A 53,965-nucleotide genomic window follows, 5' to 3' on the forward strand; every position below is an offset into this window, starting at 1 on the left:
GCCGGCCCAATGCCGCGCGGATCGACGCGGTGATGCGCAGAAGCTCGGCCTCGTCGAGTTTCTCGATGGTCTCGGCCAGAAGATTGGCAAGTTCGGTGGCGGCGGGGGACAGGCCTGACGTATCGAGTTTCACCCGCGGATGCGAGGTTTCGGCCAGCCGCGCCAGCTCCTCGGCATCGTCCCAGATGATGTTGAAATAACCGATGATCTTCTGGATCAGCGTCCAGGTCGGCGCGCCGCGCCGGCCATGCTCGAGCGCCGAGAGATAGGCGGCGCTGACGCCGATCGCCGCCGCCATGTCCTTCTGGCTGACGCCGCGCTCGGCCCGCAGCGCCCGCAGCCGCTCGCCGAACGGCGTCACGAGCGCGCCCGCCGCAGCCTGATATAAAGCGCTCCCGAGCCGCCATGGTTGCGGGCGGCATGGTCGTGGCTGGAGACCAGCGGCCGGAACGCCGGTGTCGACAGCCAGGCCGGCACGGCGCGACGCAAGATGCCATCGCCGCCCGAGGAAGACCCCTTGCCGGTGATGACCAGCACATAGCGGACGCCGCCGGCATGCGCCCGGTGCAGGAACGAGAACAGCAGCGAATAGGCCTCGTCCTGCGTCATGCCGTGCAAGTCGACGCGGCCCTCGATCGGCAGCCGGCCCTTTTGCAGCTTGTCCAGCGTCGGCTCGTCGAGCCGGTGCGTGACATGCTGGACCTTCGGTTTTGCCGCGCCCGGCGCATTGGCGGCGGGCTGGACCGGCTGCGCCGGTGTCGGCCTGGCATCGACGGCCATGTCCGGAATGTCGACGGCGGCGCGGCCCTTGAGCGGCTTGGCGGTGCGCGCCACCAGGTTCCACAGCACCCGGTCGTCGTCGCTGAGTTTATCCCCGCGCTTGCTCATCTCGCGCCCCGGGCCAGCGCGCGCGGCACCAGCGCATAGAAATCGGCGGCGTCGCGCACCACGCCGGCGATCTCGCCGGCGGCATCGCCCGAGCCGGCGAACAGGTCGCCACGCGCCGCCCCTGTTATGGCCGAGCCGGTGTCCTGCGCGATCATCAGCCGCCGAAACGGGTTTTTGTCGAAGGCGGTGAGCGTCGGCGCGTCGATGTAAAAAGGCGTGCCGAATGTGTGCAGCAGCCGGTCGACGGCCATCGAGCGGCCCGGCGTCAGCGGCACCTTGGCGGCCGCGATCGGACCGAGCGCGGCATCATCCACTGCAGCCTCGCGGAAGAAGATGTAGGAGCGGTTTTGCCACAGGATTTCGTCGACCCGCCCAGGATGCGCCTTGAACCAGGCGCGGATCGACTGCATGGTCACGTCGGCCAGCGGGATTTCGCCGAGCCCGCTCAGGATTTTGCCGGGACCCGTAAAGCGCTGGCCTGACTTGGCGGCGTAGGTGACGCGGCAAAGCCGCCCGTCGGTCATGACAAGCCGGGCCGCGCCTTGGACATGGATGAAGAAGGCATCGACCTTGTCTGCCAGCCAGGCGATCTCCAGCCCCTGGCCCGCGAGCGCGCCGCGCTCGATCGCGCCACGGTCGGGATATTCGGCCAGCCCATCGACGGTCCGGCGCGCGAAGGCGAGGTAAGGATCCATCCCGGCGGGCCGGTTGGTGTCGTCGACATCGACGAGATCGGCCGGCCGCGACAAGAGCGGCACGCGGAAACGCTCCGTCCGTACTGGCGATGCCTCGACTTGCGGTTCGTAGAAACCGGTGACGAGGCCGGCGCCAGTTTCGGGCCGCACCAGCATGGGGACAAAATGGCGCTCGAAGAAGGCGCGCGCTTCGGACGAACTGGCGGCGGGGGCTTTACGTGCTTGCGCATAGGCCTCGGCGAAGCCGCTGAAATCGACGCCCAGCGCGCCGCTGCGATAGGGTTTTACCGGCACATGGAAGGCGGACCGGGCAAAGGCGGCGAAAGCCGGCAGATGGTCGTCGTCGCCCCAGCCGGGCAGGTCGCCGAAGGACCTTTCAACAAGGAGAGGCGACAGCGACACCGGAGCCTGCCTTTGCTGGACTCAGTCTTCTTCTTCGGTGGCGACGAGCTTCCAGTTCGGATCGCGCGAGCGTGTGTCGCGGGCGAAGGTCCAGACATCCTTGACCTCGGCCACCGTCTCGGGGTCGCCGTCGATCACCGTGCCGGCCTGGTCGCGCGTCGCCGAGATCAGCTCGCTGATGATGCGCAGCGTCACATGCGCCTCGCCGCCCTTCATCTCGGCCGAGACGATGTCGGCCTTGTCGATGCCGACGAAGGAGGACTGGATCTTTTCCGACTTGGCCTCGCGCTCGCCGATCGCGGCGACGAAGCCGTCATAGACCTCGCGCGACAGAAGGTTCTTCAGCGTTTTGCGGTCGCCGTCGGCATAGGCCATGACGATCATTTCGTAAGCCATCTTGGCGCCGTCGACGAACCCCTTGGGATCGAAGGAGGGGTCGTTGTCCTTGATCGCGCGCAGGCCCTTGTTGAGATCGGTGTCGGGCTTGGCGAAGGCGTCGATGGCCGTATAGGCGTCGGCCGGCGCCGGCTCGCCGGGCGCCCGCTTGCGCGGCAGCGAAACGACGTTCTCGGGCTTCTGCGTGGCGTCCTTGTCGGTGCGCGCCGCCGTGTAGGGGTCAAAGGGCGGCCGCTCGCTACCGGTCCGGCGGCCCAGCACGTTGCGCAGCTGGAAGAAGATCACCACCGCCGCGATCAGGAAGAAAATCGTGCCGAAGTCGAAGAAGCCCATATTTTCCGCCAATCAATCCCTGCCTCTAGGCCGGACCGTCCAGCCCAGCAGGCCGCGGTCGCATAGCGTTCACCATTCAAAGCATATAGAACGCAAGGCGCAATCATTCAAATCAAAGGCAGGCATACCTATCTAACAGCCTCCGTGCCAGCGGCGATTGGCCGCCAGCGGGACAAAACAATTGAATGATCGGTAAAGACTTGCGCATTTCGCTGCTTCCCCTCTTTCTCCTCGCGCTTCCGCTGCTGGAAATCGCCGGTTTCGTCGTCGTCGGCCGTGAGGTCGGCGCGCTGGCGACGGTCGGCCTGGTGCTGGCCTCGAGCTTCGCCGGCGTGCTCTTGCTGCGTCAACAGGGTTTCGGCGTCATGACCCGCATCCGCGCCGAGATGGCCGCCGGCCGCGACCCCAGCGGCCAGCTCGCCCATGGCGCCATGATCGTGGTCGCGGCGGTGCTGCTGATCATTCCCGGTTTCATCACGGACATTGTCGGCCTGCTCCTGTTCCTGCCGCCGGTGCGCGACCTTGCCTGGAGCAGGCTGAAGGGCCGCATCGTCGTGGCCAGCAATTTCTCCACCGGCGGCTTCCGCCGTCAGCGCGACAAGGTCATCGACCTCGGCGACGGCGACTATTCGCGCGAGGACGACCTCAAGCGCGGCCCGGACCACAATTCGCCGTGGCGGCGGCTGAAGGACGATTGAGACTGCATCGATATTCAGGTGATGCCGGTCTGCAAAGGGCGGCTTCCTGCGCTTCCGGTGCTCACGTACTTCAAGTACGCTCCGCTCCGGTTCTCGGAAACCACCCTTTTCGCCTCGGCCTGACCTGAATCTCGATGCAGTCTGGGTCCGCTCCGGTCACACGGCGGCAAACCTTGTCTTGTCATGCCGGCCATGGTAGCGAACGCCCGATTTCAATTCGGTCAGCCCCGATTCAATTCGGTGAGCGAGACTGCCCAGGGGAAAAGGATAGTGGCTCATGGCCAGCAATGATGACGCGCCGGTCGGCGCCAATGGCAACGGCAACGCGGCACAGCCGTCGCTCAACGTGCTGGCCCAGTATGTGAAGGACCTGTCCTTCGAAAGCCCCGGCGCGCCGAACTCGTTGCGCGGCCGCGACAAGGCGCCCGGCATCGCCATCAACGTCAACGTCAACGCCAACCCGCTCTCCGACAAGCAGTTCGACGTCAATCTGACGCTGAACGCCAAGGCCTCCTTCGACCAGGAAGTGCTGTTCAACGTCGAGCTGGTCTATGGCGGCGTCTTCGCCATTTCGGGCTTCCCGCAGGAGCACATGCTGCCGATCCTGTTCATCGAATGTCCGCGCCTGCTGTTCCCCTTCGCCCGCCAGATCATCGCCGAGGCGACGCGCAATGGCGGCTTCCCGCCGTTGATGCTGGACCCGATCGACTTCGCGCAGATGTTCCAGCAGAAGCTGGCCGAAGACCAGGCCGCGTCCTCCAAGACCCAGGTGAGCTGATCCTCGGCTGACAGGGATCGCTTGAAAAACCCGGCCTCGCGCCGGGTTTTTTGTTCTGGTGGATTGACCGATCGCGCCATGGGTCGACCCCCACTCCGTCGAGCTTCGCTCGACACCTCTCCCCCGATCGACGGGGTAGAGGAAAGGCGCGACCTCGCCAAGCGCGTTCCTTCCTCTCCCTCCGGAGGGGGGAGAGGTGGCTCGGCGAAGCCGAGACGGAGTGGGGGAAGCCCCTGGTGAAACGCGAAGCCGCAGGCAAACGCATCGCTCTTGCTCGCAATCCGACCGATCCCCTGCGGGGGAGATGGCTAGCAGACAAGAGGTGGTGCGACCAGGTCCGTCCACCCCCTGCGGAGCATCGCACAAGTCCTGCGGATTCCAGAACATTCCGCCACGTCACCCAGCCCTATCATTCCCTCTCAGGCAATGGCGCCCCGGCGGTCGCAGCCGCGCCGCGTCGGCTTGTCCGCCGGGGCGAGCCTGTTTCCGTGCATGCCGTCGTCCCAAAACCGCTGGGCAATTTTGGGCATGCACCAACAAAAGAGGGAACGACGATGAAATTCATGCTGACCGACCGCAAACTTCACCCGCGCGCCAAACCTGTCGCCGACGATTTCAGGACGGGCGGCATCAGCCGCCGCGAATATCTGGCGCTGATGGCCGGCCTCGGCGTCAGCGCCGCCGGCGCTTTTGCGCTGGGCGGCATCGCCCCGACGCCCGCCCGCGCCGCCGAGCCGAAGAAGGGCGGCGTGCTGCGCGTCGCCATGAACGTCAAGGGCTTCAAGGATCCGCGCACCTTCGACGGTGTCGAAATGTCCAATGTCGCGCGTCACTGCAACGAATATCTGGTGCGCTGGAACACCGACTTCACCTTCGAGCCCTGGCTGCTCGAAAAATGGGAGATGAGCGACGACGCCAAGACGCTGACGCTGCATGTGCGCAAGGGCATCACCTGGTCGAACGGCGACGCCTTCAACGCCGACGACGTCGTCCACAACCTCACCCGCTGGTGCGAGGCCGGCGTTGCCGGCAATTCGGTCGCCGCGCGCATGGGCGCGCTGGTCAATGCCGACACCAAGAAGGTGGTCGATGGCGGCATCGAGAAGGTCGACGACTACACCATCAAGCTCAACCTGCCGAAGCCGGACATTTCGCTGATCGCCGGCATGGCCGACTATCCCGCGTTGATCATGCACCGCTCCTATGAGGGCGACGGCGACCCGATGAAGGCGCTCGCCATCACCACCGGCCCGTGCGAGCTGGTGAAATGGGACGCCGAGACGGCCGCGGAGGTCAAGCGCCGGGACAAGCCCTGGTGGAAGGGCGAGTTCTACCTCGATGGCATCCAGTGGATCGACTACGGCTCCGACCCCAACGCCATGCTGTCGGCCTTCGAATCCGGCGAGATCGACACCGATCACGAGACCGCTTCCGACGCCGTCTCGCAGACCGACAAGATGGGGCTGAAGAACTCCGAGATCGCCACCGGCTCGACCATCGTCGCCCGCTTCAACGTCGCCAACGCGCCCTATGACGACGTCAAGGTACGCCGCGCCGCCCAGCTTGCCGTCGACAATTCGGCCGTGCTGAAGCTCGGCCTCGATGGCCGCGGCAAACCCGCCGACAACCACCATGTCGGCCCGATGCACCCCGAATATGCCGATATCGGTCCGGCCAAGCGCGATGTCGAGGCGGCGAAGACGCTGCTCGCCGAGTCCGGCAAATCAGACCACGAATACGACCTGATCTCGGTCGACATCGAATGGCAGAAGAGCACCGGCGACGCCATCGCCGCGCAGATGCGCGAGGCGGGCCTCAAGATCAAGCGCACCGTGCTGCCGGCCGCCACCTTCTGGAACGACTGGAGCAAGTTCCCCTATTCCTGCACCGAATGGCTCGGCCGTCCGCTCGGCGTCCAGGTGCTGGCGCTGGCGTATAAATCGGGCGCCGCCTGGAACGAGAGCGCCTACGCCTCGAAGGAGTTCGACGAACTGCTCGACAAGGCGCTCGCCATGCCCGACCCCAAGGCCCGCAAGGAGATCATGGCCAAGATCGAGCAGAATTTGCGCGATTCAGGCATCATCATCCAGCCCTACTGGCGTTCGGTCTACCGGACCTACCGCAAAGGCATCGAAGGCTGCGAACAGCACCAGGCGCTGGAGCAGCATTTCGAGAAGGTCTGGATTGAGGGGTGAGGCTGGCGTAGAGCCAGCGGAATCCTACTGAGCGGCGTTGAGGGCCTTACCGGAGAGGTTAGCGCCGCCCCTCATTGCCCTGCCGGGCATTTCTCCCCGTATAGTGACGGGGAGAAAGACGCAGGCCGCAACGCCGGTGCCTTTTCTGCAAACGTCAGCGATTGGCGAAGCCGCCGATCACAGCGCCCCTCTCCCCGTCCCTATACGGGGAGAGGATGCCGGCAGGCAGGTGAGGGGCGGCGCCGACGTCCGACTTACTCTCTCGTGGCGCTGCTGTGCCGATTTGGGGTGGCACAGCCATCCGCCCCTCACCGTCCCGGCTTCAGCAGCATCCAGATCCAGCCCACAAACGTCAGCACCAGGGATAGCCAGCCGCCGGCAGCGGCGCCGAGTTCGGCAGCAAGGGCGCGCCCCACAGCACCATGCCCCACCGACACCAGGAACAGCACGGCGGCAAGGAGCCCGGTCACCCGTATCCACAGCGCGAAAGTGTCCGGCGCGCTGACCATGATCAGTGCTGCCGCCCAAAGCGAGATGCCGCCGACATAGAGGGCACGCTGGCCTGCAGCCGCGCCGCATTGCCTGATAAAAGCAGGCTCTCGCCGGCAAGAAAGGTCAGGAACCCGGCCGCGACGCAGTCGTTGCCGAGGCGCGCTAGTATTTCATGGTGAGCAACGCCGTCGCCACCACCAGCGACACGCCGTCGATCGCCCAGAGGGATTCGCGGAGCGGAGCGCTGGCGACAAAGGTGCCGGCGAGGCCGAAGATGCCGCCGATGACGAGGCCGAGGGCGGCTGTGGTGTCTAGAGTAGTGCGCATGCGGTGTTCTCCCCGTGCATTGAACCTAAAGGCTGAATCGCCTATGCTAGAGGTCTCCTGCGGCCTGAATCCCCTGCCAAACGTAGGGAACCCGTCCAAGACGGATGCGAAAGCTAGGGCTGCGGGACGCCTCTCATTTTTCGATGCCAGATCGTGAATTTGCCCCGCATCGCGGTATCTCGCGTAACGTCCACAATGCGCGCTTGATCTAGTATGTAGTCGGACAAAAAGCACTTTGCGGGAGACGCGTCAGCGGCCCTCCTATGTCCGTCCAGATGGAACGCTACACCACCTATCAGGGGTTCTGGCTGCTTTCGTCCACATAAATGTTTCTAATGGGATCGTTCTCGTCTAATGGTTGCATATGAGGCCGCGATTACTACTGAGCCGTAGGATAACAGTACCAGAGGTTTCGCAAGGCCGCTGGTGCACTAGTGGACGTGCCGAAGTGAACTTCGCGCGTTTTGAAGAAGGCTTGGAAGCTACGCGTCATCGGCTAACTTGATGATAAAACCTACGATATCTGCGATTCTCTTCGTGGTATATGCTGATCGGCCTGATCGCTAGCGCTAATTTGGGAGAAGTGGGGAATGATATCTGGTTATGAACGAAAGATGGAAAGATACATATCCATCGCGATCGGGCTAACTATAATAACCCTTGCCCTTGCCTTTCTTACTTTCATTGCAGTTATTGTCGCGTATGATACTTTTTACCAAGACTATTACTTATCTCCATCCCACACCCTTTCTGCGCAATCGGGAGCAACCGGTTTCTGGGTGTTCACATCGACCGTTTGGGCTGTCGCTGGGCAATTGGTCGTAAAAACACCCACGTTCTTTTCTAGCTTGATTACATGGCCAATAGTAACGCTAATTTCTGTTGTCGCTTTACTGTCTGAAAGGGGGCGCGCGTTCATTTCGCAATTCGCAAATAGGGCGAAGAGGATAAAGCTTTCTCAGTTAGAGATCGAGCTATCCGAGGAGGGCGCACGCAAACTAAGTACCTCTGCCAAGATGGCATTTCTTGAATTTCGATCGCAAGCTGATGCGGAGTTTGGGCGGCAGGTTAGAATCAAGCGCATAAGACACGCATTAGAGAGCACCTTAGCTGAGACTACCATCCCGACCAGTGACGGGCCAAAGCCCGTCCTAGAGGCAACTAACGCGCGTTGTACGATTCACGTCCCTGATATACTTTTTTCCGACAACCTTCTGCAGCTTATCGACTATTATCCAGATGGCGGCGGAGCGATGCGCCGGTTCTCAATTCGTTATGGAGCATTGGGGCGAGCGTGGCGTCTCGAAGAGGATTTTGAAAAGGGACTCGCTACGGAAATTTCACAATACGAGCTAATCGAAGTTTGGGGAATGACGAAGGAAGAGAGCCAAAAGATATCCCGGCATCGCCCCTCCTATGTATGTGTGGTCATGCGCGGCGAAAGCCGTCAACCTATAGGCATCCTGTATCTTGATTCCCGGGACAAGCAGGCGTTTGGTAGCGACGCGGAAGCGAGAGCCCTTTGTGGAAGATTGCACGAGAGCGCTAAGCGAAACGGTCTATCGAAGGCGTTGGAAGAAATAACAAATGAACTCAACAGGTATGCCACAAATATCGATATCCAGATACAACAATAATTCCGAAAGCTACCGACAAGTCGCTGCGGAGTACTACGACGCTCGTAGACATCCTACTTGCGCAAATTTCCGATCAGCGTCTCTACTTACTTTAACCAATTACTCGAATCTTGCTATAGATGGAGCAGTTATTTGTGAAGTAGGTGCAGGTAAATCTCTTTATACCGAATGCGTGCCTGATTGGCGAAGGCGAGGTCAAACCTTAATACTGAACGATAGCGTTTCTGAAATGCTATTATATTCACAAAGCGCGCTAGAGGAGGGCGCCGAAGCCATTGTGGCAGACGCAGAAACGCTTGCATTGCCGCAGAAGGCCGATTTCATCCTATGTAGCTTGGGTGATCCGTACAATAAGCCTTCGTTTTGGAAAAACTGTACCAAGATTCTAAAAAGAGGCGGCTTTCTCTTGTTTACGACGCCATCCTTTGAGTGGGCGTCGCTTTTCAGGCCGCCAGATAAGGTGTCACAAACGCAGGCAGAATTCCGACTTTGTGATGGAAGAGTCGTTGTAATGCCGTCACATATCGTCCCCGTTGCAACGCAAATCAACTTAGTCACGAATACAGGTCTGTCAGTACAAGAATTCGGTAGCGTTCGACTAAACGAATTGCCTGATGTAAATATATCTAGCAAACTCTCATTCGGATCGACTCTGGCAGTCGTTGATTGGTTTCTTGTTAAAAACAACCTAGGTGCTAACCTTAGCTGAATAACCCTCAATCCCCCATCTTCAGCGCCTGGATAAACGCCTCCTGCGGGATATCCACCTTGCCGAACTGCCTCATCCGCTTCTTGCCCTCTTTCTGCTTGTCCAAGAGCTTGCGTTTGCGGGAGACGTCGCCGCCGTAGCACTTGGCGGTCACGTCCTTGCGGAGCGCCGAGATGGTTTCGCGGGCGATGACCTTGCCGCCGATGGCGGCCTGGATCGGGATCTTGAACAGGTGGTGCGGGATCAGCTCCTTGAGCTTCTCGACCATCTGGCGGCCGCGCTTTTCGGCCGCCGTGCGGTGCACCAGCATCGACAGCGCGTCGACCGGCTCCTCGTTGACCAGAATCGACATCTTCACCAGGTCGCCCTCGCGGTAGTCGGTCAGGTGATAGTCGAACGAGGCGTAGCCTTTCGAGATCGACTTCAGCCGGTCGTAGAAGTCGAAGACGACTTCGTTGAGCGGCAGGTCGTAGGTCAGCATGGCGCGTTTGCCGACATAGGAGAGGTCGGCCTGGATGCCGCGCCGGTCCTGGCAGAGCTTTAGAATTCCGCCGAGATAGTCGTCGGGCGTCAATATGGTGGCGCGGATCCACGGCTCCTCGATGGCAGAGATCTTCACGACGTCGGGCATGTCGGCCGGGTTGTGCAGTTCCTTCATCGAGCCGTCATTGAGGAGCAGCCGGTAGACGACGCTGGGCGCGGTGGCGATCAGGTCGAGGTTGAACTCGCGCTCCAGCCGCTCCTGGATGATTTCCAGATGCAGCAGGCCCAGGAAGCCGCAGCGGTAGCCGAAGCCGAGCGCTGCACTGGTTTCCATTTCATAGGAGAAGGAGGCGTCGTTGAGGCGCAGTTTGCCGACGGCGGCGCGCAAATCCTCGAAATCGGCGGCGTCGACCGGGAACAGGCCGCAGAACACCACCGGCTGCGCCGGCTTGAAGCCGGGCAGCGCATGCGCGGTCTGGCGCTTGTCCTCGGTGATGGTGTCGCCGACGCGCGTGTCGGCCACTTCCTTGATCGAGCCGGTGAAGAAACCGAACTCGCCGGGGCCGAGCTCGTCGACATTGATGCGGGCGGGCGTGAACACACCGGTGCGCTCGACCAGGTACTTGGCGCCGGTGCCCATCATGCGGATGGTCTGGCCCTTCTTCAGCACGCCGTCGATGACGCGCACCAGCACGATGACGCCGAGATAGGCGTCGTACCAGCTGTCGACCAGCATGGCTTTGAGCGGCGCCGTGGCATCGCCCTCGCGCGGCGGCGGCAATTGGTGGACGATGGCTTCCAGCACGTCGGGAATGCCAAGCCCCGTCTTGGCCGAGATCAGCACGGCGTTGGAGGCGTCGATGCCGATCACCTCCTCGACCTGCTCGCGGATGCGCTCGGGCTCGGCGGCCGGCAGGTCGACCTTGTTCAGCACCACGACGATCTCGTGGTTGTTGTCGATGGCCTGGTAGACATTGGCCAGCGTCTGCGCCTCGACGCCTTGCGAAGCGTCGACCACCAGCAGCGAACCCTCGCAGGCGGCGAGCGAGCGCGACACTTCATAGGCGAAGTCGACATGGCCGGGCGTGTCGATGAGGTTGAGGATATAGTCCTCGCCATTGTTGGCGCGGTATTTCAGCCGCACCGTCTGCGCCTTGATGGTGATGCCGCGCTCGCGCTCGATGTCCATCGAGTCCAGCACCTGCTCCTTCATGTCGCGCAGCTCCAGCCCGCCGGTGGACTGGATCAGGCGGTCGGCAAGCGTGGATTTGCCATGGTCGATGTGGGCGACGATGGAAAAATTCCGGATGTGGTCGAGGGGCGTGCTCATGCCGCGCGCTTTAGCAGGGGCGGCAAGCGGCGGCAAGGCTTGGCGCCCAAGGGCTGCCTTGCCGCTCACAAAGCGGTGAGATCAGCGAAAAAATCGAAAAAACCGGCCTACGGGCAAAGAATGCATAAACTTTGATGGGTCACATTAGAGCTTGGTTCGCCGGCTCGTGGTAATTGCACGCTCGCTAATGTCTGTCGGGGGTTTGAAATGTTCAGGATTTTGCGCGGCTTTGCCCGCTCCCGCAGCGGGTCGATGATGCCGCTCTTCCTGATGAGCCTGATGCCCCTGATCGCGGTCATCGGCTTCTCGGTCGACTATACAAGCGCGGTCCAGACCAAATCCAACCAGCAGCAGGCGCTGGATGCCGCGATCCTGACGATCACGACCATGGACATCACGTCGACGCTGGCGCAGCGCCAGACGCTGCTGCAGGATTCCTTCGCCGCAAACGGTGGACAAGGCACCGCGACGCTGACCAACTTCGTGGCCGGCAACACCACCACCGCCACCACGGCGCAGGCCACGGCGAGTTTCGCCATGCCGACCGTTTTCATGAGCATCGCCAGGATCAACACCGTACCGATCGCCGTCGCCTCTGCGGTCAGCAAGCCGCCCGCGCTGGTTGCGGCTACCTTCAAGGTCTCCGGGGTTTCGGGTTACTGGAACAAGACAATGACGCTTTACGGCACGCAATTCGGTGCGACAGTGGCCAAGCCGCTGATGACGATCGACTATACCTATGGGAACACCAAGGATCCCAAGGGCTACGGCACGACCAATGTCAACGTCCTCACCACCGATTCAGCCGGCAAGACCGTCACCACGCTGGTCCAGAAGCAGGTCTGCACCGTCGGCAACAATCCGCCAAGCGGCGTGACCCTCAAGACCGATGCGAGCGGCACGAAATACTACTGCGTCGATACGATGTATCCGGCCAACAGCGCCGGCGCGGCGATCGACGTCAGCGCGATGGGCGGCCTCTATTTGCAGATGGACGTACCGTCGGGCAACCCGAAAAAGCTGATCTCAAACGATCCAACGACGTCCAACCGGCTCTATAGCGGTTTGAGCGCGACCACCCTGACCGAGACGGCCACCGGTCAGCCTGTCGACATCTTCAGCGTCGTGCCTTGCGGCGCGACAGCCTACCAGGCTTGGGAAGATGGCGGCAACTCGGTCCCGGCGCCAGTCAGCAACGCCGACTTCTTCTACAACGTGACCGGCAAATGCGACTACAACAAGCGGCCCTCGGAGACGGCGCTGACACAGTGACGCTGCCGATCTCCCCTCGTGGGTGAGATTGGATGCGGCGACCGTGTTCGCCAATCTCTGGGGCCCGCAGGGAAGAGGCGCTCTTCAATCACAAACCGGTGAGCGTTGTAACGAAGCCGTCCGTGGCGGCGAAGTGGGGATATGAGCGGCGCATCGTGGCGTCGTCCCCACGGAGCAAGCCGATGTCGCCAGTCCTACCAAGCAGGTTTTTCGTACTGTCCGGCCTCGCCGCGCTGGCGCTCGCCGGATCGCTTGCCGGCGCCGTCGCCCAGCCGCTCACCGTGGTCGAGCTGTTCACCAGCCAGGGCTGCTCGTCCTGCCCGCCGGCCAACGCCAACCTCATCAAGGTCAAGGACCGGCCCGGCGTGCTGGCGCTGTCGTTCAACGTCACCTACTGGGATTACCTCGGCTGGAAGGACACGTTCGGCAAGCAGGAATTCACGCAGCGCCAGGTGTCCTATGAGCCGCCGCTCGGCCATGACGGGCCATTCACGCCGCAAGTGGTGGTCAACGGCCATGCCGACGTCGTCGGCGCCGCACCCGGCGAGATCGAACATCTGATCGCGGCCACGGCCAAGACCGGCGGCCCGTCGCTGTCGCTCGAGGGCGGCAAGGTCGCGATCGGCGCCGGCGCCGCTCCGGGCGGCCATGCCGATGTCTGGCTGGTGCGCTACACCAAGGGTGTCGTCGAGGTGCCCGTGGCGCGCGGCGAGAACACCGGCCGCACCTTGCCGCATGCCAATGTCGTGCATGCGCTGACAAAACTCGGCAGCTGGAGCGGCGACGCCAAGACGCTCGATCTGCCGGCGGCCTCGGGCGGCCTCAGCACCGCCGTGCTGGTGCAGTCGCCCGGCGGCGGACCGATCCTGGCCGCCGCCGCCAACTAGATCGCGTTCGAGCAGAGATTTGCCAAACAGAGATTTGCACCGCCGCATGAGCAGCGGTGCAAGAGCCCGGCCGCCCAAAGGGCGTGCCATCAACCCGTAAACCCAAGGAACCGACCATGACCACTTTCTCCCGCCTGACGCTGCCGGCGCTCGCCCTCGCTTTGTGCTCCACGGCGCTGTTTGCCGGCGGCATCGCCCGCGCCGACGATGCCACCAATGCGATGAAGCCCGCCGCCAACGCCATGAAGCCGGCCGCGGACGCCATGAAGCCGGCAACCGATGCGATGAAGCCCGCCGACCCGATGGCCACCAACGCCATGAAGCCCGCTACGGACGCCATGAAGCCTGCCACGGATGCGATGAAACCGGCGACCGACGCGATGAAGCCGGCAACGGATGCCACCGCCAATTGAGATTGGTGCGTGGCCTTCTGTCCCTGGCGGGCTCCCTGTCCAGCCGGGGACAGTTGCTGAAGCCCCCGGGAAAGGCTTGAAGCGGTTTTGCTTCGGCAACGAGGTCGAAACAGAAAGTCCGCAGGCGCACGCGAATGTGAGCCTCCGCCGCAACTCACGCATCGCGCCACCGTAGCTGATCCAATAGACTGATCCCAATGGAAGCCATGAGGAGTGCAACCATGACCACTATCAACAAACGTTCGACAGGCTTTGTCCGGGGCGCGCTCGCCGCCCTCGCCCTTGCCGTCGCGGGCGCCGCCTTCTGGCTGACGCCGGCCATCTCCGCCGAGGATGCCGTGAAGATCCCGCCGCCGGCAATCGACGAAAAAGCGGCCACCGGCACAGAGAAGGCGATCTTCGCCGGCGGCTGCTTCTGGGGCGTGCAGGGCGTGTTCCAGCACGTCAAGGGCGTCAGCAAGGCGGTCTCGGGCTATACCGGCGGCGCCAAGGACGACGCCGTCTACGAGACGGTCGGCACCGGCCGCACCGGCCACGCAGAGTCCGTCGAGATCACCTATGATCCGTCCAAGGTCACCTACGGCCAGCTGCTGCAGGTCTATTTCTCGGTCGCCCACAACCCGACCCAGCTCAACTACCAGGGTCCGGACTCGGGCACCCAGTACCGCTCGACGATCTTCGCCGAAAACGACGCCCAGAAGAAAATCGCGCAGAGCTACATCGCGCAGCTCGACAAGGCCAAAGTGTTCGGCGAGCCGATCGTCACCACGCTGGAGACCGGCAAGACCTTCTATCCGGCCGAGACCTACCACCAGGACTTTTTGACGCTGAACCCGACCTATCCCTACATCGTCTACAACGACCTGCCCAAGGTGGCGAATTTGAAGACGCTGTTCCCGGCGCTTTACAGCGAAAAGCCGGTGCTGGTGCTGTCGGCGAGCAACTGAGATTGCGAGGCGCGCCATTCTGGCCTTTCTCCCCGTCATTATACGGGGAGAAAGGCGCTGTCATCGCGCCTCAATCATACGTCAGATCCGTCGCCTTGCCGCCGAACACGCGGTAGGCATAGAACGAATAGAAGATGATGACCGGCAGCACCACCACGGTGCCGGCCAGGATGATCGCCAGGCTTTCGGGCGCCGACGCCGCCTGCCAGATGGTCAGGCGATCGGGCACCACATAGGGATAGAACGACCAGGCCAGGCCGGCAAAGCCGAGCGCGAAGATGGTGGCCAGCGTCAGGAACGGTGTCAGCGAATGGCGATCGTCAGGCCTCGGCAGATGGAAGGTCTGCCGCCACAGCCAGGCAAACAGCAGCGCCGACAGGATCGGCAGCGGCGACAGATAGAGCATCTCGGGCCAGACGAACCATTTGGCGAAGATGCGCGGGCTGGCGAACGGCGTCGCCAGCGACACGGCGGCCATGCCGAGCGCGGTCAGCACCAGCGCGGTGCGCAGCCAGAGCACCGCCTTCTTCTGCAGCGCGCCTTCGGTCTTGTAGATCACCCAGGCGGAGCCCATCGCCGCGTAGGCCGCCGCCAGGCAGAACGCCACCAGCACGCCAAACGCCATGCCGCCTGGCCCGACATCGAGGCCGAGCACGTAGACGCCCAGCATATAGCCTTGCGCCAGCGAGGCGATGAGCGAGCCCAGGAAGAAAATACGGTTCCAGCGATGTTTCTTCCCCGCCGGCACCTTGGCGCGGAAATCGAAGGCGACGCCGCGCAGGATCAGGCCGACCAGCAGGACGAAGACCGGAATGTAGAGCGCCGTCAGGATGACGCCATGCGCCAGCGGAAAGGCGACCAGCAGCAGGCCGACGGCCAGCACCAGCCAGGTTTCGTTGGCGTCCCAGAACGGGCCGATCGCCGCGATCATGGTGTCCTGCTCGGTGTCCTCGGCGGCGGCGAACAGGATGCCGATGCCAAGGTCGAAACCGTCGAGAATGACGTAGATCAGAATGGCAAGGCCCATCAGTCCGGCGAAGATCAGGGGGAGCAGGGTTGGCCAGCCGTAGGTCATCTTGCTCTCCTCACGCCATGATTTCGGTTTGCGAAGCTAGCGCCGCCCCTCATCGCCCTGCCGGGCACTTCTCCCCGTATAGGGACGGGGAGAAGCGGGCTGGCCGCAACGCCGGCGCCATCCATGCAACGTTGGCGATTGGCGAAACCATAGGACTCAGCGCCCCTCTCCCCGTCCCTATACGGGGAGAGGATGCCGGCAGGCAGGTGAGGGGCGGCGCGGGCCTGCAATGAAAACATGCTCACTCCCCCGCGGCCGGCTGCGACAGCGGTGCGTCGAGAACACCCGGCAGCGGCGAGATGTCGCCGTCCTTGGCCGCCTTCAGCGCCAGGTGCACCAGCACGCCGAGATAGGCGATCAGCAAAAGCACGTAGAGCAGGAGATAGATGGCGAGCGTCAGCGCCACATGGCTGCCGGCCACCGGCCCGACGGCGTCGGCGGTCTTCAATACGCCGGTCACCAGCCAGGGCTGGCGGCCGATCTCGGTCGTGTACCAGCCGGCCAGCGTCGCCAGCCAGCCCGACAACGCCATCGGCACCATCAGCATGGCGAGCGGCTTTGGCAGCGCGTGCCGGCGCTTGAGGAAGAAGGCGGCCGACCAGGAGACGGCGAGCATCAAAAGCCCGGTGCCGACCATGATGCGAAAGCTCCAGAAGAGCGGAAAGACCGGCGGATGGTTGCCGGGATAGTCGTTCAGCCCCGGCACGACACCGTCGGTCGAGTGCCGCAGGATAAGGCTGGCCCCGTCCGGAATCGCGACCTCGAACTTGTTTTCCCTGGCCGCCTCGTCGGGCAGCGCGAACAAAACCAGCGGCACGTTGGGACCGGTGTTCCAGTTGGCCTCCATGGCGGCGATCTTCTGCGGCTGGTGTTCCAGCGTGTTGAGCCCATGCTGGTCGCCGGCCAGGATCTGGATCGGGATCAGGATCGCAGCGGTAAAGACGCCGGTGCGCAGCGCCTTCCACATCGATTCCGAACGGTCGCCGTTGAGGTAGCGCAGCGCCGACAGACCGGCGATCAGGAACGACACCGTAAGCCCCGAGGCGAGCAGCATATGCACCAGCCGGTAGGGCATGGACGGGTTGAAGACGATGGCCCACCAGTCGACGGCGTGCGCGACGCCGTCGCGCATCTCGAAGCCGGCCGGCGTCTGCATCCAGGAATTGAGGGCGATGATCCAGAACGCCGACAGCGTCGTGCCGCCGGCGACCAGCACCGTCGCCAGCGTGTGGATGCGGTTGGAGACGCGGCGGAAGCCGAACAGCATGATGCCGAGAAAGGCCGCCTCGAGGAAGAAAGCGGTGAGGATCTCGTAGGCGAGCAGCGGTCCGGCGATGTTGCCGACATGCTGCATGTAGCCCGGCCAGTTGGTGCCGAACTGGAAGCTCATGGTGACGCCCGAAACCACGCCCATGGCAAACGACAGCGCGAACACCTTCACCCAGGTGAAATAGGCGCGCATCCAGGCGGAATCATTGGTCGCGTTGTAGCGCAGCTTGAAGAACAGCAGCACCCAGCCAAGGGCAATGGTGATTGTCGGAAACAGGATATGAAACGAAATATTCGCGCCGAACTGCATGCGCGACAGTATGAGCGGGTCCATGGCGGGCTCCGGCTGTAAATACTCGCGAAGGATAGGCCCGAAGCGGGGTCAGGTCAAAGCGGCCTCCTGCCGCGAGGCTGAACGCCACAGGACAATTTTACCGGATGGTCGCGGCGCATTCCCAGCCAGCTCCGCGCTTCGATGCCCAGAACTGGCAGCAGGGCATTGACTTGCGGTTGCACTGGGCGACAACAGGCCTATATCAAGTCACCTCTTTCAGGCAGCCGTTTTCAACCATGCCCTCCATATTGTCCATTTCCGGGGTCTCCAAGACCTACGCCACCGGCTTCACCGCGCTCAAGGAAGTCAGCCTTGATATCCAGCGCGGCGAGATCTTCGCGCTGCTCGGCCCCAATGGCGCCGGCAAGACGACGCTGATCTCGATCGTCTGCGGCATCGTCAACCGCTCGTCGGGGACCGTGACCGTCGATGGCCATGACATCAACAAGGACTATCGCGCCGCACGCAGCCTGATCGGGCTGGTGCCGCAGGAACTCACCATCGACGCGTTCGAGAGCGTCTGGGCGACCGTCAATTACAGCCGCGGCCTGTTCGGCAAGCCGGCCAATCCGGCCTTCGTCGAGAAGGTGCTGCGCGACCTGTCGCTGTGGGACAAGAAGGACGCCAAGGCGATCACGCTGTCGGGGGGCATGAAGCGGCGGCTGATGATCGCCAAGGCGCTGTCGCACGAGCCACGCATCCTGTTCCTCGACGAGCCGACCGCCGGCGTCGACGTCGAACTGCGCCAGGACATGTGGGCGATGGTCCGGCGGCTGCGCGAGGACGGCGTCACCATCATCCTTACCACGCACTATATCGAGGAAGCCGAGGCCATGGCCGACCGCGTCGGCGTCATCAACCGCGGCGAGATCATCCTGGTCGAGGGCAAGGCCGAACTGATGCGCAAACTCGGCCGCAAGGAGATGAGGCTGGAGCTGCGCGCGCCGCTCGGCAGCGTGCCCGACGGGCTCTCGCGCTATGCGCTCGAACTGTCGCCGGATGGCACGCAACTCACCTACACATACGACAACCAGAGCGACCGGCCGGGCGTCGCCTCGCTGATCAGGGATCTCGAGGCGGCCGGCATCCAGTTCCGCGATCTCGATACCAAGAACAGCTCGCTCGAAGAGATCTTCGTCAATCTCCTGAGGCAAGAGCCATGAACCTGCGTGCGGCCCCTAATTTTCGCGCGGTCTGGGCGATCTACCGGGTCGAGATGGCGCGTGCGTTCCGCACCGTGCTGCAGAGCATCATCTCGCCAGTCATCTCGACGTCGCTCTATTTCGTCGTCTTCGGCTCGGCCATCGGCTCGCGCATAACCGAAATCGACGGCATCGCCTACGGCGCCTTCATCGTGCCGGGACTGATCATGCTGTCGCTGTTGACGCAGTCGATCTCCAACGCCTCTTTTGCCATCTATTTCCCGAAATTCGTCGGCTCGATCTACGAGCTTTTGTCGGCGCCGGTCTCCTACCTGGAGATCGTCATCGCCTATGTCGGCGGCGCCGCGACCAAGTCGATCATCCTCGGCCTGATCATCCTGGCCACCGCCTCGCTGTTCGTGCCGCTGCACATCGAACATCCGTTCTGGATGCTCGCCTTCCTGATCCTGACGGCGGTGACCTTCAGCCTGTTCGGCTTCATCATCGGCATCTGGGCGAAAAGCTTCGAGCAGCTGCAGCTGGTGCCGCTGCTGATCATCACCCCACTGACCTTCCTCGGCGGCAGCTTCTATTCGATCCACATGCTGCCAGGCATCTGGAAGACGATCACGCTGTTCAACCCGGTGGTCTACCTGATCAGCGGCTTCCGCTGGAGTTTCTACGGCAAGGCCGATGTCTCGGTGGTCGTCAGCCTCGGCATGACGCTGGTGTTCCTGGCCGTCTGCATCGCGATCGTCGCCTGGATCTTCCGGACCGGCTACCGGCTGAGGAACTGACGCGGCCCTAAAGTCGTGAGAGAGGCCTCAAATGGCCTTGACCAGCCGCAGCAACCCCAGCATCTCGATGTAGGTCCCCTCGCGAAAGGCGATATAGACCGGTTCCTCGGCGCCGTGGAAGCGGCGCTTGAATGCCGCCTGTCCCTGCAGGTTGAACCTGCGGCGGTTGACCCAGGGCGAGTCGTAGGCGCGCTGGAAGGCGTTGCGCCAGAACTCGCTTTCGGCAAATCCGCTCGGGCCGACATCGAGCAGCGGCGACAGGCCGAGCGTCACCACCGAAATGCCTTCCTCGCGAAAGCGGTCGACGGCGAATTTGGTCAGGCCGATCTCGGCATGCGGCGAGGCATCGATGTGCTTGCGCTTGAAGGCCGTGGTGTAGCCGATCACCTTGCCGTCGGCGAACATCGGATCGAAATCGAGCAAGGCGACGAGGTCGCCATCGGGACCGTGCAGCACGAAACGGCGCATATCGGTGCCGAGCTGATCGTAAAATGGTCGGTTGAGGAAACCCATCTCCCATCGCTTGACGATGCGGTCGCCGCGCCAGTTTTGGGACAGCCGGGAGATCTCGTCGAGGTGGATCGTGCGTTTGTCCTCCTCGAACGAAAAGCCCTTCTTCAGCAGCCAGCGCTCGGAATAACGCACCGTTTCGTTGCGCTTGCCGGAAAAATCATGGTCGGGCAGAGCGAGGCGCGTGTCGATGCCCAGCCGGTTGATCTTGTAGCCAAGGCCGGCAAGGACCTGGGCGGTCTGTTCGCCGATCTGCACGAACCACGGGCCGCCAGCGCTCTCGACGAAGCGCCTGATGTAATCGGGCCGCCGATCCGGCGCCGCCACCGGATCGCCGAGCGCGAAATGATGCCTCATCTTGGTGCCGAAGGCGATGTAACCGTCGGCATCGCCAAAATAGGAAAGCTTGCTTTGCACGGCGGTGGAATAGGCGAGCGAGAAGTCGCCATGGCGGCGGACCAGCGCCAGCCGTTCGACATGCGTCAGCGCCCGGCGCTCGACCTTGGGCGAGGCTCCCTCAAGGAGGTTGTCGAAATAGATCCGCAAGGAGGGCATGGTCGAGATTCCGCGTGCCGTCCATGGCGCGACGTGTCCGACGACACGCAAGACGCGCCACGGCGTCTTGATTTTTCGCAGGGTAGCCGAAATCGGGTTGCCAGTTTCGAATGCCCGCGTCCGTGACGAGATCCGCCAGCCCCCGGACCTCGAATCAATCACTTTGCCGCGACCTGATTATCGCCGATGCCGCCGATATGCCATATAGGGCTGGATGTATTCGGACGGAAGCGGGTAATGCGCTCCATGTCGTGGTTTTGACGCGGTGCGCGACCGGCTGTTTCCGACGGGCGGCGGAATGCTCCGGAAGCGAAGCCGCCTCGGCGTGGGACCATCGAAAAGCATCGAGTTGCCGTTCGGGTCCTGCGCGCGATCAAACTGTTACAGCGGCCTGCGAGCCTTCAGGGGCTGCCGCGAGGGCGAATGGGGTTCGAGAGTGAATGGCTGATACGACAAGCAGATCGATGGTGGAGCAGGCGGTGACGGTCGAGCCGGCGATCGTCGTTGGCGCCGGCGCCGCCGGGCTGGCCGTCGCGAGGGCCTTGATGAAGGCCGGCGTGGCGACGGCGATCCTGGAGAAGGAAAGCCGGCTGGCCGAGCCCTGGCGCCGGCGCCACGAGCAGCTGCACCTCAACACCCACCGCGATCTCTCGGCGCTGCCCGGCCTTGCCTATCCCAAGGGCACCCCCGCCTTTCCGCACCGGGACGTCGTCATCCGCCATATGAACGATTTCCATGAGGCGAACCGTTTGCCGGTGGAGTTTGGCGTTTCCGTCGAGTCCATCACGTTCAGGGGCGATCACTGGGTCGTGCGCACCAGTGCCGGCTCGCGCCTGGCGCGCCATGTCGTTGTGGCCACCGGCCGCGACCGGGAACCCTTCACGCCGCAGTGGACGGGCATGCAGGCGTTCGCGGGCCGGATCATCCACTCGGCGGATTTTGGCGATGCCCAGGCCTATGCGGGCAAGAAGGTGCTGGTTGTCGGCGCCGGCAATTCGGGCTTCGACGCACTCAATCATCTGGCCGGTGTCGATACCGCCGCTGTCTGGCTGTCGGCCCGCAACGGCCCCGCCCTTTTGCCCAAGCGGGTCGGCAAGATCGCCGTGCACCGCCTCTCGCCGCTCATGGCGCGCCTGCCGCTGCGCGTCGCCGATGCGGTGATGGCGGTGACGCAGCGCCTGGTATTCGGCGATCTCACCAAATTCGGCGTGCCACCCGCGCCCGCGGGCGGCGCCAGCCGCCTGAGCTCGGACTATACCGCGATCGCCGCCGACGATGGCGCCGTCGATGCCATCAAATCGGGCAGGATCGTGGTGGTGCCCGGGGTACGGGAGTTCACCCGCGACGGCGTCATCCTGGCCAATGGCAGCCTGATCGCTCCCGACATCGTCATTGCCGCGACGGGCTACCGCACCGGGCTGGAGCGGATGGTCGGCAATCTCGGCGTGCTCGACGAGAAGGGCGTTCCGCTCTTCAACGGCGGCCAGGCCGATCCGAAACTGCCCGGCCTGTGGTTCACCGGCATGCGGCCGAGCATCCGCGGCTGCTTTGCCAATGCCGGCATATTGGCCAAGGCGATAGCTGCGCGGATCGCCGGCTCATCCCGCCCCTCCGGCGCCTCACGCTGAGCGACCGCATAGGACAACATTTCCCGTCGGCGTCACGCCGATTTCGGCTCCAGCCGCCGGAAACCGACAGCCTCGGTCAGCATCTCCTCGTCGACCATGCCGGCATTGTAGAGGGCCAGCAAGGTGAGCGCCAATTCACGCGCCTCGACGGATTCGGGATGCGCTTGCCGTCGGCGGCAGGCCTCGTCGAAGACACGTTGCAAGGTGGCCACTTCGTCAGGTTTGAGCAGGCCACGGTCGTAGATCGACTTGGGCATGGCGATGATCTCCTGATCACGATCTAGGGCGCCACGTGTAAATTGCCAATCTTTCCCGAGGCTTGAATATGATATCGCACAAAAGAGAGGCCCCAGATCGCCGGAGCCCCTCTCATTTTTGTCTCGCCCGACCTCAGACGGCGATCTTGCCGCCACCTTGTTTGGTGATGGCGACCACCGCCGGCCGCACCGGCATGTCGGGCCTGAAATCGGGCCAGCGGGTCGACAGGTCCTCATAATAGGAGGGCCGGCCGAACGCTTCCCAATCCTCGCCGCCGTCACCCGGATGCTGGACGGCGACAAAGGCGGTCTGGTCGTCCGGCGCAAACAGCGGGCCGCACATTTCGGCGCCGATCGGCACGCGGAAGAACAGCTTCGAGGTCGCCCGCGCCGATCCTTCCGTGTCCACCGCCCACAGGCCGTCCGTGCGGCCGGTGGCCTTCGGGCCCTGGCCGTCGGTGGCGACCCACAGGCGCCCGGCCGAATCGACCGCGCAATTGTCGGGCATGCCGAACCAGCCATTGGCCGTCGTCGCGGTGGAGAAGGTGGCACCGACGGCGGCTACCGATGGGTCGCCGCATTTCAGCAGCACTTCCCACTTGCCCTTGGTGGCGGCGAAATCGCCCTCGTCCTCGACGATTTCGATGATGTGGCCGAAGGCGTTTTCGGCACGCGGGTTGGCGGCGTCGACCTGATCGGCCTTGCGCTTGGAATTGTTGGTCAGCATGACATAGACCTTGCCGTTGCTGGCATTGGGCTGGATGTCTTCGGGCCGGTCCATCTTGGTGGCGCCAAGGAGGTCGGCGGCGCGACGTGTCTCGATCAGCACGTCGGCCTGGCCGGCAAAACCGTTTTCCGCCGTCAGCGGCCCTTGGCCGAACACGATCGGCATCCATTCGACCGAGCCGTCCTCCGCGAATTTGGCGACATGCAGCGTGCCGTCGTCGAGCAGATCCTTGTTGGCCGCGCGGTCGCCGGCGTTGAACATGCCCTTGGTGACGAACTTGTAGACATAGTCGAAGCGCTCGTCGTCGCCGAGATAGAAGACCACTCGACCATCCTTGGCGACGATCGATTCGGCGCCCTCATGCTTGAAGCGGCCCATGGCGGTGCGCTTGCGCGGCACCGAGGCCGGGTCGTTGACATCGACCTCGACGATCCAGCCGAAGCGGTTGGGCTCGTTCGGCTCCTTGGCCAGGCTGAAGCGGTCATAGTGCGCGCCCCATTCATAGGCGCCTTCCGGAATGCCGAGGCGCTTGTAGTTGGCGGCCTCCTTGTGGCCCTCCGGCAGCTCGCCGGAGAAATAGCCATGGATGTTCTCCTCGGACATCACATACGTGCCCCAGGGCGTGACCCCGCCGGCGCAATTGTTGATGGTGCCGAACACCTTGACGCCGGACGGGTCGGCATTGGTCTTGACGCGGTCATGGCCGGCAACCGGGCCCGACAGCGCCATCTCGGTGTTGGCGGTGATGCGGCGGTTGAGCTTGCCGTCGCGAATTACCCGCCATTTGCCGCCATCCTTGCGGATCTCGACGATGGTGCCGCCATGGGCGGCCATCTCGACATCGACCTGCTCTTTCGAGAGCGGCGCCACCTCGGCCGACTTCTTGCCGTCCTTCTCGACAATCTTGACGATGCCTGGGAACATCAGATGCGGGTTGGTGTATTCGTGGTTGACCACCAGCAAGCCATGCTCGGCCGAGCCATCGAGCGGGATGTAACCGACATAGTCGTTGTTGTAGCCGAACTGCTTGGCCTGGGCTTGCGCCGACTGCTTCGTCGGGTCGAATTCCGGCGAATCGGCAAACAGCGGATCGCCCCAGCGCAGCAAAACGTCGGCGTCGTAGCCCGGCGCGACGTGGTGCTTATCGTCGATACCGGCCTCCAGCTCGTCGAATTTGAACGCTGAGCCTTCCGCGGCGCGGGCATCGTCGGCGGCGATCATGGCCAGCGGGCTGACGGTGGCGGCGATCGCCGAAACGGCAAGCGAACCCTTGAGGAAGCCACGGCGCGAGAACCGCGCAGCGATGATCTCGCCCATGGTGCGGTTCTCGCTGGGATTGTTGGCCGGGCCTTCGTTTTCCTCGAGCAGGCTGGTGCGGAATCGGGCGTCGGGGGAGCGATGTTCGGTCATGGGAACCTCTGGTGGGTTTTGCCTGGAGCTTCCGGCTTACAGTCGGCTGATCACATTTTCGTGACATGGTATCTCCGCTGCCGCTCGCTCACGAGACCGATTTTTCACGCCTCGCCTGGGACTTTGGTCCAAGCTTGCGCCTGCAAAGGTCCTGGGGGACAAACGCAACGGTCGGAGGTCGCTTCCGGTCACCACGTCTTTCGGCGATGTTGTTGCACTGCAACGTTGGGGTGGGCGCGCCGGCTCAATCGACGGAGATCAGTATGCGTGGATCGATCACGGCCCGTTGTTGCCGTCTGGCTCTCAGATCGGCGGCCGTCCTGGCGCTGACCATCGCTCCCTATGGAATCGTCTTCCATGGCTTCGTGCCTGGACTCGATGCCGCGACCGCACAGGCCGACAAGGGTGGCAACGGCGGTGGCGGTGGGAACGGCGGTGGCGGTGGGAATGGCGGTGGCGGTAACAGCGGTGGCGGTGGCGGCAACAGCGGCAATGGAGGAAACAGCGGCAACGGCAATAGCGGTAACAGCGGCGGCGGGAATAGCGGAAAGGGTAAGGGCCAGGGCAACCAGAGCACAAGCCATGTCAACGCCACGACCGGCGACACGGTCGACGTGGATGGGAACAAGATTACAGTTCAGCACCCGGATGGCTTGACGGAAAAAATCGAGAACGGCCGTTTCAGCATGAAGGATAAGCTCGGCCGCACGATCATCGATCGCCGTGCCACACCGGCCGACGCCAGCCGTCTCAAGGCGCTATGAATTTCGACCCTTTGAATTTCGGCCCTATGAATTTCGCCTTGTGAAGCTGGTCAACAGGCAACGACCAGTTTCACACGTCACCTCCGCCGCCCCCCGGCGGAGGTGACCTCGTTTCGCGGCGTTCCACGATGGCTACGAACGGTCCCTGTCGCGGTCGCGAAACTCGCGCATGATGAGGGCCGCTTCAGTACGATTTCGCACGTTGAGTTTCGACAGCACCCCCGTCATGTGGTGCTTGACGGTCTTCTCCTGCAGCTCCAGGCGTAAGGCGACTTCCTTGTTGCTCAGTCCCTCCGCCACCAGCCGCAGGATTTCGGTCTGCCGGCCGGTGAGTTGCCGCAGCCGGTCCGCCACGCCGTTGGCGGGCTGCAAGGACTGCACGTCGGAAAGCAGCCGGGCCGACAGCATCGGCGAAAGATAGCTTTCGCCGGCCGCCACGTTGCGCAGGATATCGGCAAGCGCACGCGATCCGACGCCTTTGAGGACATAGCCGAGCACCCCGGCGTTCAAGGCCTTGGTCACATCGGCATTCGCCTCTGAAACGGTCAGCATGACGATCTTCTGGGCGGGATGGTCGGCAAGGATGCTGGCAACCGCGGCCAGGCCGCCGCCCGGCATTGAAATGTCGATGAGCAATATGTCGGGCTGCATGGTCGAGGCGATGCGCTCCGCGTCCTGCGCGGTCGCACCTTCGCCGACCATCTCGAAGCCGCCGATCTCCGACAGGCTGCGCGTCACGCCTTCGCGGAACAGCGGATGATCGTCGACAATGGCAATGCGGATGGCGCCGATCATGCTTGCTCCTCGACCGAAAGACGGATCACCAGCTTCGTGCCTTTCGGCCCTGTGAGTGTTTCGAATTGGCCGCCAATGCTTTCAACCCGCTCCCTGAGGCCGGCAAGGCCCAACCCCTCGGCCCGCGCCGGATCGAAGCCCGGTCCGCCGTCCGATACTTCAACGAAAAGCCTACCATTTTTCATGCCTGCACGCACCGCCTGATCCTTGCCCCGTCCGTGGCGGTAGGCATTGTTCAGCCCCTCCTGCACGAAACGATAGATGCTGATCTTCTCAGAAGCGCCGGGCTCCGGCAAATGTCTCGGCATCGTAAGCGTCACCGATGTGCCCGTCCGGCGCTCATGCTCCTCGACGGCCAGCCGCAGCACGTCCGCCGCCGCCGCCGTTTCTATCTGCGGCAGGACCAGGCCGGTGCAGATGCCGCGTATCTCGCGCATCGCATCCTCCAGCGTCTTGCGGATCATGGCGATTTCGGTCGAGCGGCCTTCGCTGCCATGGCCGTCGCCGGTAAACACCGGACTGTCCATGCGCAGCGCGGCCAGCGCCACGAGCTGGGCAGGGCCGTCATGCAGGTCGGCGCCGATCCGGCGCAGATATCTTTCGTTGAGCGCGGTGGCGCGGCGGGACGCCCGCTGCACACGATGCCGCAAGGCGCTGTTCTGCGTCACCAGGCCCTGCAGCTCCGACACCTGGCGGCGCAGCGCCCCGCGCTGGTCGTCGATAATGCGGCTGCCGCGCAGGACGATGCCCGACAGAAGCAGGAATGCCGTCAAGGTGGTGCCGGCCACGACCAGCCAGCTCGACAGCAGGGCGGAAGCCAGGGTAGCCTTGAAATCGCTCGCGACCTCGTAGAATTCGGTGACGGCGACCACTTCGCCGGACCAGGGCTCGCGCACTGGATTGTAGATCTCGAGCAACGGCACACCCGCGGCCCGCTCCTTGTCTTCGTTCTCGTCGAACGTATCGAACTGGGCAACGACGCTGCCCTGGAAGGCAGAACGCAGATTGTCGTTCAGGTCGAAGCGGCGACCCGTCAAAGCCGAGTCCTTCGCATAGAGGATCGTGCCGTCGCGGCGCCAGAGCCTGAAGGATGCCAGGCGTTTGCCGAGCGCGCCCTGGCCGAGCGTCTCGTCGAGCGCCTGCTTGACGGATGCGCTGAGCTCCTCGCTCTTGCGCAGGTCGGGCAGCAGCGGCGCAATCACGCTGTCGACATAGAGCGCCGTCGTGGCGGCCGAATTGCGAGTGACGCCGTCCCGGATCTGCGTCGTCACCCAGGTCCCGACGACCACCATGACGACCAGCAGCCCAAAACCGCCGGCAACGACGAATTGCAGGGCAAGGGAAAGCTCGCTCCAGCGCCGCGCCAAGTTCTGAAAAATACGAATCATGAACCCCTGACCGCCCCTCTATCGACAGGCTGGGCGATTCCGGCACATTGAGCTTCAGTCTCGCCGTTGCCAAGACCCTCGTTTGAACGACGTCGCTTGACGTTCCGGCACGCTTCGGAAACAAGGTCGGCGATATCAGGCGAAAGCTGCTTCGAGGGGGACGGGACGTTGAGTTTTTCGGGACTTCTGCAGCTCGGCTTTTCGACGGTGATCTTCCTGCTGGCGGCGACCGCCGCCAAGCAATGGGGGCTGGCGCCCAGCCTGGGCAAGATCCTGCTGACGCTGGCGCTCTATTCGCTGGGCAATCTGATCATGCTGCGGCTGATCCGCGAGTTCGGCATGTCGGTATCGTTCAGCCTCTCGGCGGTGATCCAGCTGGTTTCGGTCAATGTCGTTGCGCTGGTGTTCTTCGGCGAGCGCGTCAACGCGCTGCAGGCGGCCGGCATCGCGCTGGCAATCGCAGCCGTGGCGCTGATCACGCTTGGGCCCTATCTGCAAGGGCGGATGTAACGGTGCCGATGAAGAACGCCGCGAAAGCTCTGCTCAACCGGGTCGAATTCCCGGTGCTGCTGGCCGGCCTGGTCATCGCCGGTGGGCTGTGGGCGTTCGAGGAATTGATGGAGGTGGCACGGGCCACCACGCCGCACGCCTTCGATACCGAAATCCTGCTTGCATTTCGCCAGGCCGGTCAACCGGCGATCCCGATCGGTCCGCCATGGCTGGAAGGCGCGATGCGCGACATCACCAGCCTCGGCAGCTCCAGTGTTCTGGTGCTGATCACGGCGGCGACGATCATCTATCTGCTGTTGATCCGCCGCCCGGCGACGGCGCTTCTCATGTTCGTTGCCGTGGCGGGCGGCCAGGTGCTGTCGAGCCTGCTGAAAGTCGGCGTCGACCGGCCGCGCCCGGAACTGGTTTCGCATCTCGTCAACGAGACGTCGCTTTCCTTCCCGAGCGGCCATGCCATGCTGTCGGCGGTGACCTACCTCACGCTCGGTTCGCTGGCGGCGCGCTTCCTGCCGGGCCGGACGACCAAGGTCTACGTGTTGTTCCTGGCGGTGCTGACGACAGTGCTGGTCGGCGTCAGCCGCATCTATCTCGGCGTCCACTGGCCCTCGGATGTGCTGGCGGGCTGGTGTGCCGGCTTCGCCTGGGCGATGCTATGCTGGTTGGTGGCGAGGCTTCTGCAACGGCGCAAGGCGGTGAGCGAGGAGCCTGACTGAGTCAGATCAACCTGTTGATGAGGTGCCCTCCGCAGCCCGTCAGTATCAGAACCGTCGACAGCAAGCCTGCCGATATCACCATGGTCTTGAAAACGTTCACCCGCGTACCCCCTGCGTCTGATGCATGCCACCCTACCTGAAATCCCTGGCAGGTATCGAAGAAAATGGGCATCAGGTGTGGTTACGTTTAAAACCGATATGATGATGCTTGAAACATGATAATGATGGTATTATACGTTACGCTAGCAGGCTCAGACGGGGATTCCGGCCGATGATCACTGCCGCGCAGATGCGCGCCGCAAGGGCGCTGGCCGGCATCGACCAGAGGACGCTCGCCGAGCGCGCCGGCGTCTCGCTTCCCACCATCCAGCGCATGGAGGCGAGCGGCGGCGTGGTCAGGGGCGTGGTCGATACGCTGATGAAGGTCATCCAGGCTCTCGACGAAGCCGGGGTGGAACTGATCGGCGAGAACCAGGCCAGCGAGCGCGGCGGCAGGGGCGTGCGCCTCAAGGCCGCCATGCCGCCGGAACCCAAGGCCGGGCCGGAATAAGTCGCGACGGCGACCGCCGACAGTCCTGCCGACGATCCCGCCGCTTTTGCAGGGGCAGTCCGTGGATCAATCGCGTCAGGCAGTGCATCAGGCGGTGAAGCCGACATTCTCCGAGCTGTTCACGCCGAAGCTGGTGACGGTCTGGCGGGAGGGCTACCGGCTGCCGCATTTCAAGGCGGATGTCATCGCCGGGCTGACTGTCGCCATCGTCGCGCTGCCGCTGTCGATGGCGATCGCGATCGCTTCGGGCGTGACGCCGGAGCGTGGCCTCTACACTTCCATCGTCGGCGGCTTCATCATCTCGGCCTTGGGCGGCAGCCGCTTCCAGATCGGCGGCCCGGCCGGCGCCTTCATCGTGCTGGTGGCGGCGACGGTGGCGCGCGTCGGCCTCGACGGCCTGCTGCTGGCGACGATGATGGCCGGTGTGTTCCTCATTGCCATCGGCTATCTCCGGCTCGGCACCTACATCAAGTTCATTCCCTATCCGGTCACCGTCGGCTTCACCGCCGGCATTGCCGTCATCATCTTCTCCGGCCAGATCGTCGAACTGTTCGGGCTGACCTTGCCGGGCCGGGAGCCCGGACCGTTCGTGCCCAAGCTGATCGCGCTTGGCGAAGCAGCCGGCACGATCAACCTCGCGGCGACCGGCGTGGCGGCGCTGACCATCGCGACCATCGTCTTGCTGAAGCGCTGGCGGCCGAAATGGCCGGCCATGTTGATCGCCATCGGGCTCGCCTCGCTGGTCGTGGCGCTGTTGGCGTTGCCGGCCGAGACGATCGGCACGCGCTATGGCGGCATTCCGCGCAGCCTGCAATGGCCTGGCATGCCACCCGTCAGCTTCGGCAGGATGCTCGACGTCTTGCCGGACGCCATCGCCTTCGCGCTGCTCGGCGCCATCGAATCGCTGCTGTCGGCCGTCGTCGCAGACGGCATGACGGGCCGGCGGCACCGCTCGAATTGCGAGTTGGTGGCGCAGGGCTTCGCCAATGTCGCGTCCGCTTTGTTCGGCGGCATCTGCGCCACCGGCACCATAGCCCGCACCGCCACCAATGTGCGGGCCGGCGCACACGGTCCGGTCTCGGGCATGGTCCATTCGGGAATCCTGCTGGTGCTGATGCTGGTGGCGGCGCCGCTTGCCAGCTACATCCCGCTCGCGGCCCTTGCCGGCGTCCTGGCGGTGGTCTGCTGGAACATGGTCGAGAAACAAGCCTTCGCCACGCTGCTCAGGGCATCGCGCGGCGATGCGCTGGTGCTGATGGCGACCTTCCTCATCGTCGTCTTCCGCGACCTCACCGAAGGCATCGTCGTCGGCTTCTCGCTCGGCTCGATCCTGTTCATCGACCGCATGGCCAAGTCCGTCGCGGTCGAGGCGGACCTGGCGCAGGACGATATCGCCGACAGCGTCGGCGTCGCCCGCGCCTATGATTCCGCGGAGGCAAGCGACGCCGACACCGTCGTCTACCGCATCTCGGGCGCCTTCTTCTTCGGTGCCGCGTCCACTGTCGGCAGCGTGCTCGACCGCATCGCCGACCAGCGCCGCAACTTCGTGCTCGACTGTTCGGCCGTGCCGCTTTTCGATTCGACGGCGGCCAATGTCATCGAAAGTGCGGCCCACAAGGCGGGGCGCGCCGGCGTGCGCTTCATCATTTCGGGCGCCTCGCCGCAGATCCGGCGCATGCTGATCAACCACGGCGTCAAGCCGCCGCTGGTGACCTATGCCGCGTCGATCCGCGACGCGCGGGGCCAATTGGCGGGGAAACAAGAGGCGGAGCAGCCGTCTCTCAGCGATTGAGCGATGCCGGGCCGCTGACGAACGGACTTTCCCTGACGTAGAACCGCAGCAGCCGGTCGGCGTCCTTCGAAATGCCGATCCTGATCCCCTGTCCGATCGCGCCGGGCTCACATTCGTCCTGAGCGAGCCACAGCGGGCCTTCCCGGCACAGGTCGGTCCCGTCGAGCGAACGATCGATCCGCAACGCCGCGGCCAGCCTCCCGGGACCGCGCGCCAGGTCGCGCAGGCGCTCGACGCCTCGGTTCAGCCGCATGATCGCAACGCCTTCCAGCGGTTCCAGCGCCCGGATCAGCACGCCGGTTCCGACCCCTTTCGTCTCGCTCGAGACATTCAGCATGAAGGAGGTGCCATAGGCGAGGTAGACATAGGCGTGCCCGGCTTCGAGAAACAGCGACCGGTTGCGCTGCGTCATCCCTCGAAAGCCGTGCCCGGCCGCATCACCGACGACATAGGCTTCCGTCTCGACGATGCGGCCGCTGACCCTGCCTTCGGGCAAGTCGCGCACCACCAGCTTGCCTAGGAGAAACCGGGCGAGCGCGGCCGTATCGTCCGGCAGCTCCTCTCGCGCGAGCGGACGATGCTTGTCGCTGTGGCTCACGGGATCCATCGGGCCGCTCTGATCTCCCGGTCGTCCATGGCACACCTCCTTGACCATTGCCGTGGAGGGACCGTCCTACCACGCTCCATCCACGGCTGTCAGCGAAGGTCGTGCGGACGCCAGCGCTCATTCGATCTTGAGCGCCGCGACCTCGCCTTCGTTCATCAGCGGCACGTAGAGGATCGACTTGCCGTCGGTGCCGATATCGGCGCTGCCCGGCTTGAAATGCGCCACCGCTTCCGGCCCGCCGCCGGTCCTGTATCGATAGAGCGTGCCGGTCATGTAGGCCGTGGCATAGATGGTGCCGCCGATGGCGACGACGCCGTCGAGGTCGGCGAAGTTTTGGGCGCCCGCCAGCGGCGTCACCGCCTTGCTGGCGATGTCGACCGCCAGCAGCCCGCCGGGCTCGGCCGTGCTGAAGTCGGCCTTGATGCCCTTGCCCCAGGAGGCCACGATCAGCCTGTCGCCATCGGCGAAGACGCCGTTGGGCGAGGCCAGCAGCGGATCCTTGACGAACAGCTCCGGCCTGTCGCCGTCGATGCGGTAGATCGCATCCGCCAGCATGTCGGTGACGTAGACCTTGCCCGAGGCATCCGCAGTCATGTCGTTGAGGAAGACCGCGTTAGGGACCACGATGCTGGCGATGAGCTTGCCGCTGGCGAGGTCGACGACACGGATTTTGGTGATGTCGGCGACATAGAGCTTGCCGCCCGATATCGCCATGCCCTTGGGCGCGTCCATGCCGTCGGTCCAGTGCTGGCTCACCATCTTGCCATCCGTTGACAGCAGGCTGAGGTAGCCGTTGCCGTCGGCGTCGCCCGGATTGCCGACGATGTTGGAAACGATGATGCGGCCGTTGGCGGCGTCGAACAGCGCCGATTCAGGCTGTTCGAGGCCCGTTTCGCGCCAGAGCTCGTCGGCCTGGGCGGCCTGGGCGGCGGCAATGCCGATGGCGGCGATGACGGCGGAAGTGACGACAATGTTCATGGCTGCTCTCCTGTGATGTCAGTGAACAGCTAGGATTTTCGATACTTCTCGGGAAGCCGGATTGAAGCTAGTATCGAATATCGATACGAAACCGCCAGCAAGAGGCGCATCCCATGAACGGCCCAATCTTCGAGGCGCTGAAACGGACACTGAAGGCCAAGGGTGTCACCTATCGTGAGCTCGGCGAACGGATGGGCGTTTCCGAGCCGACGGTGAAGCGCATCTTCCATGAGAAGAACTGCAAGCTCGACCGGCTGGTGGAGATCTGCGCCGCCGCCGGCGTCGAACTGGAAAACGTGCTCGGCTCGATGAACCGCGGGCCGGGGCCGGTCAACCACATCGCGCCCGAGATCGAGCGACGGCTCGCCAGCCGGCCGGCGCTGCTGTTCGTCTTCGTCATGCTGTCGGAAAAATTCACGCCTGAAGGCATCAGGCGCTCGCAAGGCCTGAGTGAGGCCTCGATGTTCCTCTATCTGCGCGACCTTGAGCAACTCGGCCTGATCGCGCTTGGCCGTGGCCTGTCGGCGAAACTGCTGGTCGAAACGCCGATCCAGTGGAATTTCGAGGGGCCGCTCAGGCCGCTGTTCGAAATGACCAACAAGAATTTCATCGGCTGGGCCATCACCCATATCGAGAAGGAGGCGACCTTCGTCAGCTTCTCCAGGCGAATGCGTCCGGAGACGGCGGAGATGGTGCGGCGCGAGGCCGAGGAACTGGCCGACCGGGCGAGACTGCTGGCCCATCACGACCAGCACACCACGCCCGAGGACGGGTTGATCGGCTACAAGTGGACCTTTGCCTTTGGCGCCACGCCGTTCGAGGCGATCATGCCGATCGGGCCGCATCCACGCGACGCCGGGGCGCGGATGGAGGACCAGCCTTCCCTGGCAAAAGGCCGGCGGCCGCTACCAGCTTAGACCGGCCGAGGTCCGCCGCCCATCAGCCGGCACTGGCGGCAAGATCATCAGCGGACGAGGCACCGGCGAGATCGTCGCGTGCCTTGCGGGCGAGCTTTTTCGTCGCGTGCCTGGGGCTGTCGCCGAACAGTTCGGCGGCCTCGGCGAGACAGGCTTTCCTGAGGCTCTTTTCCGAGCGCTTGAGCAACTTGCCGAGAAGTTTTGTGTCCTCGGGCGGCCCCAGCGGCTCGCTGTCCGCCTCGAGCAGCGCGCGCATGACGAACACATCATGCAGTTCACCGAGCCGCTCCCCCAGTTCATCCACGGCCTTGCGCCGCGCCTTGATCGGGGTCGGCCATAGCCTGCCCAGCAGCGACAGGTGCATGCCATGCGTCTTGGCCGCCTTGCGCAGGTCATGGAAATCGTCGGCCTCACCGCGCGTGCCGGCCTTGTCGAGCGCCTTCCTGGCGCGGCGCAAGGCGACGCGGGCGCCTTCGGCAAGCACGTCGGCGGCCTGTTCCGGCTGATCGGGCAAAGCAAGGGTTTCGATGCGCTTCAGGCCGTCTTCGCAGGCGGCGGTGGCCGCCCCGATCGCCGCCTTCAGGCCGGCGCCTTCGTGCAGATCATGCTGGCGTGCGATCAACCTGTCGCGCACGGCATCAAGCCCGCCATCGACGCTTTCCCTGGCGAAGCCCGCCGCCAGCCGATCGATGGTTTCGATCAGGGCCGTGGCTTCACGCGGACCGGCAAGCAGCGCCGCGACATTGCGATAGCACTGGTTTTCCGTAGTGCAGAATGTTTCGTCACCGGAACGAACTAAGCGCAACAAGGCACGCGCGCTTTTCAGCCGCTTGCGGCACTTGTGCAGCCCCTGTTCCGGCCGGGTGTGCGCGGTCTCCAGATGCAGCAGGGCCTTGCCGATCTCCTCGGCAAGGATACGCCTGACCTCGCCGGTCAGCGGCAGGCGCGGATCGATACGAAAGCTCATGCGGCGATCTCCGGTATCCCCCCGAGGGCGAGCGACGCGTTGTAGAATTTCTGCTCGCCGGTCACTTCCCGGCCGAGCCAGTCAGGCAGCATTTCGTCCGGAACCTCTTCCGGCGTCTCGAGCTCGGCCACCACAAGTCCCGCCAGTGCACCGCCAAAGACATCGACTTCATAGAGATAGCCGCGATGCCTAACATGGTGACGTGTCTTCTCGATGACACGTCCGATGGCGAAGTCCAGCATCTCCACCGCCTCCGCCAGCGGGATCGGGTATTCGAATTCGTCGCGCTCGCGCGCGCTGCTGCCGAATTTGAGCGTCAGCCTGGCCGAGGCGCCATCGCTGATGCGGATGCGGACGGTTCGCCCGGGTGCCGTGGCGAGATAGAACTGGAGAATGCGGATATCCGCTTCCGCCAGATCCCGCCATGCGGTGCTGGAGACCAGGAACTTACGCTCGACTTCCTTGCCCATGGCCGCGCACTAAAGCGGTTGCCGCGCGCGATGGCAAGACAGCGCCGCACACAAGTTGACCTTAATCAATCGATTGATTAAGGTCTTTGGATGATCAAATTGCCAGACGCCAAGAGACCCCGCCGCGAGACCTCCCCGGCAGAGCCGACGCGCGCCGCGCTTGTCCAGGCGGCGTTGAAACTGTTCGGGCGGCAGGGCTTCGACGGCACCTCGACGCGCGAAATTGCCGCCGAGGCGGGGGCCAATATCGGCTCGATCGCCTATCATTTCGGCGGGAAGGAAGGTCTTCGCGCCGCTGCCGCCGACTTCATCGTCGAGACCATCCAGGGCGTCGCAGGGCAGGCACTGGGCGCCGGCGAGGGGCTCGGCCACGGACAGGCGGCGGCAAGCGATCCTGAGGCGGCGCGCGCGCAGCTCTTCACGGCACTCGAGCGGATGGTCGGCTTCATCGTGGCACAGCCGCAGGCCGGAGAAATCGTGCAATTCGTGCTGCGCGAGCTGTCGCATCCGACGGCGGCGCTCGACCGCATCTATGACGGTGTCTTCGAGCCGACGCACCGCCGGCTGTGCCAGATGTGGGAGCAGGCCACCGGCGAGCCGGCCGAGAGCGAACGCACCCGGCTCACCGTGTTCACGTTGATCGGCCAGGTCATCTATTTCCGCATCGGCCGCGAGGCTGTCATGCGCCGCATGGGCTGGCGCGACATCGGCGCCGCCGAGGTCGCCAAGGTGGTGGCGGTCACCACGGACAATCTCGGCGCCATACTGGCCGCCCGGAAGGGGCCAGGGATGAAGGGATCAAAACAATGAGCTTTCTGTGTTCGCTGCCGCTCGCCGCGCAGTTGTTCGGTGCCTGCGCGCCGGCGGCACCGCTCGCCGTCGGTTATGTCGAGGGCGATTATGTGCTCCTGGCGCCGATCGAGGTGGCGCAGGTCGAGACGGTGGCGGTGAAGCGCGGCGACCGCGTCACGCCGGGAGCCACCGTGGTGACACTCGAAAATGCCGACGCCAAGATCGCGGTGGCGCAAGCGCAGGCGGCGCTGGCCCAGGCGCAGGCGCAGTATGCCGATCTCCAGGTCGGCAAGCGGCCGGAAGAGATCGCCGTGCTGAAGGCCGAGGTCGACATGACCAAGGCACAGGCCGCCGACGCCAAGCGAAAATTCGACCGCGCCAGCGACCTGTTCAAACGCGGCGCCGGCACGCAGGCAGATTTCGACACGGCTTCCGCGACGCTGGAGACGGCCAATGCGCAGGTCGGCCAGGCGGAGGCCAACCTGGCGGTCGGCGGCCTGCCGGCGCGCGCCGAAACGATCAAGGCCGCCGACAATCAGGTCAAACAGGCGCAGGCGGCACTGGATCAGGCGCAATGGCGGCTCTCCAAACGGGTGTTGGCCGCGCCTTCGCCAGGCCGCGTCAACGACGTCATCCGCAATCCCGGCGACACGGCGGGCCCGACCGCGCCGGTCATCTCGGTGCTTCCCGACGGCGCGGTGAAGCTCAGCGTCTATATTCCGGAAAGCGCGTTCTCCTCGGTCAAGGTCGGCAGCCTGCTCAGCGTCCATTGCGACGGCTGTGGCCCGGAGGTGAAGGCGCGCGTCAGCTATGTCTCGCCCGATCCCGAATTCACCCCGCCGGTGATCTACTCCCTGGAAAACCGGCAGAAGCTGGTCTACCTCGTCGAGGCGCGGCCGGAGGGCGATGCGGGGCCGCTGCAGCCCGGCCAGATCGTCGATGTCGATCTCGCGGATATGGGAAAATGAACGCCATCGACGTTCACGGCCTGGTCAAGCGCTTCGGCGACAAGACCGTCGTCGACCATGTGACGATGTCGGTCGCCGAGGGCGAGATCGTCGGCTTCCTCGGCCCCAACGGCTCGGGCAAGACCACCACCATCCGCATCATGTGCGGCCTGCTGACGCCGGACGAGGGTGAAGGCACGGTGCTGGGCTTCAACATCCGCACCGACAGCCTCAGGATCAAGCGCGAAGTCGGCTACATGACGCAGAAATTCTCCTTCTACGAGGATCTGACGATTGGCGAGAACCTCGAATTCGTGGCGCGGCTCTACCGGCTGCGGCCGGTCGAGGACTATGTCTCGCGCACGCTGGAGGAGCTCGGCCTGACGACGCGCCGCAACCAGCTGGCCGGCACCTTGTCCGGCGGCTGGAAGCAGCGGCTGGCGCTGGCCGCCTGCATCATGCACAAGCCGAAACTGCTGCTGCTGGACGAGCCGACGGCCGGCGTCGACCCGAAGGCGCGGCGCGAGTTCTGGGACGAGATCCATCGCTTGGCGAGCGGCGGGCTGACCGTGCTGGTGTCCACTCATTACATGGACGAGGCCGAGCGCTGCCACCGCATCAGCTACATCTCCTATGGCAGGATGCTGGCCACCGGCACCGTCGCCGAGGTGGTGAAGAATGCGGGCCTGACCACCTTCGTGCTGCAGGGTCCAAAGCTCGACGAGGTGGCGCAAGCGCTGCAAGGCCGCCCCGGCGTCGACCAGGTGGCTCCGTTCGGCGCGACGCTGCACGTCGTCGGTTCCGACCGCGAGAAGCTCGAGGCCGCGCTTGCCGATGTCGAGAGAGAGCACAACGGCGTGACGGTGACGCCGGGCGAGACCAGCCTGGAGGATGTCTTCATCCAGTTCATGTCGGGATCGAAGGACAACATGGCATGAACAGCGTCTTTTCCTTCGCCAGGCTCGGCGCCCTGCTGATCAAGGAGTTCATCCAGATGCGGCGCGACCGCATCACCTTCGCCATGATGCTGGGCGTGCCGCTGATCCAGCTCGTGCTGTTCGGCTACGCCATCAACAACGACCCGAAAAGCCTGCCGGCGGCCCTGGTGGCGACCAGCAGCGATCCCTATACCCGCGCCATGGTCGCGGCGCTGCAGACCACCGGTTACTACCGCTTCGACCATGTCGCGCAAAGCGCCGAGGAGGCCGAGTTCCTGATGGCGCGCGGCGACGTCGCCTTCGTCGTCACCATCCCGGCCGATTTCGCCCGGCGGGTCGAGCGCGGCGACAAGCCGCAAATCCTGATCGAGGCCGACGCCACCGATCCGGCGGTCGCCAGCGGCGCCATCTCGACGCTCGGCACCATCGCTGGCCAGGCGCTGCTGAGAGCGCAGGGCACGCAGGAAGCCGCGGCGGAAGCCGCCAGGGGGCAGCTCGATGTCGTCGTCCACCGCCGCTACAACCCCGAAGGCATCTCGCAATACAACATCGTGCCCGGCCTGCTCGGCGTCATCCTGCAGATGACCATGGTGATGATGACCTCGATCGCGCTGACGCGCGAGACCGAGCGCGGCACGATGGAAAATCTCCTGGCGATGCCGTCGAGCCCGCTGGAGATCATGATGGGCAAGGTGCTGCCCTACCTGGCGGTCGGCGCCGTGCAAGTGGTGGTGGTGCTGGCGGCGTCGAAGCTTCTGTTCGCCATCCCGTTCACCGGCTCGATGACGCTGCTTCTGTCGGCGGTGCTGGTGTTCGTGCTGTCGCTGGTGCTGCTCGGCTACACGATCTCGACGATCGCACGCACGCAGATGCAGGCGCTTCAGCTCACCTTCTTCTTCTTCCTGCCGTCGATCATGCTGTCGGGCTTCATGTTCCCCTATCGCGGCATGCCGGACTGGGCGCAGACCTTCGGCGAGATCTTCCCGCTGACGCATTTCCTGCGCATCACCCGCGCGGTGATGCTGAAGGGCGCGCAACTGCCGGCGGTGGCGACCGAGATCGGCTGGCTGGCGGTTTTCGTGGCGCTGTTCGCCGGCGTGGCGCTGGTGCGGTTCAGGCGCACGCTGGACTGACGAGAGCTGACCTGTGCCGCCCTACGCCGCCATGATCCCGGCATAGGTGCCGAAATCGACATTGCCGCCGGACAGCACCACGGCGACGCATTTGCCCGACAGCTCGATCTCGCCCGACGACAGCGCCGCCAGCGCGACGCAGCCGCCGGGCTCGACCACCAGCTTGAGATAGGCCATGGCGTCGCGCATCGCCCGCCTGACGGCATCCTCTGAGACGGCGACGGCGCCGGCGAGGTTGCGGCGGTTGATCTCGAAGGTGATCGCGCCCGGCTCGGCGGTGAGGATGGCGTCGCAGATCGAACTATGGCCCGGCTCGTTCGAAACCCTGGCGCCCGCCGCCAGCGAGCGGCGCGTGTCGTCGAAATGCTCGGGTTCGACCGCCCAGATCGCGGTACCGGGCGAGGTATCCTTCACGGCGACCGAGATGCCGCTGGTCAGGCCGCCGCCACCACAGGGGATGACGACCGCGTCGAGGCCGACACCCAGAGCCCGCGCCTGCTTGACCAGCTCCAGTCCGATCGTGCCCTGGCCGGCAATGATGGCCGGATCGTCGAAAGGCGGCACCAACGCCATGCCCTTGTCGAGATAGGGGCGCACCACCGTCATGCGGTCGTCCTTGAATCGGTCGAAGGGCACCACCTCGGCGCCCATCCTGCGGACATTGGCGATCTTCATGTCAGGTGCATCCGCCGGCATGGCGATGACCGCCTTGACGCCGAACATGGCGGCGGAAGCCGCCACGCCTTGCGCGTGATTGCCCGAAGAGAAAGCGACGACGCCACGCGAGCGCTCCGCCTCGCTCAGCGTCGACAGCTTGTTGTAGGCACCGCGGAACTTGAACGAGCCGGTGCGCTGCAGCGTCTCCGGCTTGAACAGGATGCGGCCGCCGAAGCGCCTGTTCAGTTCCTGCGATTCGATCAAGGGGGTCTCGACGATCAGGCCCGAGAGGCGCGCTGCGGCGGCATGGATGTCGGCGATGCCGGGAGGGGTGGTCATGGCGGGTCCTGTGGCGATGCGATCCGGCCATGGTGCACGCAAAGGCGCGCGCGATGCCAACGAAAAGATGTGACCGGGACAAAGTTCGCGTTGTGATCAAGACACAAACACATCCTGCGTTGCGGCCGTCACGCCCGCATATCGAAATTCACCCCAGCAATGTCCGCTGCCGCTTGCTGCCGCCCAGCTTGCGCCAATTGTTGAACCGATGCGTGGCGGCGGCAAACGAGATCTTCATCTGCTGGGCGACCGAATAGCGCGACTTGCCCTCGTCGAACATGCGGTAGCAGCACTCGACGCCTTCCTCGGTCAGCTTGCCGTCGGGTGCCTTGTTGTGCGGGTTGGCGGGGTCGAATTTCTCGATCTGCTGCTCGACCAGCCCCTTCAGGCGCTGCAGGTCGGCCTCGATGCTGGCGATGAGATCGAGGACCGGTTTCGGGTCGTAGGGGTGCGGAGGCTTCTTGGCCGTCATCAGCTCGTTCCTTTTTTGGCTTGGCCCGATATATAGGTAAACATTCGCTGATAATGAAGAGGGATGCCCGGTGCCGGCTCAACTATTCTTGACCGTGGCCAAGCGCACGATTGACCAAGGACGTTGCAAATCATAGTTTAGAACAATTCTAAACTAGGGTGATTTCCTCATGCTTTCCCGTGTTTTCGGCTTCGGCCGCCGCTCCTTCGAATCGCTCTCCGAACAGGAGATCCTGGCGCTGGCCATTTCATCGGAGGAGGATGACGGGCGTATCTACCGGGCCTATGCGGACGGATTGTCCGAGACCTTTCCGCAATCGGCCAAACTCTTCGAGGCCATGGCCGAGGAGGAAGACGGCCATCGCGACTCGCTGATCGAACTCTTCCGCAAGCGTTTCGGCGAGCGCATTCCGCTGATCCGCCGTGAACATGTGAGGGGCTATTTCGAGCGCAAGCCCGACTGGCTGGTGCGGCCGCTCGGCATCGAGGCCGTGCGCCGCCAGGCCGAGGCGATGGAGCGACAGGCTTATCTGTTCTATGTCGAGGCGGCCAAGCGCACCACCGACGCCTCGACCCGCAAGCTGCTCGACGATCTGGCCGCGGCCGAACAGGGCCATGAAAGCTCGGCGCATGCGCTGGAGCAGAAACACGTGCCGGGCGAAGTCAAGGTCGAGGAGGCGACCGCCGAGCAGCGCCAGTTTATCCTCACCTATGTGCAGCCGGGCCTGGCCGGGCTGATGGACGGGTCGGTATCGACGCTGGCGCCGATCTTCGCCGCCGCCTTTGCCACCCATGACACCTGGCAGACGCTTCTGGTCGGTCTCGCCGCCTCGATCGGCGCCGGGATCTCGATGGGCTTCACCGAGGTCGCTTCCGACGACGGCAAGCTGTCGGGCAGGGGTTCACCGATCAAGCGGGGCCTGACCGTCGGCATCATGACGACGCTGGGCGGCCTCGGCCACGCGCTGCCCTATCTCATCCCGCATTTCTGGACCGCGACGGCGGTAGCCGCCGTGGTGGTGTTCTTCGAACTGTGGGCCATCGCCTTCGTCCAGAACCGCTACATGCAGACCCCGTTCCTGCGCGCCGCCTTCCAGGTGGTGCTGGGCGGCGCCCTGGTGTTCGCGGCGGGCGTGCTGATCGGGAATGCGTAAACAAAGTGGCGAGGTCAGCGCTGCCCCTCATCGCCCTGCCGGGCACTTCTCCCCGTATAGTGACGGGGAGAAGGAGGCTGGCTGCAGCGCTGGCTCCTTTCTTCCAACGCTGGCGATTGGCGAAACCGGCGATGGCAGGCAGGTGAGGGGCGGCGCCAACGTCAGCCCAATAACTCTACCCATTCACGGCCCGGCTGTCCGCTGGCGCCTCGTCCCTCTCGGCCAGTCCGTAGTCGCGCACCACGTGCGCGATCCGCAATCGATAGCCGGCAAAGATACCGCCGCGCCCGGCCCGCTGCGCCTGCCGGTGCTCTTCGGTGTTGCGCCAGGCCTTCACCGCCTCCTCGTCGCGCCAGAACGACAGCGACAGCACCCGGTCCGGGTCGGCCAGGCTCTGGAAGCGCTCGACGGAGATGAAGCCGTCAATGCCGTCGAGCAGCGGCCGCAGGTCGGCGGCTATGCCCAGATAGGCCTCGCGCCGGCCCTGCGCAGGCTGCACCTCGAAGATGACGGCGATCATGTCCTCACCAGCGGCGCATACGGGCCGGAAGCCAGTTTCAGGAACATGCGGTCCTCCTTGAGGATGAAGCGTTCGCGCTTGGCGAATTCATAGTTTGCCTTGCCGGCGGGGTCCGCGGCAAGCCGAGCACGATAGGCTTCATAGGCGGCAAGGCTTTCGATGTTGTAGGCGGCATAGGCCGTCGTGGCTGAGCCCTCATGCGGCGCGAAATAGCCGATCAGATCGGCGCCGCAGCGCGGAATGGCCTGACCCCAGTTGCGGGCATATTCCTCGAAGGCGGCCTTGCCGAACGGGTCGATCTCGTAGCGGATGAAGCAGGTGATGGTCATGTCGGTCTCCTTGATGGGCTTTCGCGCCGATAGTTCGAGCGGCCTCGAAACGTCGTGCCACCCGATCTGCTAGGCAGATGATTTGGCGATCACGCCTGCCAGAAGGATTTCGCGCATTCGCGGCGCACGTCCTCCCGTGTCAGGCCGAGGTCGCGCAGCAGGTGGTCGTCGATCTCCGAGAGGTCGCGGCGCTGCGAATGGCGGTCATACCAGCGGGCCAGCAACCGTGAGCGGACCCAGGTGACGAACGGGAACGATTGGCGGCGGGGCACCGGTTCGGGGGTGAAAGCGATTCGTGCGGCCATCCTCGTCTCCTTGATCCCGTCGGAGAATAATGGTTATCTGACAAGAATGCTTCGATGAGGATCAAACCATGCGTGAAGGACCCGACATTGCCCGCATCGCCAGCCTGGTCGGCGATCCGGCCCGCGCCAACATGCTGAACGCCCTGATGGGCGGCACGGCATTGACCGCGAGCGAACTGGCGCTGGAGGCCGGCGTGTCGCTGCCGACCGCCTCCTCGCATCTGTCCAAGCTGATGGAGGGCGGGCTGCTGACCTTGGCCAGCCATGGCCGGCATCGCTATTACGGTCTGGCCGGCCCGCAAGTGGCCGGCATGATCGAGGCCATCACCGGCGTGGCGGAAGCCGTTGGCCCCAGGCGCGTGCGGCCAGGCCCGCGCGACGGCGCGATGCGCGGCGCGCGCGTCTGCTACGATCACCTTGCCGGCGAGCAGGCCGTTGCGATGCTGGACCGCCTCGTCGAGAAAAACATACTGGTCCGCAACGACAAGGAGATCAGGCTCGGGCCATCCGCCGCATCGCATTTCGCGGCGATCGGCATCGATGTCTACACCAAGCCGCGGCGGCCGGTGTGCCGCGCCTGCCTCGACTGGAGCGTGCGGCGCTCGCACCTCGCCGGGACGCTTGGCGCCGCCATCCTCGACAAGATCCTTGCCGAGAAATGGGCGCGCCGCGAGAAGGACAGCCGCGCGGTGATTTTCTCGCCGCCGGGCAAGCAGGCGTTCGAGAGGGTGTTTTTGGGGTGAGGTCGGCGCGCCGAAAGTCGAGCTAGCCCCGCTTCAGCACCTTCCCCTTCTTGAAGAAATCCACCCACGGATCGGCTTCCGAGAGCCGTTTCAACGTCGTCTTGTCGCCGATCGGGAAGGCGTTCGGCGGCAGGCCGGCCTCGATCTCGGCCCAGGTCACCGGCATCGACACCGTCGCGCCCTTCTTGGCGCGCGAGGAGTAGGGCGCGACGGTGGTCGCGCCGCTGCCGTTGCGCAGGTAGTCGACGAAGATCTTCCCCGTGCGCGCCTTCTTCGACAGCGTCGCGGTGTAGCGATCCGGCGCGCCTTGCTCCAGCGCCCTGGCGAAATCATGGGCGAAGCCTTTGACCTCGGCCCAATCCGCCGACGGCTTCAGCGGAACGACGACGTGAAAGCCCTTGCCGCCCGATGTCTTGACGAAATTGGGCAGCGACAGCTCGTCGAGCTTGCCCCTGATGTCGAGCGCCGCCTCGCGCACCGCCTTCACATCGACGCCCTCGTCGGGGTCGAGGTCGAAGACGATCTGGTCGGGCTGTTCAAGCTTGTCGATGGTGCAGCCCCAGATGTGGATCTCGACCACGCCGAGCTGGACCAGCGCCGCGATGCCGTCGAAATCGCGGATGAACAGGATTTCCTCGCCATCCGTGGGATCCTTGGTCTTCTCGATCTTCGCATGCATGCCGGGCGAGGCATGCTTCTGGAAGAAGCGCTGGCCGCCGACACCATCGGGCGCCCTGACCAGGCTGAGCGGGCGGTCGACCACGAATTGCTTCATGCGCGGCCATACCAGCGCGTAGTGATCGAGCAGGGCCTGCTTCGAGATCTTTTCGTCGGGCCACAGAAGCTTGTCCGGGTGGGAGAGCTTCACGCTGGTTTTCGCCGCCGGTGCTGCCGTATTGGCGCTGCCTGCCGCCGGCTTGGGCTTGGCGGGGCTCTTGCCTGTCGCTGTTTTGGTTCCCGCTGCCCCTGTTCCCGTTGCCCCTGTTCCCGTTGCATTGGGCTTTTCCTGCACGACTTCCTCCGCCGGCTTGTCCTCGCGCAGCCCCTGGAACGAAGCATGGCGTATTATACGGTCCGACGTCCAGCTGCGAAACTCCACTTCGCCGACCAGTTCCGGCTTGACCCAGACCAGGCCCTTGCCCTTCGGCACGGCCGCATCGAAGGGCGAGGCGTCCGCCTTCAGCGCATCGAGCTTCTTCTTCAGGTCGTTGGCGCTCTTGGTGGAGAAGCCGGTGCCGACACGGCCGGCATAGTGCAGGCTGCCGCCTTCGAAATAGCCGACCAGCAGCGAGCGCAGGCCGCGCCCGGTCTTGTCCGACGGCAGATAGCCGCCAATGACGAATTCCTGCCGTGCCGTGCATTTCGATTTGACCCATGCCGGACCGCGCCCGCTCCGGTAGGGCGCATCGGCGCGTTTTGAGACGACGCCTTCCAGCCCCATGCGGCAGGCATGTTCCAGCATGATCTTGCCGGGTTCGGCAAAATGGTCGGAGAAACGCACCGCCGCGGTGTCGGACGGCTCGCCGAGCAGCGCCTGCAGGGCCTGCTTGCGCTCGACAAGCGGCTCGCGGCGCAAATCCTTGCCGTCGAGCCGCATCAGGTCGAAGACGTAATAGATGAAGCGGTTCGTCCGCTTCGCCGACAGATCCTGCTGCAGCAGCGCGAAGGACGACACGCCGCTGTCGGCCAGCACGACGATCTCGCCGTCGAGGATGGCGTCGCTGCATTTCAGCCCGGCGAGTTCGGCCGCGATCTCGCCGCCGAATTTTTCCGTCCAGTCCAGCCCGGTGCGGGTCAAGAGCCGAACGTCGGTGCCGGCGATCTGCGCCTGCATGCGGTAGCCGTCGAACTTCACCTCATGCAGCCAGTCCTGGCCCGACGGTGCGTCGCGCTCCAGCGTGGCGAGTTGCGGCTCGATGAAATCGAGCTTCTTGCCGCCGGTCTTGGCCTTGCCGGCGGCCGGCTTGTTCGAATGCCAGACCTTCGGCTTCTCGCCCTTGGCCGCCTTGCCTTCGCCGACCTCCTCGATCGTCAGGCCTGATTTCACCGATTTCGGCTCGTCTTGCAGAATATCCTCGCCGGGGCGTGCGGCGGCATCGTCCGACTTGATCAGCAGCCAGTTGTCGCGTTTTTCGCCGGGCCGCGGCCGCAGCCGCACCAGATGCCACTTGCCACGCAGCTTGTGGCCCTCGAGCTCGAAGTTGATGTGCCCCTTCGCCATCATCTTGGCCGGATCGCCCTCGGGCATCCAGGTGCCCTCGTCCCAGACGAGGACCGAGCCGCCGCCATATTCGCCCTTGGGGATGGTGCCTTCGAAGCCGGCATAGTCGATGGGATGATCCTCGACATGCACGGCCAGCCGCTTTTCGTGCGGATCGAGGCTCGGGCCGCGCGTCACCGCCCAGCTCCACAGCACGCCGTCATGCTCGAGGCGAAAATCGTAATGCAGCCTTGTGGCGGCATGCTTCTGGACGACGAAGATGCCGCCGTCCTTCTTGCCGCGCGCAACCTTGCCCGCCGGCTCGGCGGTCTTCTTGAAGTCACGCTTCGAATGATACTGTTCGAGGCTGCTGGCCATCTCGTATCCTCAGGCCGATTTGCGCTTCGGCGCAACGCTTTTCGCCTTGGCACGTTTGGCCGCCGGCTTGGCTTTCGCCGGGGACGACTTGGTTTGTCCTGAACCCGAATCCGACGACAAGCTCTTCTTCAGCGCGTCGAACAGGTTGACGACATTGGAGGGTTTGGGCGCCTCCTTGGCCTTGGGCGCCTTGTGCCCCGCCTTCTTGGCGCGGATCAGCTCGAGCAGGGCTTCCTCATATTTGTCGTCGAATTTCGAGGGATCGAACTTGGTCTTCTTCTTGTCGATGATGAGCTCGGCCAGATCGGTCATCTCCTGGTCGGTCTTCACCGCCTCGATGTCGCCGAAGACGGTCTCCGGCTGGCGCACCGTGTTGTCGTAGCGCAGCGTGGTCAGCACCATGCCCTTGCCGAGCGGCTCGATGACCACTGGACGCTCGCGCCGATAAAGAACGATGCGCGCCAGCCCGGCCATCTTCTTGCCCGCCATCGCGTCGCGGATGACGGCGAACGCCTCCTCCGAAACCTTGTCGGCCGGCGCGACATAGTAGGGCGTGTCGAGATAGATCTGCCGGATCGAGGACTTGTCGACGAAGCCGTCGAGGCTCATCGTGTGCGAGGTTTCGATCTGCACCGCCTCGATCTCGTCCTCCTCTATATGGACGAAGTCGCCCTTTTCGATCTCGTATCCCTTGATCTCGTCGCCGTCCTCGACCGGTTTGCCGGTCTCGGCGTCGACATAGATCCGCTTCACCGTATTGCCGGTCTTGCGGTTCAGGATGTGGAACGAGACCTTGTCGGCATGGGTGACCACGTTGGTCAGTTCGATGGCGCAGGTGACCAGCGAGAGCTTCAGATAGCCTTTCCAGGCCGGGCGCGGCGCCATGATGATTTCCCCGTGAAAAAGATCAGCTGGAACGGGTGGAACGGGCGACCACCCCGCTCGGTTCCAACCCGGTCGGGCCGGGGCCGGCGCGGTTGCCGCCGGCCCCGACCTTCAGCCCCTATTCGGCGGCCTGCAGGTTGATCTTGCTTTCCGCGATTTCGGTCAGCTTGCGATCCGTCGCCTGCTCTTCCTTGAGATTCTTGGCCAGCACATTGGCGCAGTCGCTGCGGCCGAGCTGCTTGGCCCAGGCGATCAAGGTGCCGTAGCGGGTCATTTCGTAGTGCTCGACGGCCTGCGCGGAGGCGATCAGCGCGGCATCCAGAACGTCCTTATCGTCGACATCGCCGCTGACGTCGTCGGCCTCCTCGAGAATGCCGTCGATGGCCGGGCAGTTCACCTGCTTGGCCTTGACGCCATGCAGCTCGAACACCTGCTCGACGCGTTCGATATGGCCCTTGGTCTGCTCGAGGTGTTTTTCGAAGCCGGCCTTCAATTGCGGATCGGTTGCCTTGTCGACCATCTTCGGCAGCGCCTTCTCGATCTGCTTTTCAGCATAATAGATGTCGCGCAGCGTGTGCACGAAGAGGTCGTCCAGCGTTTTGATGTCCTTCGAAAAGAAGCCCATGATTTCAACCTTTCCATTGCTCTTGCTTGTTCGGGAGATCCCGGCCTGCCTGGGCAGTGCCTGTGAGCCGGCAATGCCGGTCCTGCGACTCAACGTCCGTTGGTGGGGCCGGTTCCGAACGCTCGCGGCCGCACGGCAACGAAATTCTCGGGCGGCACGAAAGTTGAAACACAAGCGCGCCAAGGCGACATTCAAACGAAACATATGTGATGCAAAAGTCACACCAACCGAAATGATGACAAAAGGCGTCGAAACACCCCGAATCAGCCGCAATCCGGCCATGAAGCGACGGGTTTTCGACCAAAAATTAACATCACGTTCACTGAGTATTCACGCCTCGATGCTATCGTTCTCGCACTTCGGAAGGGACGTCCGAAAATCGGGACAGGGACCAGGTAAAATGAACTTCCTCACGCAACTCATCGGCTATGCCGCCGCCATCCGCGAATTCGTCGCGCCGACCTATCGGCCCGAGCGCTATTACATGCGTGGCCCCGGTCCGGCCTGCGCCCGTCGCGGCACGTCGCTGGGCGCGCACTGACCATGAGCTTCGAAAGCCGCCACAACAGCCGCATCTGCAGGCCGGACGCCGACAGCCGCGCCACCGCCTATCGCGCCGAACGCCCTGTCCTGGCCGACCGCCGGCGTGCGGCAACGCCGCGTCTTTGATGCCGCCATCGGCCGGCTTGATGTCATAGGACATAAGCAGCCGAGGCCAGCGTGACCGCCGCGGACGAGCCCTCCCCAGGCAAGCCGCCCCTCTGAACCCTTCGGTGCAGCCGCTGATCATCTTCGAGAGCGTCGCGCCTGGTTGCGGCCAATCGGATGAATGCGCGCTACCGCGGCCGGCTCGAGCGATCGGCCACACAGGGTTGGAGCACAATCGCGCCGCCCGCCGCCTTACCCAGTTCGCGGCAATCCTGGGACGTGCACAGCGTCCAGCCACCGGCCGTCGCGCCGGAGGCCGCCAGCACGAGACGGGGCTGCGGCCCGACCTTGGGCGCATAGACCCACCAGCCATCCTTCAGCACGGCACCTTCCGGCGGCTCCATGCCGGCACCCGAGCCCTTGATCCGGGCCTCCACCACTTGCAGGCCGGAGGGCGTCACCTTCCAGTCCTCCTCCCAGAGCGTCCGCTCCACCGAATGCGTCCAGAACAGTGTGAAGGCGGCAACGCCGAGCGTCACGCTCTTGCCGGCGGCGAGGATGCACAGGCTCATGCGGTTTCTCGCCTGAGCAGGATCGCCGCCGCCAGCCGGGTGCCGCATTTTGCGTTCGCCGACCTTCGCTTCGGGATCATGCCCTGGCCGGCGCCTGCCGGGCACGCCAGACATGCCAGCCGATCCAGGCCAGCGACAGCGCCCAGCCGGTCTCGTCGGTCAGCGGCACCGCCGCCACCAGCAGCACGCCGGCGGCGAAGGCGACCAGCCGTTCCCACCAGGCCATGCGCGTGGCAAGGAAGCCGACGGCGGCGGCGCCCCACAGCACGATGCCCATGCAGGCCTTGAGAACGATGTAGGTGACCTCGACGGGATAACCGAACTGGGCGGCGATCGGTCCGGCGTCCTGCAGCATCAGCGCCGGCGTGTAGACCGCCATGAACGGAACGACGAAACCGGCAATGGCTAGTTTTGTCGCCTGGATACCGATCTTGAGGCCGCTCTCCTTGGCCATGGGTGCGGCGGCAAAGGCGGCCAACGCCACCGGCGGCGTCAGGTCGGCCATGATGCCGAAATAGAAGACGAACATGTGGCTGACCACCAGCGGCACGCCGAGCGATAGCAGCGCCGGCCCGGCCAGCGACGAGGTGATGATGTAGTTGGGGATGGTCGGGATGCCCATGCCGAGCACCAGGCAGGTCAGCATGGTCAGCACCAGCGACAGGAACAGATTGTTCTCGCCGATCGAGATGATCCAGCCGATGAAGGTCGAGGCGATGCCGGTCAGCGTCAGCGTGCCGATGACGATGCCGACGATGGCGCAGGCAATGCCGACCGGCAGCGCGTTCTTGGCGCCTTCGGCAAGCGAAACGATGCAGATCCGCAGCGTCTCGCGGCCACCCCTGAAGGCAAGGCAGGCAATGACGAGTGCGGCGATGACAAGGCTGAGGATGTTGACGCCGAATTTCATGAAGGAGGCGGCGGCAAGCCCCAGCGCCAGCCAGAAGACGACGCGGAAGGCGAGCGGCCCGATCAGCGCCGCCAGCGGCGTGCCGAGGATCAGCACGATGGTCAGCGCCAGGCCCATCGTACCCGCGAAGACAGGTGTGTAGCCGGCGAACAGCAGATAGATCAGCGCCGCCAGCGGCAGCACCAGCGGCCAGTGCTGTCGCACCGCGTCCCAGGGGTTGGGCAGGTCCGCCTTGGCCATGCCACGCAGGCCGGCCTTGCCTGCCTCCAGATGCACCTGCCAGAAACAGGCGCCGAAATAGAGCAGCGCCGGGATGATGGCCGCCTTGACCACATCGGCATAGGGGATGTTCAGCGTCTCGGCCATGATGAAGGCGACCGCGCCCATCACCGGCGGCATGATCTGGCCGCCCATCGAGGAGGTCGCCTCGACGGCGCCGGCGAAGGCCGAGCGGAAGCCGAAGCGCTTCATCAAGGGAATCGTGAACTGGCCGCTGGCCACCACATTGGCGACGCCGGAACCGGAAATGGTGCCCATCAGCGCCGAGGACAGCACGCAGACCTGCGCCGGGCCGCCGCGCCAGGTGCCGACCAGGCCGAGCGCGAAATCGTTGAACAGCGCGATCATCCCGGCGCGTTCGAGGAAGGCGGCAAAGACGACGAAGATGAAGATATAGGCGGCCGAGACATAGATCGGCGTGCCGTAAATGCCTTCGGTGCCGTAGGCGAAGGTGTCGACCAGCTGGGCGAAGTCATAGCCGCGATGGATGAAGGGCGGCGGCAGATGATTGCCGACGAAGCAATAGGCGAGAAAGATGAAGGCGATGGCCGCCAGCGGCAGCCCCATCAGCCGGCGCGCCGCCTCGAAGACCAGCACCACCAGCACCGCGCCGACGATCAGGTCCGGCGTGGTGAGGAAGCCGGAGCGCCGGATGAGGTCGGTATAGAACACCCAATTGTACAGGCCGGTGCCGAAGCCGAGCACGCCCAGCGTCCAGAACGCGGCCTTGGCCGGCAGGCTGGTGGCGCGCAGATTGGCGATCAGGCCGAAGCCGAGCAGCAGCAGGAAACCGACATGCATGGCCCGCACCACCTGGCTCGGCAGGCTGCCATAGGCGGCGATGTAGATCTGGAAGGCGGAAAAAGCGACCGCGATGGCGAAGGCCGCCTTGCCGGCGATGCCGTCGCCGAAACCCGGCGGCAGTCCTTCGACCTGCTCTTCGGCGACGGGGAGATGGAAGGTGGAGGATTTGCCGTCGACTGCTTCGCTCATCCGACGCACTCCAAAATGAGCGAATGATAGTGCGAGGCGCGTCGCGAAGACATCTCAGATAGTCCTCGCCTACTTCAGCAGCCCCTTCTCCTTGTAATACCGCTCCGCGCCCGGATGCAGCGGCACCGGCATGCCGTCGAGGGCCTTGGCCGGGTCGATCGCCTTGGCGGCGGCGTGCGCAGCGGCAAGCTGGTCGAGATGCTCGAACATCTGCTTGGTCATCTGGTAGGCGGTCTCATCCGAGACATCGGCCCGGGTGATGAGGAAATTGCCGACGGCGGCTGTCGCGACATCCTCTGCCTGGCCCTCATAGGTGCCCTTGGGAATGACCACCGACAGATAGGGCGAGCCGATCTTGGCGACGTCTTCGGCCGGCACCGCAACGACATTGATCGGCAAGGAGGTGGCGAGATCGCGGATCGAGGCGACGCCCAGCCCGGCCGATTGCAGCGTGGCGTCGAGCTGGCGGTTCTTGATCAGCTCGACCGATTCGGCGAAGGGCAGATATTCGACGCGGCCGAGGTCCTCGTATTTCAGCCCGGCGGCGGCGAAGATGGCCCGCGCGTTGAGCTCGGTGCCCGATGCCGGCGCGCCGACCGACAAGCTCTTGCCCTTGAGGTCGGCGAGCGTCTTGATGCCGGATTCCTGGCTGGCGACGATCTGGATGTAATTGGGATAGATGGCGGCGATGCCGCGCAGCTTGTCCAGCTTGCCGGGGAAGCCGGCCTCGGCATTGCCCTCGGCGGCCATCTTGACGGAATCGCCGAGCGCGAACGCGATCTCGCCCTTGCCCTGCTGCAGGAGGTTGAGGTTCTCGACCGAGGCCTTGGTCGCCTGCACCTGGGTGCGGGCGCCCTCGATGCCCTTGCCGTAGATTTCCGACAGTGCCACGCCGAGCGGATAATAGACGCCCGAAGTGCCGCCGGTCAGCACATTGATGAATTCCTGCGCGGTGGCGGACACCGCACCAAGGCCAAGGGAAAGCGCCATCGCGCCGGCAGCAATAAACGTCTTTCTGAAGTTCAACATCCGGTTTCCTCCCTGAAATATTGGCCGCATCGCCTCCCTGACGCGAACCGGGCGAGTTTAGACAGCGGAGGGGAAATGCCAACCCGCAATTCCGCTCGTTAGACGAATGGTTGAGAGTGTCGCCAAACATATGCCCGCTTGCACAAGGCGCGGCCGGAGCCGAAAGTTTTTCCAGCGCCTGTCGAAATCGGCCAAGGTCGCGCGACATACGTTCGGCCCGCAACGAAGCGGCCTTCGAAACCACGGGAGAAGACCCATGCGATACATGCTTATGATTTACGCCGACGAAGCCGCGATGGCGAACGTGCCGACCGAGGCGACCTATCAGATGAGCGCCGCCTATGACGCCTACACGGAAGCGCTGAAGAAGTCCGGCACCTGGCTGGCCGGCGACAGGCTGCGCCCGAGCCAGGCGACCACCCTGGTCCGGATGACTGACGGTAAGACCAGCGTGCTCGACGGCCCCTATGCCGACACCAAGGAGCAGCTTGCCGGCTTCTACATGATCGAAGCCGAGGACGCCGACGCCGCGATCGCCTGGGCGGCGCGCTGTCCGGCGGCCAGCACCGGGACTGTCGAGGTGCGGCCGATCTGGGAAATGGCCGACTATCTGCCCAGGAAATGACGGCGTGATGGACACACGCCCCGAAATCGCCCGGGTGGCCGCCGAGACGGCCGCCCGGCAGAGCTACGGCAAGCTGGTCGCCTGGCTGGCGGCGCGCACGCGCGACGTGGCTGCCGCGGAGGATGCTCTGGCCGACGCCTTTGCGGCGGCGCTTGAACGCTGGCCGCGCACCGGCGTGCCGGAAAAGCCGGAAGCCTGGTTGCTCGCGGTGGCAAGGCGGCGGCGTGTCGACGCGGTGCGGCGGCGGCTGACCAGCGAAGCCGGCCGCGACCATCTCAAGCTGATTGCCGAGGAGGCGGAGGCGCGCATGACCGATGAGGACCTGCCCGACGAACGATTGCGGCTGATGTTCGCCTGCGCCCATCCGGCGATCGAACCGGGCGTGCGGGCGCCGCTGATCCTGCAGACCATCCTCGGCTTCGATGCCGCGACGATCGCTTCCGCTTTCCTGCTCTCGCCGTCAACGATGGGCCAGCGCCTGGTGCGCGCCAAGAGCCGCATCCGCGAGACCGGCATTCCGTTCCGCGTACCGGAGCGAGCCGAACTCGGCGAAAGGCTGGACGCGGTGCTGGAGGCGATCTACGCCGCTTTCGCCGAGGGCTGGTCCGACCCGGCCGGTACCGAGACGCGGCGCCGGAACCTCGCCACCGAAGGCATCTGGCTCGGCCGGCTGGTGGCCTCGCTGCTGCCGCACGAGCCGGAAGCGCTGGGCCTGCTGGCTCTGATGCTGTTCGCCGAAGCGCGCCGCGCCGCGCGTCGCGACACGGCCGGAGAGTATGTGCCGCTCGCCGAGCAGGACCATGCACTGTGGGATCACGCCCTGGTCGACGAGGCCGAAGCCCTGCTCTGCCGTGCCGCCGCCATGGGCACGATCGGCCGCTATCAGCTCGAGGCGGCGGTCCAGTCGGCGCATGTGGCGCGACGGCTGAGCGGCCGCACCGACTGGGCGGCGATCCGCGCGCTCTACGAAGCGCTGTTTTCGATCGCGGGATCACCGGTCGTGGCGATCAACCGCGCGGTGGCGATCGCCGAGACCGAGGGCGCGGTGGCGGGGTTGGCGGCTCTTTACGTGCTGGGAGACGACAAGCGGCTCAATGACTACCAGCCCTACTGGGCCGCGCGGGCCGGCCTGCTGGCCAGGCTCGGCCAGGCACCGCAGGCGCTCGAAGCCTATGATCGGGCGATCGGCCTCGAGCGCGATCCGGCGGTGCGCCGCTTCCTGCAGGCAAGACGCGCCGCGCTCATACAGTGAAGTGTCCGCTCAGGCCGGCCACATTTCGTGCGACGTGTTGAGCGTCTTCATGAGCGGATGCTCGCGCAACCGCGCCCACAGGCGTTCGATACCGGGCCAGGCCGCCCGCGCCATGTCGATGTCGGGATGCCAAGCCACCAGCATGACGAGATAGATGTCGGCCAGCGACATCTGATCGCCGGCGAGCCAGTCGCGGTTGCGCAA

General features: G+C 64.4%; 58 protein-coding genes (2 of these 58 cut by a window edge). 28 read left to right on the top strand and 30 right to left on the bottom strand.

The annotated features are described in order from the left end of the window. The 4 genes in view from LB555_RS09075 to LB555_RS09090 are tightly spaced (at most 21 nt apart) and all read right to left on the bottom strand, a layout consistent with a single transcriptional unit that may run on beyond the window. Positions 1-361, bottom strand: partial view of a helix-turn-helix domain-containing protein gene (locus LB555_RS09075; RefSeq protein WP_015314733.1) — the 5' portion only. It extends 8 nt beyond the left edge of the window; the window shows 361 of its 369 coding nt (coding positions 1-361); it begins with the start codon at positions 359-361; its stop codon lies beyond the left edge, outside the window. Next, positions 358-888 (bottom strand): Smr/MutS family protein, encoded by a 531-nt coding sequence (locus LB555_RS09080; protein WP_140619864.1) that lies wholly within the window; start codon positions 886-888, stop codon positions 358-360. The genes LB555_RS09075 and LB555_RS09080 overlap by 4 nt, the downstream gene beginning before the upstream one ends. Then, positions 885-1,985 (bottom strand): murein transglycosylase A, encoded by a 1,101-nt coding sequence (locus LB555_RS09085; RefSeq protein ID WP_224682725.1) that lies wholly within the window; start codon positions 1,983-1,985, stop codon positions 885-887. The genes LB555_RS09080 and LB555_RS09085 overlap by 4 nt, the downstream gene beginning before the upstream one ends. 21 nt (positions 1,986-2,006) lie before the next feature. Then, positions 2,007-2,714 carry a Tim44/TimA family putative adaptor protein gene (locus LB555_RS09090; protein ID WP_015314736.1) on the bottom strand — a complete coding sequence of 236 codons (708 nt, stop codon included), beginning with the start codon at positions 2,712-2,714 and terminating at the stop codon, positions 2,007-2,009. 200 nt (positions 2,715-2,914) lie between these two features. Here LB555_RS09090 and LB555_RS09095 point away from each other — a divergent pair, with 200 nt between their 5' ends. The 3 genes from LB555_RS09095 (at position 2,915) to LB555_RS09105 (ending at position 6,385) form a co-directional block, all read left to right on the top strand. Continuing rightward, positions 2,915-3,412, top strand: a complete 498-nt coding sequence (locus tag LB555_RS09095) for an FxsA family protein (RefSeq protein WP_083883153.1) — start codon at positions 2,915-2,917, stop codon at positions 3,410-3,412. A 277-nt stretch (positions 3,413-3,689) separates the two neighbouring features. Continuing rightward, a complete protein-coding gene (gene secB / locus LB555_RS09100) occupies positions 3,690-4,190 on the top strand; it encodes a protein-export chaperone SecB (protein WP_015314738.1) in 501 nt (166 codons plus the stop codon). A gap of 554 nt (positions 4,191-4,744) precedes the next feature. Then, on the top strand, positions 4,745-6,385 hold the full coding sequence (locus tag LB555_RS09105) for an ABC transporter substrate-binding protein (protein ID WP_224682726.1): 1,641 nt from the start codon (positions 4,745-4,747) through the stop codon (positions 6,383-6,385). Positions 6,386-6,693: 308 nt separating this feature from the next. On the opposite strand, the gene LB555_RS09110 is transcribed toward LB555_RS09105, so the two are convergent. Together LB555_RS09110 and LB555_RS09115 are read right to left on the bottom strand one after the other, a co-directional pair. Next, positions 6,694-6,894 carry a hypothetical protein gene (locus LB555_RS09110; RefSeq protein ID WP_224682727.1) on the bottom strand — a complete coding sequence of 67 codons (201 nt, stop codon included), beginning with the start codon at positions 6,892-6,894 and terminating at the stop codon, positions 6,694-6,696. Between the two features lie 145 nt (positions 6,895-7,039). Continuing rightward, the gene (locus tag LB555_RS09115) at positions 7,040-7,204 is read right to left on the bottom strand and encodes a hypothetical protein (protein WP_224682728.1); all 165 of its coding nucleotides are present in this window, start codon (positions 7,202-7,204) and stop codon (positions 7,040-7,042) included. A 590-nt stretch (positions 7,205-7,794) separates the two neighbouring features. On the opposite strand from LB555_RS09115, the gene LB555_RS09120 reads away from it, so the two are divergent. Next, a complete protein-coding gene (locus LB555_RS09120) occupies positions 7,795-8,841 on the top strand; it encodes a hypothetical protein (protein ID WP_224682729.1) in 1,047 nt (348 codons plus the stop codon). Further along, positions 8,807-9,550, top strand: a complete 744-nt coding sequence (locus LB555_RS29480) for a methyltransferase domain-containing protein (RefSeq protein ID WP_411970765.1) — start codon at positions 8,807-8,809, stop codon at positions 9,548-9,550. Before LB555_RS09120 ends, LB555_RS29480 begins: the two co-directional genes overlap by 35 nt. A gap of 7 nt (positions 9,551-9,557) precedes the next feature. Here LB555_RS29480 and lepA read toward each other — a convergent pair whose 3' ends face one another. Then, positions 9,558-11,363, bottom strand: a complete 1,806-nt coding sequence (lepA, locus tag LB555_RS09125; RefSeq protein WP_140712023.1) for a translation elongation factor 4 — start codon at positions 11,361-11,363, stop codon at positions 9,558-9,560. 207 nt (positions 11,364-11,570) lie between these two features. Between lepA and LB555_RS09130 the strand changes: the two genes are divergently transcribed. The 4 genes from LB555_RS09130 to msrA all read left to right on the top strand — a co-directional run bounded on the left by LB555_RS09130 (position 11,571) and on the right by msrA (position 14,882). Then, complete coding sequence (locus tag LB555_RS09130; RefSeq protein WP_140661371.1) at positions 11,571-12,635, top strand: TadE/TadG family type IV pilus assembly protein; 1,065 nt, start codon at positions 11,571-11,573, stop codon at positions 12,633-12,635. Positions 12,636-12,817: 182 nt separating this feature from the next. After that, positions 12,818-13,522, top strand: coding sequence for a DUF1223 domain-containing protein (locus LB555_RS09135; protein WP_224682730.1), 705 nt, complete (start codon positions 12,818-12,820; stop codon positions 13,520-13,522). Between the two features lie 116 nt (positions 13,523-13,638). Then, positions 13,639-13,935 (top strand): hypothetical protein, encoded by a 297-nt coding sequence (locus LB555_RS09140; RefSeq protein ID WP_224682731.1) that lies wholly within the window; start codon positions 13,639-13,641, stop codon positions 13,933-13,935. A 221-nt stretch (positions 13,936-14,156) separates the two neighbouring features. After that, on the top strand, positions 14,157-14,882 hold the full coding sequence (gene msrA / locus LB555_RS09145; protein WP_015314746.1) for a peptide-methionine (S)-S-oxide reductase MsrA: 726 nt from the start codon (positions 14,157-14,159) through the stop codon (positions 14,880-14,882). A 70-nt stretch (positions 14,883-14,952) separates the two neighbouring features. Here msrA and LB555_RS09150 read toward each other — a convergent pair whose 3' ends face one another. Beyond that, positions 14,953-15,957, bottom strand: coding sequence for a cytochrome d ubiquinol oxidase subunit II (locus LB555_RS09150; RefSeq protein ID WP_015314747.1), 1,005 nt, complete (start codon positions 15,955-15,957; stop codon positions 14,953-14,955). Positions 15,958-16,198: 241 nt separating this feature from the next. After that, the gene (locus LB555_RS09155; protein ID WP_015314749.1) at positions 16,199-17,560 is read right to left on the bottom strand and encodes a cytochrome ubiquinol oxidase subunit I; all 1,362 of its coding nucleotides are present in this window, start codon (positions 17,558-17,560) and stop codon (positions 16,199-16,201) included. A gap of 236 nt (positions 17,561-17,796) precedes the next feature. Here LB555_RS09155 and LB555_RS09160 point away from each other — a divergent pair, with 236 nt between their 5' ends. Both LB555_RS09160 and LB555_RS09165 read left to right on the top strand, forming a co-directional pair. Then, positions 17,797-18,723, top strand: coding sequence for an ABC transporter ATP-binding protein (locus tag LB555_RS09160; protein ID WP_041163616.1), 927 nt, complete (start codon positions 17,797-17,799; stop codon positions 18,721-18,723). Beyond that, a complete protein-coding gene (locus tag LB555_RS09165) occupies positions 18,720-19,499 on the top strand; it encodes an ABC transporter permease (RefSeq protein ID WP_015314751.1) in 780 nt (259 codons plus the stop codon). Before LB555_RS09160 ends, LB555_RS09165 begins: the two co-directional genes overlap by 4 nt. A gap of 27 nt (positions 19,500-19,526) precedes the next feature. Here the strand turns inward: LB555_RS09165 and LB555_RS09170 are convergent, their stop codons facing one another. Further along, positions 19,527-20,564, bottom strand: a complete 1,038-nt coding sequence (locus LB555_RS09170; RefSeq protein ID WP_015314752.1) for a phosphatidylglycerol lysyltransferase domain-containing protein — start codon at positions 20,562-20,564, stop codon at positions 19,527-19,529. Between the two features lie 440 nt (positions 20,565-21,004). Between LB555_RS09170 and LB555_RS09175 the strand changes: the two genes are divergently transcribed. Next, complete coding sequence (locus LB555_RS09175; protein WP_224682732.1) at positions 21,005-22,192, top strand: flavin-containing monooxygenase; 1,188 nt, start codon at positions 21,005-21,007, stop codon at positions 22,190-22,192. Positions 22,193-22,224: 32 nt separating this feature from the next. Here LB555_RS09175 and LB555_RS09180 read toward each other — a convergent pair whose 3' ends face one another. Both LB555_RS09180 and LB555_RS09185 read right to left on the bottom strand, forming a co-directional pair. Continuing rightward, positions 22,225-22,449, bottom strand: a complete 225-nt coding sequence (locus LB555_RS09180; protein WP_015314754.1) for a hypothetical protein — start codon at positions 22,447-22,449, stop codon at positions 22,225-22,227. A 133-nt stretch (positions 22,450-22,582) separates the two neighbouring features. Then, positions 22,583-24,586, bottom strand: coding sequence for a PhoX family protein (locus LB555_RS09185; RefSeq protein WP_224682733.1), 2,004 nt, complete (start codon positions 24,584-24,586; stop codon positions 22,583-22,585). Positions 24,587-24,849: 263 nt separating this feature from the next. On the opposite strand from LB555_RS09185, the gene LB555_RS09190 reads away from it, so the two are divergent. After that, positions 24,850-25,350, top strand: coding sequence for a hypothetical protein (locus LB555_RS09190; RefSeq protein WP_224682734.1), 501 nt, complete (start codon positions 24,850-24,852; stop codon positions 25,348-25,350). A gap of 132 nt (positions 25,351-25,482) precedes the next feature. Here the strand turns inward: LB555_RS09190 and LB555_RS09195 are convergent, their stop codons facing one another. Continuing rightward, positions 25,483-26,145, bottom strand: coding sequence for a response regulator (locus LB555_RS09195; RefSeq protein ID WP_015314757.1), 663 nt, complete (start codon positions 26,143-26,145; stop codon positions 25,483-25,485). Next, positions 26,142-27,533 (bottom strand): sensor histidine kinase, encoded by a 1,392-nt coding sequence (locus LB555_RS09200; protein WP_224682735.1) that lies wholly within the window; start codon positions 27,531-27,533, stop codon positions 26,142-26,144. Before LB555_RS09200 ends, LB555_RS09195 begins: the two co-directional genes overlap by 4 nt. Before the next feature lie 168 nt (positions 27,534-27,701). On the opposite strand from LB555_RS09200, the gene LB555_RS09205 reads away from it, so the two are divergent. The 4 genes from LB555_RS09205 to LB555_RS09220 all read left to right on the top strand — a co-directional run bounded on the left by LB555_RS09205 (position 27,702) and on the right by LB555_RS09220 (position 31,098). After that, complete coding sequence (locus LB555_RS09205; protein WP_015314759.1) at positions 27,702-28,043, top strand: hypothetical protein; 342 nt, start codon at positions 27,702-27,704, stop codon at positions 28,041-28,043. An 8-nt stretch (positions 28,044-28,051) separates the two neighbouring features. After that, the gene (locus tag LB555_RS09210) at positions 28,052-28,756 is read left to right on the top strand and encodes a phosphatase PAP2 family protein (protein ID WP_140660505.1); all 705 of its coding nucleotides are present in this window, start codon (positions 28,052-28,054) and stop codon (positions 28,754-28,756) included. A gap of 271 nt (positions 28,757-29,027) precedes the next feature. After that, positions 29,028-29,306: a helix-turn-helix domain-containing protein gene (locus tag LB555_RS09215; protein WP_015314761.1), complete on the top strand. Its 279-nt coding sequence runs from the start codon at positions 29,028-29,030 to the stop codon at positions 29,304-29,306. Between the two features lie 61 nt (positions 29,307-29,367). Then, the gene (locus tag LB555_RS09220; protein WP_224682736.1) at positions 29,368-31,098 is read left to right on the top strand and encodes a SulP family inorganic anion transporter; all 1,731 of its coding nucleotides are present in this window, start codon (positions 29,368-29,370) and stop codon (positions 31,096-31,098) included. Here LB555_RS09220 and LB555_RS09225 read toward each other — a convergent pair. Continuing rightward, on the bottom strand, positions 31,088-31,705 hold the full coding sequence (locus LB555_RS09225) for a DNA-3-methyladenine glycosylase (protein ID WP_224682737.1): 618 nt from the start codon (positions 31,703-31,705) through the stop codon (positions 31,088-31,090). The two genes, LB555_RS09220 and LB555_RS09225, sit on opposite strands and share 11 nt — an antisense overlap. A 117-nt stretch (positions 31,706-31,822) precedes the next feature. Continuing rightward, positions 31,823-32,683 carry an SMP-30/gluconolactonase/LRE family protein gene (locus tag LB555_RS09230; protein WP_224682738.1) on the bottom strand — a complete coding sequence of 287 codons (861 nt, stop codon included), beginning with the start codon at positions 32,681-32,683 and terminating at the stop codon, positions 31,823-31,825. A 113-nt stretch (positions 32,684-32,796) separates the two neighbouring features. On the opposite strand from LB555_RS09230, the gene LB555_RS09235 reads away from it, so the two are divergent. Continuing rightward, entirely contained in the window at positions 32,797-33,600 is an 804-nt protein-coding gene (locus LB555_RS09235; protein ID WP_224592192.1) for a helix-turn-helix domain-containing protein, read from the top strand. A 22-nt stretch (positions 33,601-33,622) separates the two neighbouring features. On the opposite strand, the gene LB555_RS09240 is transcribed toward LB555_RS09235, so the two are convergent. Together LB555_RS09240 and LB555_RS09245 are read right to left on the bottom strand one after the other, a co-directional pair. Further along, the gene (locus LB555_RS09240; protein ID WP_015314766.1) at positions 33,623-34,567 is read right to left on the bottom strand and encodes a CHAD domain-containing protein; all 945 of its coding nucleotides are present in this window, start codon (positions 34,565-34,567) and stop codon (positions 33,623-33,625) included. Continuing rightward, complete coding sequence (locus LB555_RS09245) at positions 34,564-35,037, bottom strand: CYTH domain-containing protein (protein ID WP_224643077.1); 474 nt, start codon at positions 35,035-35,037, stop codon at positions 34,564-34,566. The genes LB555_RS09240 and LB555_RS09245 overlap by 4 nt, the downstream gene beginning before the upstream one ends. A gap of 90 nt (positions 35,038-35,127) precedes the next feature. Between LB555_RS09245 and LB555_RS09250 the strand changes: the two genes are divergently transcribed. From LB555_RS09250 to LB555_RS09265, 4 genes are read left to right on the top strand one after another with little or no spacing between them, the layout of a single operon-like run. Further along, a complete protein-coding gene (locus LB555_RS09250; RefSeq protein WP_224682739.1) occupies positions 35,128-35,847 on the top strand; it encodes a CerR family C-terminal domain-containing protein in 720 nt (239 codons plus the stop codon). Then, positions 35,844-36,797 (top strand): HlyD family secretion protein, encoded by a 954-nt coding sequence (locus tag LB555_RS09255; RefSeq protein ID WP_015314769.1) that lies wholly within the window; start codon positions 35,844-35,846, stop codon positions 36,795-36,797. The genes LB555_RS09250 and LB555_RS09255 overlap by 4 nt, the downstream gene beginning before the upstream one ends. Then, complete coding sequence (locus tag LB555_RS09260) at positions 36,794-37,714, top strand: ABC transporter ATP-binding protein (protein WP_224682740.1); 921 nt, start codon at positions 36,794-36,796, stop codon at positions 37,712-37,714. The genes LB555_RS09255 and LB555_RS09260 overlap by 4 nt, the downstream gene beginning before the upstream one ends. After that, positions 37,711-38,847 carry an ABC transporter permease gene (locus tag LB555_RS09265; protein ID WP_015314771.1) on the top strand — a complete coding sequence of 379 codons (1,137 nt, stop codon included), beginning with the start codon at positions 37,711-37,713 and terminating at the stop codon, positions 38,845-38,847. Before LB555_RS09260 ends, LB555_RS09265 begins: the two co-directional genes overlap by 4 nt. Before the next feature lie 21 nt (positions 38,848-38,868). Here LB555_RS09265 and LB555_RS09270 read toward each other — a convergent pair whose 3' ends face one another. Beyond that, entirely contained in the window at positions 38,869-39,843 is a 975-nt protein-coding gene (locus tag LB555_RS09270; RefSeq protein WP_224682741.1) for a threonine/serine dehydratase, read from the bottom strand. 148 nt (positions 39,844-39,991) lie between these two features. Beyond that, positions 39,992-40,315 (bottom strand): hypothetical protein, encoded by a 324-nt coding sequence (locus LB555_RS09275; protein ID WP_140712067.1) that lies wholly within the window; start codon positions 40,313-40,315, stop codon positions 39,992-39,994. 169 nt (positions 40,316-40,484) lie between these two features. On the opposite strand from LB555_RS09275, the gene mbfA reads away from it, so the two are divergent. After that, positions 40,485-41,468: an iron exporter MbfA gene (gene mbfA, locus LB555_RS09280; protein ID WP_015314774.1), complete on the top strand. Its 984-nt coding sequence runs from the start codon at positions 40,485-40,487 to the stop codon at positions 41,466-41,468. A gap of 175 nt (positions 41,469-41,643) precedes the next feature. Here mbfA and LB555_RS09285 read toward each other — a convergent pair whose 3' ends face one another. The 3 genes from LB555_RS09285 to LB555_RS09295 all read right to left on the bottom strand — a co-directional run bounded on the left by LB555_RS09285 (position 41,644) and on the right by LB555_RS09295 (position 42,622). Beyond that, positions 41,644-41,988 carry an antibiotic biosynthesis monooxygenase family protein gene (locus LB555_RS09285; RefSeq protein ID WP_224682742.1) on the bottom strand — a complete coding sequence of 115 codons (345 nt, stop codon included), beginning with the start codon at positions 41,986-41,988 and terminating at the stop codon, positions 41,644-41,646. Then, on the bottom strand, positions 41,985-42,317 hold the full coding sequence (locus LB555_RS09290) for an NIPSNAP family protein (protein ID WP_224682743.1): 333 nt from the start codon (positions 42,315-42,317) through the stop codon (positions 41,985-41,987). Before LB555_RS09290 ends, LB555_RS09285 begins: the two co-directional genes overlap by 4 nt. Positions 42,318-42,406: 89 nt before the next feature. After that, positions 42,407-42,622: a DUF1127 domain-containing protein gene (locus LB555_RS09295; RefSeq protein ID WP_224524698.1), complete on the bottom strand. Its 216-nt coding sequence runs from the start codon at positions 42,620-42,622 to the stop codon at positions 42,407-42,409. Between the two features lie 68 nt (positions 42,623-42,690). Between LB555_RS09295 and LB555_RS09300 the strand changes: the two genes are divergently transcribed. Then, on the top strand, positions 42,691-43,365 hold the full coding sequence (locus tag LB555_RS09300; RefSeq protein ID WP_224682744.1) for an ArsR/SmtB family transcription factor: 675 nt from the start codon (positions 42,691-42,693) through the stop codon (positions 43,363-43,365). Positions 43,366-43,387: 22 nt separating this feature from the next. Here LB555_RS09300 and ligD read toward each other — a convergent pair whose 3' ends face one another. The 3 genes from ligD to LB555_RS09315 form a co-directional block, all read right to left on the bottom strand. Next, positions 43,388-45,943, bottom strand: a complete 2,556-nt coding sequence (ligD, locus tag LB555_RS09305) for a DNA ligase D (protein WP_224682745.1) — start codon at positions 45,941-45,943, stop codon at positions 43,388-43,390. Positions 45,944-45,952: 9 nt separating this feature from the next. Further along, positions 45,953-46,828: a Ku protein gene (locus tag LB555_RS09310; RefSeq protein WP_140618129.1), complete on the bottom strand. Its 876-nt coding sequence runs from the start codon at positions 46,826-46,828 to the stop codon at positions 45,953-45,955. A 118-nt stretch (positions 46,829-46,946) separates the two neighbouring features. Continuing rightward, a complete protein-coding gene (locus tag LB555_RS09315) occupies positions 46,947-47,453 on the bottom strand; it encodes a ferritin-like domain-containing protein (RefSeq protein WP_015314781.1) in 507 nt (168 codons plus the stop codon). Between the two features lie 400 nt (positions 47,454-47,853). Between LB555_RS09315 and LB555_RS09320 the strand changes: the two genes are divergently transcribed. After that, the gene (locus LB555_RS09320; RefSeq protein ID WP_015314782.1) at positions 47,854-47,994 is read left to right on the top strand and encodes a hypothetical protein; all 141 of its coding nucleotides are present in this window, start codon (positions 47,854-47,856) and stop codon (positions 47,992-47,994) included. Positions 47,995-47,996: 2 nt separating this feature from the next. Continuing rightward, positions 47,997-48,122: a hypothetical protein gene (locus LB555_RS29290; RefSeq protein ID WP_263484918.1), complete on the top strand. Its 126-nt coding sequence runs from the start codon at positions 47,997-47,999 to the stop codon at positions 48,120-48,122. 167 nt (positions 48,123-48,289) lie between these two features. Here the strand turns inward: LB555_RS29290 and LB555_RS09325 are convergent, their stop codons facing one another. From LB555_RS09325 to LB555_RS09335, 3 genes are all read right to left on the bottom strand, one after another. After that, entirely contained in the window at positions 48,290-48,673 is a 384-nt protein-coding gene (locus LB555_RS09325; protein WP_224682907.1) for a DUF1850 domain-containing protein, read from the bottom strand. A gap of 76 nt (positions 48,674-48,749) precedes the next feature. Beyond that, entirely contained in the window at positions 48,750-50,855 is a 2,106-nt protein-coding gene (locus tag LB555_RS09330; RefSeq protein WP_224682746.1) for a TRAP transporter permease, read from the bottom strand. 69 nt (positions 50,856-50,924) lie between these two features. Then, positions 50,925-51,884: a TAXI family TRAP transporter solute-binding subunit gene (locus LB555_RS09335; protein WP_140660352.1), complete on the bottom strand. Its 960-nt coding sequence runs from the start codon at positions 51,882-51,884 to the stop codon at positions 50,925-50,927. Between the two features lie 256 nt (positions 51,885-52,140). On the opposite strand from LB555_RS09335, the gene LB555_RS09340 reads away from it, so the two are divergent. Beyond that, positions 52,141-52,509, top strand: a complete 369-nt coding sequence (locus tag LB555_RS09340; RefSeq protein ID WP_015314786.1) for a YciI family protein — start codon at positions 52,141-52,143, stop codon at positions 52,507-52,509. 7 nt (positions 52,510-52,516) lie between these two features. Next, positions 52,517-53,761 carry an RNA polymerase sigma factor gene (locus LB555_RS09345; protein WP_224682908.1) on the top strand — a complete coding sequence of 415 codons (1,245 nt, stop codon included), beginning with the start codon at positions 52,517-52,519 and terminating at the stop codon, positions 53,759-53,761. Between the two features lie 9 nt (positions 53,762-53,770). Here LB555_RS09345 and LB555_RS09350 read toward each other — a convergent pair whose 3' ends face one another. Continuing rightward, positions 53,771-53,965, bottom strand: partial view of a glutathione S-transferase family protein gene (locus LB555_RS09350; RefSeq protein WP_140719551.1) — the 3' end only. Its footprint extends 432 nt past the window's final position; 195 of the gene's 627 nt are visible here — the last part of the coding sequence; the start codon falls outside the window, past its right edge; it ends in the stop codon at positions 53,771-53,773.

It is taken from the genome of Mesorhizobium sp. BR-1-1-10, from assembly GCF_020165595.1.
Taxonomy (GTDB): domain Bacteria; phylum Pseudomonadota; class Alphaproteobacteria; order Rhizobiales; family Rhizobiaceae; genus Mesorhizobium; species Mesorhizobium australicum.

Bases quoted from the DNA above. Each gene is read 5' to 3' on its own strand.
- LB555_RS09080 (WP_140619864.1), bottom strand. From the start codon at position 888: ATGAGCAAGCGCGGGGATAAACTCAGCGACGACGACCGGGTGCTGTGG.
- LB555_RS09090 (WP_015314736.1), bottom strand. From the start codon at position 2,714: ATGGGCTTCTTCGACTTCGGCACGATTTTCTTCCTGATCGCGGCGGTG.
- secB (WP_015314738.1), top strand. From the start codon at position 3,690: ATGGCCAGCAATGATGACGCGCCGGTCGGCGCCAATGGCAACGGCAAC.
- LB555_RS09105 (WP_224682726.1), top strand. From the start codon at position 4,745: ATGAAATTCATGCTGACCGACCGCAAACTTCACCCGCGCGCCAAACCT.
- LB555_RS09110 (WP_224682727.1), bottom strand. From the start codon at position 6,894: ATGGTCAGCGCGCCGGACACTTTCGCGCTGTGGATACGGGTGACCGGG.
- LB555_RS09115 (WP_224682728.1), bottom strand. From the start codon at position 7,204: ATGCGCACTACTCTAGACACCACAGCCGCCCTCGGCCTCGTCATCGGC.
- LB555_RS09120 (WP_224682729.1), top strand. From the start codon at position 7,795: ATGATATCTGGTTATGAACGAAAGATGGAAAGATACATATCCATCGCG.
- LB555_RS29480 (WP_411970765.1), top strand. From the start codon at position 8,807: ATGCCACAAATATCGATATCCAGATACAACAATAATTCCGAAAGCTAC.
- lepA (WP_140712023.1), bottom strand. From the start codon at position 11,363: ATGAGCACGCCCCTCGACCACATCCGGAATTTTTCCATCGTCGCCCAC.
- LB555_RS09130 (WP_140661371.1), top strand. From the start codon at position 11,571: ATGTTCAGGATTTTGCGCGGCTTTGCCCGCTCCCGCAGCGGGTCGATG.
- LB555_RS09135 (WP_224682730.1), top strand. From the start codon at position 12,818: ATGTCGCCAGTCCTACCAAGCAGGTTTTTCGTACTGTCCGGCCTCGCC.
- LB555_RS09140 (WP_224682731.1), top strand. From the start codon at position 13,639: ATGACCACTTTCTCCCGCCTGACGCTGCCGGCGCTCGCCCTCGCTTTG.
- msrA (WP_015314746.1), top strand. From the start codon at position 14,157: ATGACCACTATCAACAAACGTTCGACAGGCTTTGTCCGGGGCGCGCTC.
- LB555_RS09150 (WP_015314747.1), bottom strand. From the start codon at position 15,957: ATGACCTACGGCTGGCCAACCCTGCTCCCCCTGATCTTCGCCGGACTG.
- LB555_RS09155 (WP_015314749.1), bottom strand. From the start codon at position 17,560: ATGGACCCGCTCATACTGTCGCGCATGCAGTTCGGCGCGAATATTTCG.
- LB555_RS09160 (WP_041163616.1), top strand. From the start codon at position 17,797: ATGCCCTCCATATTGTCCATTTCCGGGGTCTCCAAGACCTACGCCACC.
- LB555_RS09165 (WP_015314751.1), top strand. From the start codon at position 18,720: ATGAACCTGCGTGCGGCCCCTAATTTTCGCGCGGTCTGGGCGATCTAC.
- LB555_RS09170 (WP_015314752.1), bottom strand. From the start codon at position 20,564: ATGCCCTCCTTGCGGATCTATTTCGACAACCTCCTTGAGGGAGCCTCG.
- LB555_RS09175 (WP_224682732.1), top strand. From the start codon at position 21,005: ATGGCTGATACGACAAGCAGATCGATGGTGGAGCAGGCGGTGACGGTC.
- LB555_RS09180 (WP_015314754.1), bottom strand. From the start codon at position 22,449: ATGCCCAAGTCGATCTACGACCGTGGCCTGCTCAAACCTGACGAAGTG.
- LB555_RS09185 (WP_224682733.1), bottom strand. From the start codon at position 24,586: ATGACCGAACATCGCTCCCCCGACGCCCGATTCCGCACCAGCCTGCTC.
- LB555_RS09190 (WP_224682734.1), top strand. From the start codon at position 24,850: ATGCGTGGATCGATCACGGCCCGTTGTTGCCGTCTGGCTCTCAGATCG.
- LB555_RS09195 (WP_015314757.1), bottom strand. From the start codon at position 26,145: ATGATCGGCGCCATCCGCATTGCCATTGTCGACGATCATCCGCTGTTC.
- LB555_RS09200 (WP_224682735.1), bottom strand. From the start codon at position 27,533: ATGATTCGTATTTTTCAGAACTTGGCGCGGCGCTGGAGCGAGCTTTCC.
- LB555_RS09210 (WP_140660505.1), top strand. From the start codon at position 28,052: ATGAAGAACGCCGCGAAAGCTCTGCTCAACCGGGTCGAATTCCCGGTG.
- LB555_RS09215 (WP_015314761.1), top strand. From the start codon at position 29,028: ATGATCACTGCCGCGCAGATGCGCGCCGCAAGGGCGCTGGCCGGCATC.
- LB555_RS09225 (WP_224682737.1), bottom strand. From the start codon at position 31,705: ATGGATCCCGTGAGCCACAGCGACAAGCATCGTCCGCTCGCGCGAGAG.
- LB555_RS09230 (WP_224682738.1), bottom strand. From the start codon at position 32,683: ATGAACATTGTCGTCACTTCCGCCGTCATCGCCGCCATCGGCATTGCC.
- LB555_RS09235 (WP_224592192.1), top strand. From the start codon at position 32,797: ATGAACGGCCCAATCTTCGAGGCGCTGAAACGGACACTGAAGGCCAAG.
- LB555_RS09240 (WP_015314766.1), bottom strand. From the start codon at position 34,567: ATGAGCTTTCGTATCGATCCGCGCCTGCCGCTGACCGGCGAGGTCAGG.
- LB555_RS09245 (WP_224643077.1), bottom strand. From the start codon at position 35,037: ATGGGCAAGGAAGTCGAGCGTAAGTTCCTGGTCTCCAGCACCGCATGG.
- LB555_RS09250 (WP_224682739.1), top strand. From the start codon at position 35,128: ATGATCAAATTGCCAGACGCCAAGAGACCCCGCCGCGAGACCTCCCCG.
- LB555_RS09255 (WP_015314769.1), top strand. From the start codon at position 35,844: ATGAGCTTTCTGTGTTCGCTGCCGCTCGCCGCGCAGTTGTTCGGTGCC.
- LB555_RS09260 (WP_224682740.1), top strand. From the start codon at position 36,794: ATGAACGCCATCGACGTTCACGGCCTGGTCAAGCGCTTCGGCGACAAG.
- LB555_RS09265 (WP_015314771.1), top strand. From the start codon at position 37,711: ATGAACAGCGTCTTTTCCTTCGCCAGGCTCGGCGCCCTGCTGATCAAG.
- LB555_RS09270 (WP_224682741.1), bottom strand. From the start codon at position 39,843: ATGACCACCCCTCCCGGCATCGCCGACATCCATGCCGCCGCAGCGCGC.
- LB555_RS09275 (WP_140712067.1), bottom strand. From the start codon at position 40,315: ATGACGGCCAAGAAGCCTCCGCACCCCTACGACCCGAAACCGGTCCTC.
- mbfA (WP_015314774.1), top strand. From the start codon at position 40,485: ATGCTTTCCCGTGTTTTCGGCTTCGGCCGCCGCTCCTTCGAATCGCTC.
- LB555_RS09285 (WP_224682742.1), bottom strand. From the start codon at position 41,988: ATGATCGCCGTCATCTTCGAGGTGCAGCCTGCGCAGGGCCGGCGCGAG.
- LB555_RS09290 (WP_224682743.1), bottom strand. From the start codon at position 42,317: ATGACCATCACCTGCTTCATCCGCTACGAGATCGACCCGTTCGGCAAG.
- LB555_RS09295 (WP_224524698.1), bottom strand. From the start codon at position 42,622: ATGGCCGCACGAATCGCTTTCACCCCCGAACCGGTGCCCCGCCGCCAA.
- LB555_RS09300 (WP_224682744.1), top strand. From the start codon at position 42,691: ATGCGTGAAGGACCCGACATTGCCCGCATCGCCAGCCTGGTCGGCGAT.
- ligD (WP_224682745.1), bottom strand. From the start codon at position 45,943: ATGGCCAGCAGCCTCGAACAGTATCATTCGAAGCGTGACTTCAAGAAG.
- LB555_RS09310 (WP_140618129.1), bottom strand. From the start codon at position 46,828: ATGGCGCCGCGCCCGGCCTGGAAAGGCTATCTGAAGCTCTCGCTGGTC.
- LB555_RS09315 (WP_015314781.1), bottom strand. From the start codon at position 47,453: ATGGGCTTCTTTTCGAAGGACATCAAAACGCTGGACGACCTCTTCGTG.
- LB555_RS09320 (WP_015314782.1), top strand. From the start codon at position 47,854: ATGAACTTCCTCACGCAACTCATCGGCTATGCCGCCGCCATCCGCGAA.
- LB555_RS29290 (WP_263484918.1), top strand. From the start codon at position 47,997: ATGAGCTTCGAAAGCCGCCACAACAGCCGCATCTGCAGGCCGGACGCC.
- LB555_RS09325 (WP_224682907.1), bottom strand. From the start codon at position 48,673: ATGAGCCTGTGCATCCTCGCCGCCGGCAAGAGCGTGACGCTCGGCGTT.
- LB555_RS09330 (WP_224682746.1), bottom strand. From the start codon at position 50,855: ATGAGCGAAGCAGTCGACGGCAAATCCTCCACCTTCCATCTCCCCGTC.
- LB555_RS09335 (WP_140660352.1), bottom strand. From the start codon at position 51,884: ATGTTGAACTTCAGAAAGACGTTTATTGCTGCCGGCGCGATGGCGCTT.
- LB555_RS09340 (WP_015314786.1), top strand. From the start codon at position 52,141: ATGCGATACATGCTTATGATTTACGCCGACGAAGCCGCGATGGCGAAC.
- LB555_RS09345 (WP_224682908.1), top strand. From the start codon at position 52,517: ATGGACACACGCCCCGAAATCGCCCGGGTGGCCGCCGAGACGGCCGCC.